Source organism: Amylibacter marinus (genome assembly GCF_030160015.1).
In the GTDB taxonomy this organism is placed as follows: Bacteria; Pseudomonadota; Alphaproteobacteria; order Rhodobacterales; family Rhodobacteraceae; genus Amylibacter; species Amylibacter marinus.
Genome location: NZ_BSNN01000001.1, coordinates 115344 through 159458, shown reverse-complemented (window position 1 = coordinate 159458; position 44115 = coordinate 115344). Strand labels below are relative to the sequence as shown.

38 protein-coding genes and 2 tRNA genes (1 of these 40 cut by a window edge) are annotated in these 44115 nt (G+C 49.8%); 20 read left to right on the top strand and 20 right to left on the bottom strand.

The genetic code is table 11. The annotated features are described in order from the left end of the window. Positions 1–491 precede the first annotated feature (491 nt). The 7 genes from QQL62_RS00770 to QQL62_RS00740 all read left to right on the top strand — a co-directional run bounded on the left by QQL62_RS00770 (position 492) and on the right by QQL62_RS00740 (position 12981). Positions 492–1031 (top strand): hypothetical protein, encoded by a 540-nt coding sequence (locus tag QQL62_RS00770; protein ID WP_284375194.1) that lies wholly within the window; start codon positions 492–494, stop codon positions 1029–1031. Positions 1032–1065: 34 nt separating this feature from the next. Next, the gene (locus QQL62_RS00765) at positions 1066–3093 is read left to right on the top strand and encodes a type IV secretory system conjugative DNA transfer family protein (RefSeq protein WP_284375192.1); all 2028 of its coding nucleotides are present in this window, start codon (positions 1066–1068) and stop codon (positions 3091–3093) included. A gap of 44 nt (positions 3094–3137) precedes the next feature. Next, entirely contained in the window at positions 3138–3893 is a 756-nt protein-coding gene (locus QQL62_RS00760) for a replication-relaxation family protein (RefSeq protein ID WP_284375190.1), read from the top strand. 62 nt (positions 3894–3955) lie between these two features. Beyond that, positions 3956–7195 (top strand): helicase-related protein, encoded by a 3240-nt coding sequence (locus tag QQL62_RS00755; protein ID WP_284375188.1) that lies wholly within the window; start codon positions 3956–3958, stop codon positions 7193–7195. Then, positions 7192–7947, top strand: a complete 756-nt coding sequence (locus tag QQL62_RS00750) for a DUF4391 domain-containing protein (protein WP_284375186.1) — start codon at positions 7192–7194, stop codon at positions 7945–7947. Before QQL62_RS00755 ends, QQL62_RS00750 begins: the two co-directional genes overlap by 4 nt. A gap of 49 nt (positions 7948–7996) precedes the next feature. Further along, a complete protein-coding gene (locus QQL62_RS00745) occupies positions 7997–9976 on the top strand; it encodes a site-specific DNA-methyltransferase (RefSeq protein WP_284375184.1) in 1980 nt (659 codons plus the stop codon). 11 nt (positions 9977–9987) lie between these two features. Next, a complete protein-coding gene (locus tag QQL62_RS00740) occupies positions 9988–12981 on the top strand; it encodes a type III restriction-modification system endonuclease (protein ID WP_284375182.1) in 2994 nt (997 codons plus the stop codon). Positions 12982–13032: 51 nt separating this feature from the next. On the opposite strand, the gene QQL62_RS00735 is transcribed toward QQL62_RS00740, so the two are convergent. From QQL62_RS00735 to QQL62_RS00720, 4 genes are all read right to left on the bottom strand, one after another. Further along, positions 13033–13401, bottom strand: a complete 369-nt coding sequence (locus QQL62_RS00735; protein ID WP_284375180.1) for a hypothetical protein — start codon at positions 13399–13401, stop codon at positions 13033–13035. Between the two features lie 3 nt (positions 13402–13404). Beyond that, a complete protein-coding gene (locus QQL62_RS00730; RefSeq protein ID WP_284375178.1) occupies positions 13405–13746 on the bottom strand; it encodes a DUF3768 domain-containing protein in 342 nt (113 codons plus the stop codon). A 76-nt stretch (positions 13747–13822) separates the two neighbouring features. Beyond that, positions 13823–14248: a hypothetical protein gene (locus QQL62_RS00725; RefSeq protein ID WP_284375176.1), complete on the bottom strand. Its 426-nt coding sequence runs from the start codon at positions 14246–14248 to the stop codon at positions 13823–13825. Positions 14249–14258: 10 nt separating this feature from the next. Next, positions 14259–14612, bottom strand: coding sequence for a helix-turn-helix domain-containing protein (locus QQL62_RS00720; protein WP_284375174.1), 354 nt, complete (start codon positions 14610–14612; stop codon positions 14259–14261). Between the two features lie 373 nt (positions 14613–14985). Between QQL62_RS00720 and QQL62_RS00715 the strand changes: the two genes are divergently transcribed. Genes QQL62_RS00715 through QQL62_RS00705 form a run of 3 tightly spaced genes read left to right on the top strand, consistent with a single transcriptional unit; the run spans position 14986 to position 17923 of the window. Further along, the gene (locus tag QQL62_RS00715; protein WP_284375171.1) at positions 14986–15126 is read left to right on the top strand and encodes a hypothetical protein; all 141 of its coding nucleotides are present in this window, start codon (positions 14986–14988) and stop codon (positions 15124–15126) included. A 5-nt stretch (positions 15127–15131) separates the two neighbouring features. Continuing rightward, positions 15132–16742, top strand: a complete 1611-nt coding sequence (locus tag QQL62_RS00710) for a recombinase family protein (protein ID WP_284375169.1) — start codon at positions 15132–15134, stop codon at positions 16740–16742. 17 nt (positions 16743–16759) lie between these two features. Further along, entirely contained in the window at positions 16760–17923 is a 1164-nt protein-coding gene (locus QQL62_RS00705) for a type IV secretory system conjugative DNA transfer family protein (protein WP_284375167.1), read from the top strand. 98 nt (positions 17924–18021) lie between these two features. Here QQL62_RS00705 and QQL62_RS00700 read toward each other — a convergent pair. The 4 genes from QQL62_RS00700 to QQL62_RS00685 form a co-directional block, all read right to left on the bottom strand. Continuing rightward, positions 18022–18097: transfer RNA gene (locus QQL62_RS00700), tRNA-Thr, on the bottom strand. 419 nt (positions 18098–18516) lie between these two features. Next, entirely contained in the window at positions 18517–21168 is a 2652-nt protein-coding gene (locus tag QQL62_RS00695) for a TRAP transporter large permease subunit (protein WP_284375165.1), read from the bottom strand. After that, a complete protein-coding gene (locus tag QQL62_RS00690) occupies positions 21168–22148 on the bottom strand; it encodes a TRAP transporter small permease subunit (protein ID WP_284375163.1) in 981 nt (326 codons plus the stop codon). Before QQL62_RS00690 ends, QQL62_RS00695 begins: the two co-directional genes overlap by 1 nt. A gap of 73 nt (positions 22149–22221) precedes the next feature. After that, on the bottom strand, positions 22222–23304 hold the full coding sequence (locus QQL62_RS00685; protein WP_284375160.1) for a TRAP transporter substrate-binding protein: 1083 nt from the start codon (positions 23302–23304) through the stop codon (positions 22222–22224). A gap of 253 nt (positions 23305–23557) precedes the next feature. Between QQL62_RS00685 and QQL62_RS00680 the strand changes: the two genes are divergently transcribed. Both QQL62_RS00680 and QQL62_RS00675 read left to right on the top strand, forming a co-directional pair. Next, positions 23558–24919 (top strand): cache domain-containing protein, encoded by a 1362-nt coding sequence (locus tag QQL62_RS00680; protein ID WP_284375158.1) that lies wholly within the window; start codon positions 23558–23560, stop codon positions 24917–24919. 3 nt (positions 24920–24922) lie between these two features. Next, positions 24923–25534, top strand: a complete 612-nt coding sequence (locus tag QQL62_RS00675; protein ID WP_284375156.1) for a response regulator transcription factor — start codon at positions 24923–24925, stop codon at positions 25532–25534. On the opposite strand, the gene QQL62_RS00670 is transcribed toward QQL62_RS00675, so the two are convergent. The 3 genes from QQL62_RS00670 to QQL62_RS00660 form a co-directional block, all read right to left on the bottom strand. Next, a complete protein-coding gene (locus QQL62_RS00670; protein ID WP_284375154.1) occupies positions 25531–26403 on the bottom strand; it encodes a dimethyl sulfoxide reductase anchor subunit family protein in 873 nt (290 codons plus the stop codon). The two genes, QQL62_RS00675 and QQL62_RS00670, sit on opposite strands and share 4 nt — an antisense overlap. Further along, on the bottom strand, positions 26403–27149 hold the full coding sequence (locus QQL62_RS00665; protein ID WP_284375151.1) for a 4Fe-4S dicluster domain-containing protein: 747 nt from the start codon (positions 27147–27149) through the stop codon (positions 26403–26405). Before QQL62_RS00665 ends, QQL62_RS00670 begins: the two co-directional genes overlap by 1 nt. Before the next feature lie 70 nt (positions 27150–27219). Further along, positions 27220–30021 carry a molybdopterin oxidoreductase family protein gene (locus QQL62_RS00660; RefSeq protein WP_284375149.1) on the bottom strand — a complete coding sequence of 934 codons (2802 nt, stop codon included), beginning with the start codon at positions 30019–30021 and terminating at the stop codon, positions 27220–27222. Positions 30022–30375: 354 nt separating this feature from the next. Between QQL62_RS00660 and QQL62_RS00655 the strand changes: the two genes are divergently transcribed. Further along, positions 30376–32403 carry a tetratricopeptide repeat protein gene (locus QQL62_RS00655; protein ID WP_284375147.1) on the top strand — a complete coding sequence of 676 codons (2028 nt, stop codon included), beginning with the start codon at positions 30376–30378 and terminating at the stop codon, positions 32401–32403. A 3-nt stretch (positions 32404–32406) separates the two neighbouring features. Here the strand turns inward: QQL62_RS00655 and QQL62_RS00650 are convergent, their stop codons facing one another. Genes QQL62_RS00650 through QQL62_RS00640 form a run of 3 tightly spaced genes read right to left on the bottom strand, consistent with a single transcriptional unit; the run spans position 32407 to position 34115 of the window. Next, entirely contained in the window at positions 32407–32745 is a 339-nt protein-coding gene (locus tag QQL62_RS00650; RefSeq protein WP_284375145.1) for a tRNA-binding protein, read from the bottom strand. After that, positions 32742–33566, bottom strand: coding sequence for a pyrroline-5-carboxylate reductase (proC, locus tag QQL62_RS00645; protein ID WP_284375142.1), 825 nt, complete (start codon positions 33564–33566; stop codon positions 32742–32744). The genes QQL62_RS00650 and proC overlap by 4 nt, the downstream gene beginning before the upstream one ends. Positions 33567–33611: 45 nt before the next feature. Continuing rightward, the gene (locus tag QQL62_RS00640; RefSeq protein WP_284375140.1) at positions 33612–34115 is read right to left on the bottom strand and encodes a type III secretion system chaperone family protein; all 504 of its coding nucleotides are present in this window, start codon (positions 34113–34115) and stop codon (positions 33612–33614) included. 276 nt (positions 34116–34391) lie between these two features. On the opposite strand from QQL62_RS00640, the gene QQL62_RS00635 reads away from it, so the two are divergent. Continuing rightward, a complete protein-coding gene (locus QQL62_RS00635; RefSeq protein ID WP_284375138.1) occupies positions 34392–35747 on the top strand; it encodes a GSCFA domain-containing protein in 1356 nt (451 codons plus the stop codon). Here the strand turns inward: QQL62_RS00635 and QQL62_RS00630 are convergent, their stop codons facing one another. Beyond that, positions 35748–36017, bottom strand: coding sequence for an accessory factor UbiK family protein (locus QQL62_RS00630; RefSeq protein WP_284375136.1), 270 nt, complete (start codon positions 36015–36017; stop codon positions 35748–35750). 111 nt (positions 36018–36128) lie between these two features. Between QQL62_RS00630 and lgt the strand changes: the two genes are divergently transcribed. The 3 genes from lgt to pgeF are packed head-to-tail and all read left to right on the top strand — an operon-like array spanning position 36129 to position 38827. Next, entirely contained in the window at positions 36129–37019 is an 891-nt protein-coding gene (lgt, locus tag QQL62_RS00625; protein WP_284375134.1) for a prolipoprotein diacylglyceryl transferase, read from the top strand. Next, positions 37020–38075 (top strand): class I SAM-dependent methyltransferase, encoded by a 1056-nt coding sequence (locus tag QQL62_RS00620; protein WP_284375132.1) that lies wholly within the window; start codon positions 37020–37022, stop codon positions 38073–38075. After that, entirely contained in the window at positions 38072–38827 is a 756-nt protein-coding gene (gene pgeF, locus QQL62_RS00615; RefSeq protein ID WP_284375129.1) for a peptidoglycan editing factor PgeF, read from the top strand. The genes QQL62_RS00620 and pgeF overlap by 4 nt, the downstream gene beginning before the upstream one ends. Here pgeF and QQL62_RS00610 read toward each other — a convergent pair. Then, positions 38824–39300: an Lrp/AsnC family transcriptional regulator gene (locus tag QQL62_RS00610; protein ID WP_431355734.1), complete on the bottom strand. Its 477-nt coding sequence runs from the start codon at positions 39298–39300 to the stop codon at positions 38824–38826. The genes pgeF and QQL62_RS00610 overlap by 4 nt on opposite strands. 200 nt (positions 39301–39500) lie before the next feature. On the opposite strand from QQL62_RS00610, the gene trxB reads away from it, so the two are divergent. Further along, the gene (gene trxB / locus QQL62_RS00605; RefSeq protein WP_284375127.1) at positions 39501–40442 is read left to right on the top strand and encodes a thioredoxin-disulfide reductase; all 942 of its coding nucleotides are present in this window, start codon (positions 39501–39503) and stop codon (positions 40440–40442) included. A 10-nt stretch (positions 40443–40452) separates the two neighbouring features. Here trxB and QQL62_RS00600 read toward each other — a convergent pair whose 3' ends face one another. Both QQL62_RS00600 and QQL62_RS00595 read right to left on the bottom strand, forming a co-directional pair. Then, a complete protein-coding gene (locus QQL62_RS00600) occupies positions 40453–40773 on the bottom strand; it encodes a hypothetical protein (RefSeq protein WP_284375125.1) in 321 nt (106 codons plus the stop codon). A 37-nt stretch (positions 40774–40810) separates the two neighbouring features. Continuing rightward, complete coding sequence (locus tag QQL62_RS00595) at positions 40811–41386, bottom strand: hypothetical protein (RefSeq protein ID WP_284375123.1); 576 nt, start codon at positions 41384–41386, stop codon at positions 40811–40813. A gap of 71 nt (positions 41387–41457) precedes the next feature. On the opposite strand from QQL62_RS00595, the gene QQL62_RS00590 reads away from it, so the two are divergent. Beyond that, positions 41458–41916: a MarR family winged helix-turn-helix transcriptional regulator gene (locus tag QQL62_RS00590; protein WP_284375121.1), complete on the top strand. Its 459-nt coding sequence runs from the start codon at positions 41458–41460 to the stop codon at positions 41914–41916. 10 nt (positions 41917–41926) lie between these two features. Here the strand turns inward: QQL62_RS00590 and QQL62_RS00585 are convergent. Both QQL62_RS00585 and QQL62_RS00580 read right to left on the bottom strand, forming a co-directional pair. Further along, positions 41927–42003, bottom strand: a tRNA-Arg gene (locus QQL62_RS00585). A gap of 41 nt (positions 42004–42044) precedes the next feature. After that, the gene (locus QQL62_RS00580; protein WP_284375119.1) at positions 42045–42356 is read right to left on the bottom strand and encodes an ETC complex I subunit; all 312 of its coding nucleotides are present in this window, start codon (positions 42354–42356) and stop codon (positions 42045–42047) included. A 274-nt stretch (positions 42357–42630) separates the two neighbouring features. Here QQL62_RS00580 and uvrB point away from each other — a divergent pair, with 274 nt between their 5' ends. Then, positions 42631–44115: the 5' portion of an excinuclease ABC subunit UvrB gene (uvrB, locus tag QQL62_RS00575; RefSeq protein WP_284375117.1), read on the top strand. The gene runs 684 nt beyond the window's last position; 1485 of the gene's 2169 nt are visible here — the first part of the coding sequence; it begins with the start codon at positions 42631–42633; its stop codon lies off the right edge, out of view.

The window sequence follows — 44115 nt, the reverse complement described above, 5'->3', positions numbered from 1 at the left end:
TCTTGGTATGCGCCCACCAGCGCCAGAAACCTTATTGGAGAAACCGCAAATTTGTGGAACTGAAATTGGGGGCTAGACAACACCATTGGCGGCATAAATTGCAAAGCCCTTGTGCTTGAACTCTAGTTCTTCATCGAACTTACCGATTCCATAGCAATGCTCTAAGTCAAATTTTATTTTGTCAGTCATATGTCGTAGTGCTCATTTTATCAAAGATATCATCTAAGTTGCAATTCACCCAATTACCTCGTTTCACACTAGCAGTCATGTGCATCCCTGTATATGCAAGTTTTCCCTCAAGCTATGTGCCAACAACACGACACACTGCCTCACATAGCTGCGCAGTTAGTCGTTCCTCAACATCCTGACTTCATACAGTTTTTTACTATATAAACCCACCACCCACCCTTACTGTACTAGGCATACATATTGACGCGACTAGGTTTTCTGTATTTCAATCAGTGCATGATTATTTAGGGAGGATTAAATTTATGGATTTGTTATTCAAGCGAGAGCAAAAAACCAACAATCATCAGAAAACCAATTTCGTGCTCTGGGCCAAAATTGAACCAGACAGCGAAGAAAACGCGCTCATCAACAAGTACAAGATGAAAGATGCGATGCTGATTGAAGCGGTTCAGCCCAAGCTCATCCGTAACTCAATTCTCATTTCATTTGTGATTGCCATCGTCGCGGTTGTGCCCGTCAACATTTTTGCTTTTTCAGCACGGATGTATTCGCCGATGATGGTGTTCGGCGCAGCCGTTCTCATCGGCATCGTTTGCGGATATATCTACTACACCCAGAAACGCGAAACCATCTATGTCAAAGACCTGCTGCATGGTCGTAAATTCAAGTGCAAATCTGTGATTGAATTGGCACGTAAAGAAGCCTTCCTTGAATCCATCACTAACTATTTCCGCCAAGTGGTGGAAAGCGCTAAGCATTGGGATGGTCAGGAAACACGGCCCATCACACCTATGCCACCAGAAGAAGCCAAGCGTTTCATCCTGTCGGGGCCCATGCTTTGATATGGTCTTTGACCTAGGCCCACGCCTTCATGCCATGTTAAGTGGCATGGGGCAGTCGAAGGAAGGGAGAGAGCTGCGAGCGCTGTATGACGAGGTTGCGGCCTTGCTTGAGCGCCATGGTGTTGCGGATGAAGGTGGTCGCGTGGCAGTCGCCAAACGCATCAGCGCCTCGGTTACCGAACGCATGGCCGCACAAGACGATGCAGACCGCACTCAAAGCATCTTTTACTTTGTTATGGGCCTGTTCAAATTCGAAAACCTGTTTGAGCTGCCTTTTGTTGAAGAGAAACCAACACTGCCAACCGCTAAGGTTTGGGAAATCAAGACGCTCTTGGAACGGCAAAAGAACTTAGCCGAAAACTTCGACCTTGTACTCGAACGGCTGACCGACCTTGCGACCGCCTGCTTCAATCGTCTGTGGGCATCTGTGCCTGAAAGCAGCTTGGGTGATGGATTGCGTGTTCAGTCTGAGCTCATACACAACATCAGTGACCTTGGGGGTTTGGTGCATGAACTGGCAGGTTTTGTCTTCCATGATGACTTCAAAGAGCTGGGCTTGTTTGAAGACCTGACATCCACCCTTGAGGTGAAGCTGATACTGGCCTCTGGTGGCAATCCGCATGACCCAAGCGCATTCAATCGCGCCCCCAAATATGCCAACAAGTCCGATATCAAAGACGCGAACGAACTGGTGCAAACCTATGTCGGTGGCACACCGCTTGCTGACCTATTCTCAGGCAAGCTGAACTTCACCATTCCCACCAAAACCCGCTTTGAACATCATCACATTCTGGCAGGTTCTGGGCATGGCAAAACACAGACTCTGCAATATCTCATCGCCAATGACTTGCGCTCGGTAACGCGTGGTGAGCGCTCCATTGTTGTACTCGACAGCCAAGGCGACCTCATTCGCAATATATCAAACCTTGCGGTCTTTGCCGAAGGCGGTCAACTGCATGACCGCATTGTCATCATCGACCCGACAGATGTTGAATATCCCGTATCACTCAATCTGTTTGATGTGGGGCAAGACCGTCTGTCTGGCTATGCGCCCTTAGAACGCGAACGGCTGACCAACAGCATTCTTGAGCTTTACGACTTTGTGTTGGGCACCTTGCTTGATGCCCAGATGACGCAAAAGCAATCTGTCATCTTTCGCTATGTCACGCGGTTGATGCTGCACATACCCAATGCAACAATTCACACCCTGCGCGAGTTGATGGAGCCAGACGCACATATCAAATTTGCAGATGACATTGCCAAGCTTTCAGGCAGCGCCAAGCATTTCTTTGAGACTGAATTTACCAGTCGAGAATTTGAACAGACCAAGAGACAGGTTTTGCGCAGACTATGGGGCATTCTTGAGAACCAGACCTTTGAGCGGATGTTTTCGCACCCAGAGTCAAAGCTTGATTTATTCCATGAGATGAACGCAGGCAAGGTCATCCTCATTAACACCGCCAAAGACCTTTTGAAAGAAAGCGGCACTGAAATCTTCGGGCGCTTCTTCATCGCACTCATTGCACAAGCTGCCCAAGAACGTGCTGTACTGCCAAACAGTGAACGCACCCCGACATTTGTGTATATTGACGAAGCCGCTGACTATCTCGATGCCAATGTATCCACCATTCTTAGCCAAGCCCGCAAATACAATGTGGGGATGGTGCTAGCTCATCAGTATATGGGGCAGCTCTCACCAGCCTTGGCAGACAGTTTTGCTGCCAACACATCCATCAAATTTGCAGGTGGTGTATCTGCAAAGGATGCACGAACGATGGCTTCACAGATGTATTGCGAACCCTCACTAATTGAGCGCCAACGCAAGGGGTCATTTGCGTCTCACATACGCGGCGTGACCAAGCAGGCCGTGCCATTGCAGTTTCCATTCGGCTTGATGGAGAAGTTGCCGCAGATGACTGTCATAGAGCGCCAAGCTCTGCAAAAACGGATGCGAACCAATCATGCCGTACATTATTCAGAATTAGCGAATGGAACCGAGACCAAACGAACGGAGGACGTGGATGCTCAGGCAGACCCTGATGAACCCACGCCTTATTGGTGATGGTTGAACGCAAAGCAAAAGACAGTCTTGGTCGGCGCAGTCGGATGAAGCCCCAGTCAACGGGTAAGCGTATCAGACTGACAGAGCGAGACCTTCTATGGATGCAGAAAATCCATGAACATGGGCCGCTGTCAACCCGTGAGATTTTGGCGTTTTCAGAAGAAGGTGGGCAAAACAAGGGTCGTGCTCAGAATCGTCTAACGGACTTGTTCAACGAAGAAAACAATACCCACGGCAAGCCCTACCTCACGCGCCCTGAGCAGCAGTTCATGCATATCGATGCGCGATACAATCAAATCATCTATGGCCTCAGCAAAGCAGGTGAGAAAGCGCTGAAAGAAGCAGGGCTCTGGTCAGATTGGGTGCATAAAGCGGGTGGCCCCTTCTGGCACCAGCGGATGGTTGCGCAAATCACAGCTGAGATTGAGATTGACTGCCGCCGCTCAACTGACCGTAACTACATCCAAGGTTGGAAGGTACTTGAACGCGCCCAAACACGTCTGCGCTGCCCTGTCACATTCAAAGACCCCACTACAGGCAAAACCCTCACCAAGACGCTGATACCAGACCAAATCTATGGGATTGAATATCTCACAGAAGATGGGCCGCGCTACAAATTTTGGGTGCTGGAAGCGGAGCGTGGGACACACCCGAAAACCAGCAAACAGGACAGGAAGTCAGTTGAGCGGATGGAGGCGATGTATGACGTTGGGCTTAGCAAGATAAAAGCCGAGCTTAAACTGAAGGCACCATTGGTTTTGAGCCAAGCGCATCGACAGGATATGCATACAAAGCACTAGATAAACGATTGGGAACAAAGATATAAACGTGCTTTTCTTCTGTGCCTCAGTATAATGAAGAAGTGCAAAAATCTAACGCAGATCAAAAAGCTATATTTGGGGAAACTGTTTCAAGCATGCTGCTCGACAATAAAAGCCAAGGTAACGTCTTAGCCGAACTCAAGAAAGCCATCGACGATGATTGTGTGTTGTCGATCTTAACGTGTTCAATGTCAGTCTTTGGTTATGCAGCTCTAAGACAAGAACTGAATCATTCAGCAGGCAGTCGCCTGATTTTGTCGAATTTTTCGGGTAGCCTTCTAAAGGACCTCGTTGGGGGTGAGGCCGAGCAAAAAGTCAAATCATCCCTCGATCAAAAATGGTTGGCCGCCAAACTGAAAGTGTGGCTAGAGTCGCAGGCTGACGTTCGTGCATTGAATACTCCAATCACCGCAATGCAAAATCTCTTCTGCGTTCAGGGTAGCACTCCACTGGCTGTTCAGGGTAGCTCAACCTTCACTGCGTCAGGTTTGGGAGCAATAAAGTCCCAAACCTATGAGATGAACATGGCGGTAAAAGAGCCAGAAGCAACCAAGCAGCTTGTCTCATGGTTTGATACATTGTGGAACGACCGCCAAGCGCTGCGGGATGTGAAAGCCCAGCTACTGGAAAACCTTACAACAATCGCCAGCGAAAAGCCCGCGCAGTTGGTGTATTTTATTACGCTGTTCAATATCTTCAAAGACATGATCGAAGAAATTGATGAAGAGAACATCATTCGATCCAAGACTGGCTTCAAAGACACGATTGTCTGGAATAAACTCTACAAATTCCAAAAGGACGGGGTCCTTGGAGCAATCGACAAGCTCGAGCGGCACAACGGCTGTATCATCGCTGATAGTGTCGGTTTGGGTAAGACCTTCGAAGCACTTGCTGTTATTAAGTATTACGAGTTGCGCAACGACCGCGTCTTGGTACTTGCGCCTAAGCGCTTACGTGAGAACTGGACCGTCTACACAATCAACGACAAGCGCAATCTGTTGGCTGGTGACCGCTTCAATTATGACGTCTTGAACCATACCGACCTGAACCGCACCAAGGGGACATCGGGCGAGATAAATTTGGAGACGCTGAACTGGGGGAATTACGATCTCGTTGTTATCGATGAATCTCATAACTTCCGTAACAATGATACCAAGCGGGATAAGATCACTCGTTATCAACGACTGATGGATCAGATCATCCGCGCAGGCGTCAAAACGAAAGTGCTCATGCTTTCTGCGACACCCGTGAACAATCGAATGAACGATCTGAAAAACCAAGTGGCGTTCATCACTGAAGGGAATGACCGAGCACTTGGCGATAATGGCATCAGCAGCCTCGACAACACCCTGCGCCGCGCACAGCGCCATTTTAACAACTGGCTTAAATTGCCAGCAGAAAAACGTAAAACAGAAGCGCTGCTCGAGACGATCAATTTTGAGTATTTCAAACTGCTGGATTTGCTAACAATAGCACGTTCACGAAAGCATATCGAAAAATATTACGACACTTCAGAGATCGGGAAATTTCCTGAACGTCTGAAGCCTATGAATGTGAAAGCGGACATAGACACGTCAGGCGCGTTCCCACCGCTCAAAGAAGTGAACCGCGCCATTAAAAGGCTCAACCTTGCGGCCTACGCGCCCCTTGAATATGTGCGCAGCGACAAAAAAGAAGAATATAGCCGCAAATATGACCAAGAAGTAAGTGGTGGTAAGTCTGTCTTGAAGCAGACCGACCGTGAACGCAGCCTTATTCACTTGATGCGTGTGAACTTGCTCAAGCGCATGGAGAGCTCAATCCATTCATTCGCGCTGACAGTCGAGAAAATACATGGGCAAATCGACAATCTACTGACCAAAATTGAAGCCCACGAAGATGGTGAATTTGAAGAGCTCAATATCGAAGACATCGAGACTGATGCACCCGAATTTGAAAACTTCTTGATTGGGAATAAGGTCAAAGTCCTCATTCAGGATTTGGACCTGATACGCTGGAAACAGGAGCTTTCAGAAGACCGCGATCAACTAGCCGAGCTCTTGCGTGAGGCAAAGAAAATTTCAGCAGCGAAAGATGCGAAGCTCGCTGAGCTCAAGCGTGTGATCGCGACAAAAATCAAGTCGCCAATCAATGAAGGCAATAAGAAGGTCATCATCTTCACGGCCTTCGCCGACACCGCCACCTATTTGTACAACAGCCTTCACCAATGGGGTGCCGATCTTGGGGTGCATTCTGCATTGGTGACGGGCTCATCAGGAAGCAAATCAACTCTTGGCACTATCCGAAAAGACCTCAACTCCATCCTGACCAATTTCTCGCCGACTTCAAAGGAACGTGCCAAGGTTGCCCCTGAAGCCAGCGAAGAGATTGATATCCTGATCGCAACCGACTGTATTTCAGAAGGTCAAAACTTGCAGGATTGCGACATGCTCATCAATTACGACATTCACTGGAACCCCGTGCGGATCATCCAGCGTTTTGGTCGTATTGACCGTCTTGGCTCAACCAACGATAAAATCCAGCTGGCGAATTTCTGGCCCAATATGGAGCTGGACGAATATATCAATCTCGAAGCACGGGTGAGCGGCCGCATGGTGCTTTTGGATATTTCTGCGACTGGTGAAGAGAACGTCATCGAGCAAGACGAAAAGAAGCAGATGAACGATCTAGAATATCGTCGCAAACAGATGGAGCAGTTGCAAGATAGCGTCATTGACCTTGAGGATATGGACGGAAGCGTTTCGATCACCGATATGACGCTCAATGACTTCCGCATGGATTTGTCATCCTTCATGAAGGACAATTTGTCGACACTCGAAAATACGCCCACAGGCTATTACGCATCCGTGCAACCAGAGATCCCCGAAGCCGTGGCTGGCACGATCTTTTGCCTTCGTGACATAAACGGTAAGATTGAAACACAAGAAAGCTATGCTCTCGCGCCATATTTCGTCGTCTATGTAGGCGAAACGGGTGAAGTGGTGTTCAACCACCTTCAGGCCAAGAAAAGCCTCGATATCATGAAAAAACTGGGCGCAGCCAAAACCGTGCCCGATGATATAGCGGTCGCCTTGGTGGACGCGCAAACCAAGAACGGGCGAGACATGAGCTCCTATCGCGCCTTGTTGGATGTGGCGATTGAAAGCATTGTCGGTAAGTCCGAAGAGAAAGGCGTTGAAAGTCTCTTCAGTCGCGGCGGCACAACCATCGCCCAAGATCAGATCAAAGGTGCAAACGACTTCGAAGTGGTGAGCTTCTTCATCATTAAGGGCGCATCATGATCACAACCTTTCTCGACAATCTAGGCTTGCCCAAATCCTGCGAGCTGGATCGCACCATCTTCAAGAAAATGCTGTCCGACAATGTTGATCTGGACGTGACCGATAAGAAGGCGCTCAAGGACGATGTCGTCAAAATCAAATGGACGCACACGCTAAAGCCATCCACGATCAATATCGAAGCCTTTGCCGACAACACCCGCGAATATGCCGAGGTCGCAATCCTGAGCGTTGAGCTTGCCAAACCTGATCGCGCCAAACGCATCGCAGGCTTCATCCACAAGGCCATCCCTTATCCAACGCTTCTGGTGATGGCGCACGGGCCGCAGATCGCCATTAGCGTGGCCGACAAGCGTATCAACCAAGCGGACAAATCCAAATGGGTGGTCGAAGAGAGCTGGCTGACACAATGGTTCGACCCAAGCACTGATGATACAGCAGCCAATGCCTTCATGGCGGAGTGTCACATATCTGGCCTGCCGTTCACCAATTTTATGGCGTTTTACGGCGCATTGCGGGATCGCACTATCGCGATGATTGCAGCCGAACGCTCTGGGCACTATACATTGGCAACGCCCGAGCGCACTGAAAATAACATCGAACATCTGCACGAGATCGACCGCCTGACCCGCGAGATTGGCGAGCTCAAAGCTAAGCTAAAGAAGACAAAACAAATGGCACAACAAATCACACTTAATACCGAGATTAAGACGCGCAAAGATGCTATTATGAAACTAGAATCCTCAATGCGATAATTTATCAGTACCTCAAATTATAAGAAAAAGACGAACGCAAAGAAATATCATGAAAAACATCACCACAAAAGACGGCCAAAGCGCAGATTTAATCGGCGAGAATATCGAGCATATGAAACAGCTTTTCCCTGATGCATTCAGCGAGAACGGCGTGGATTTTGATGTGTTGCGCCAGCTTTTGGGCGATGCCAGCGTTTTGGATGAAGGTGAAGAAAAATATGGCCTGAATTGGCATGGCAAGAAGAAGGCGCGCCAAATCGCCTTGACCCCAAGCATGGGCACCTTGCTGCCATGCGTCGATGAAAGCGTGGATTGGGACACAACCCAAAACCTATTTATCGAAGGGGATAACCTTGAGGTGCTGAAGCTTTTGCAAAAAAGCTACGCCAACAAGGTCAAGCTGATCTATATCGACCCGCCCTATAATACGGGCAATGAATTCGTCTATCCTGACAATTATCAGGATAATTTGGACACTTATTTGAAATATACGGGCCAAAAAGGTGAACAGGGTCTGAAATTGACCTCAAACACTGAGACAGGTGGGCGTAAGCACACCAACTGGCTCAACATGATGTATCCGCGATTGAAGTTGGCCAAGAATCTACTCAGCAGCGATGGGCTAATTTTTGTTTCAATAGATGACAATGAGCAAGAAAAGCTAAAAGAAATTTGTAGTGAAATATTTGGTTCTGAAAATTTTGTTTCATGTCTGGTTTGGGAAAAAAAGAAGAAGGGCACTTTTCTATCGAATTCAATAACTAGCGTCAAAGAATATGTGCTCGTGTATTGCAAAAACGCTCATGAATTTAATGGGTTAATTGGAGAAATTAATTCCAGTGAAGAAACCTACCCTTGTATTAATGCATCCAATAAGCGCTCTCAGATAATAGTTCCATCTGGCATTTTGAGCAAATATCGAGAAAAGAATTTTAGATTGGAAAAAGGCTCTGTTATCTCAGCGAGTACCATGGATTTAATTCTGCATTCTGACCTCGTCGTAAGAGACGGCGTGCTTGCGGAAGAATTAATAATTGAGGGAAACTGGCGCTATAAACAAGAAGCAATGAAAGAGTTCGCTGAAAATGGTGAGCTGTATTTAACACAAGACTTGTATTTAAGAAGAATTGTAAAAGATCCTAGACGTAAGACCCTGAAGGATTTGCTCCCTAGAGTGGGGGATGACTCTGATGCCTCTTTCAAAGAGATTAATGTTAGCAACCTTTTTGCGGACGGTTGGGGATCAAATGAAGATGGAGAGGAGGAGCTACGCACCCTTCTGGGGCAAAAAGGCCTACTTGAGTTCCCAAAGCCAAGGAAGTTAATCGAGAAATTAATAGCATCTGTCAGAGATGACGAGATGATTGTCCTAGACTTTTTTGCAGGCTCAGGGGTGACGGCCCACGCAGTGATGGATCTTAATAGTCGAGAGAATTCCACTATCTCCTCAATTGTAGTGCAGCTACCTGAAAAAACTGATGAAGGCAGCGCTGCTTTTGACGCTGGCTATTTAACTATTTCTGATCTTGCGAAAGAACGCATTCGCCGAGCCGCTAACAAAATTCAGGATGAAAACCCCGACTATAAGGGCGATTTAGGCTTCAAAGTCTTCAAACTCGCTGAATCCAACATTCGCGCTTGGAACCCTGATCGCACGGATTTAGAGGAAACACTGCTGAGTCATCAGGAACATTTGCTCGAAGGCCGCACCGAACAAGACTTGCTTTATGAGCTCTTGCTCAAGCGCGGGGTTGATTTGGCCGTGCCGATTGAAACCCGCGAAGTTGCGGGCAAAACCATCTATTCTATCGGGGCTGGTGTATTGTTTGCTTGCCTTGATCCATCGCTGAGCACTGATGAGATCGAGCTCGTGGCGGAAGGCATTCTGGCGTGGCAAAAAGAGCTTGATCCCGAAGCGGACACCCATGTCTTTTTCCGCGATAGCGCCTTTAACAATGACAATGTCGCCAAGACAAACATGGTCGCCATTCTGGAACAGAACGGCATCACCCATGTGCGCAGCCTATAAGACGTGACACTATGCCAAAGATGAAACTCCATTTTGAAGACGATCTTGACTATCAGCTCCGCGCCATCAAATCCGTGGTTGATCTGTTCAAGGGCCAAGAAATTTCACGCTCTGAATTCACCGTTACCTATCAACCTGAAAGCGGCCCTCAAGCTTCTTTGGGCTTGGTCGAAAACGAACGCGGCGTGGGGAACAAGCTACAACTGATCGACGAAGATATTCACGACAACCTCAAATCCGTGCAGCTTGATAATGGGCTTGCGCCCTCTGGCACCTTGGCGTCTGGCGACTTTACGGTCGAAATGGAGACGGGAACGGGGAAAACCTATGTGTATCTGCGCACCATGTTTGAGCTGCACCGTGAATATGGGTTCACCAAATTCGTGATTGTCGTGCCATCAGTGGCGATCAAGGAAGGAACCTACAAAACGCTGGAGATCACCCGCGAGCATTTTGAGGCGCTTTATCCCAAGGCCAAAGGTTATGAATATTTCCTCTATGATTCATCCAAGCTGGGCCAAGTGCGCAATTTCGCGACCAGCTCGAACATTCAGATCATGGTCACGACCGTTGGGGCGATCAACAAAAAGGACGTGAACAACCTTTATAAAGAAAATGAAAATACAGGCGGCGAGAAGCCGATTGACCTGATCAAAGCGACTAACCCGATCATCATCGTAGATGAACCCCAATCCGTTGATGGCGCGCTTGGAAAAGGAAAAGGCCGCGAAGCCTTGGATGCAATGGCTCCGCTTTGCACCTTGCGTTATTCTGCCACCCATGTTGCCAAGCACCACATGGTCTATCGTCTGGACGCGGTGGATGCATATGAGCGCGGTTTGGTGAAACAGATCGAAGTTGCATCGCTTGAAGTCGAAGGTGGCCACAACAAGCCATATGTGAAGCTGATCGAGACATCCAACCGCAAGAATGTGATCACTGCTAAGGCTGAGCTTGACGTGCAGCGCGGCAAGAACATCAAGCGCGAGATTTTGACCGTTGAAGACGGTGATGATCTGGAAGAGCTTACCAATCGCGCAATCTACGAAAACATGTCCATCGGCGAGATCAATGTGCGCGACGACACGATGCAAGTTAAAGGCCCACAACTCGACCAGACCCTGCGCGTTGGCGAAGCTGTTGGAAGTGTGAGCGGAGACGCACAAAAACGCCTAATGATCCAACGAACCATCAAAGAGCATCTGGATAAAGAGATGCGGTTCAAGGCCGCAGGACTTGAGGTAAAGGTGCTCAGCCTCTTCTTCATCGATGCGGTGGAACATTACCGCGCCTATGACGAAGACGGGCACCAAACAAAGGGCAAATATGCCCAAATGTTTGAAGAGGAATATGCCAAGCTCGCCAAATCGCCAGCCTACCAAACTTTGTTTGAAAAAGTGGATTTAAGCGTTGAACCGCAAGAGGTTCATGAGGGGTATTTCTCAATCGACAAAAAAGGCAAATGGCAAGACACGGCTGAAAACAATCAAGCCAACCGTGATAATGCAGAACGCGCCTATAACCTCATCATGAAGGACAAAGAGAAACTTTTGAGCTTTGACACCAAGCTCAAATTCATCTTCTCGCACTCAGCCCTGAAGGAAGGTTGGGACAACCCGAACGTCTTTCAAATTTGCACCCTGCGTGACATTGGGACAGAACGCGAGCGCCGCCAGACAATTGGTCGTGGCTTGCGTTTGAGTGTTAATCAAGATGGCCAACGTATACGCGACAATAACGTTAATATCCTCACAGTTATCGCCAATGAAAGCTATGAAGAGTTTGCCGACAAACTTCAAAAAGAGATCGAAAAAGATACTGGCATTCGTTTTGGTGTTGTCGACAAAGATCAGTTTGCCGCCATTCGCATCGAGGGTGAGAATGGCCAGCAGGAGGCGCTTGGTGTGGATGCATCCGAGGCGATTTGGACCTTCTTGAAAGACAATGAATACATCGACAACAAGGGTAAAGTTCAGGACGCGCTTCGTACCGTGTTGAAAGATGGCAGTTTTGCGCTTCCTGAAGAGTTTGCCGCTCACCAGAATGACGTGACCGACATCCTGAAGAAACTGGCAGGAAAGCTTGATATTAAAAACGCAGATGAACGCCACACGATTGCAACCCGCGAGGCTATTTTGGGCGGTGAAGCATTCAAGGCCTTGTGGGATCGGATAAAGCACAAAACGACCTATCGCGTGGCTTTTGATAACGACAAGCTGATTGAGGATTGCGCGAAATCTATCCAAGACAGCGCACCCATTTCAAAAACCCGCGCTCAATTCAGGAAAGCTGAGATTGCTATTGGGCAGGGCGGCGTTGAAGGAAAAGAAACCGCTGTTTCAGGTTTCACCTCCATTTCAGAAAACGACATTGACCTTCCTGATATCATCACAGACTTGCAGGACAAGACGCAGCTGACACGCGGAAGTATTGTTCAAATTTTGCGCGAAAGCCGCAGGATCGAAGACTTCAAACGCAATCCTCAGCAATTCATCGATCAGTCAGCGGAAGCCATAAATCGCACAAAACGCTTGGCGTTGGTTGATGGAATTAGCTACAAGCGACTTGGTGATGCAGACTGTTACGCCCAAGAGTTATTCGCGTCTGAAGAGCTCACTGGGTACTTAAAAAACACGCTTCAGGTTCAAAAATCCGTGCATGAATATGTGGTTTATGATTCCGCTGGCACAGAGCGCACATTCGCAGAGGATTTGGAAAAGAACGAAGCGGTAAAAGTATATGCCAAATTGCCAGCATGGTTCAAAATCCCAACACCGCTAGGCACATATAATCCTGACTGGGCGGTGCTGATCGAGGAAGATGGATCAGAGAAGTTGTACTTTGTTGTTGAGACCAAAAGCAGCGGCTGGTGGGACGATTTACGACACTTGGAAGGCGCGAAGATCAAATGCGGTGAAAAGCATTTCGAAGCCATTCGAGCCAAAGATAACCCTGCAAAATTTGTTAAAGCAACATCCGTTGAGGATGTAATGAATCACGTCTAGAAAGACTTTACAATTGATAAAGCCCCAACCTTTCGGCTGGGGCTTTTTTACTTACCACCAACAAGAGAAATACACGCGATTGCCTATGTCGATTTCGGCAAAGGCCCACGCACAAAACTCAATGTCTTGGTCGCGGTATTCAGCTGCACTTTCGTCTTGGAACTGGTGCCCATAGAAGAACCCGCCAGCGCTTGTTGGTAGCTCGTCCTGCTCGACAAGCTGCTTTAGCTGTTCGATATCTTCGGTCAGCAGCTCCAACTCGCCGCAATTCAGCTCATCGGCTGGGTTGCCTGTGCGCTCAACATAAAGTTGTTCCATAAACTCTTGTAGCTTGGCGTGTTTGCGCCAGATGAATTGTGCAGGCGCTTCGCTGGGTTCTTGGTCATCAGGGCGGGTATAGGCGCATTGATCTAATCCCATCGCTCAATACTCCTGTGCCAACATGATGGTCAGAACACGCATGGTGTTTTTTGCATCAGACGGGTCTTCTGCGCCCCATTTCAGGTCAGGTGAGTAGTAGTCGATCTTCCAAAAGCACTTTTCACCAAGAAACAGAAACGCTCCAAAATCATGCTCGCCATACGGATCACTGTCTTCATCGAAGTCGGAATAGTCCTGCACCTTTTTGAGCAGATCAGACGCTTCACGGTCTTGTTCAGACAAGAGGTGATTAAGACCGCTGGTGATGAGTATTTTGCCTTGGATATTCATATCCCCTTGGCGAAAACGATCATTCAAAGAACAAATGGTTTGTGTTTGTGACATTGCTGTCCTCCAAAGTTTCAGGATGCGCACCACCATTGATGCGCATCCACAAACCGAAGGACGGTTGTGGTGCTCTCTACTCCTGCACTGCGAGGCTCAGTGCTTCGAACAAGATCGTATTGATCGGTTCTGGATCGTAGAATTTTCTGCGCTCTGGGGCCCAAGGTGCGATTGCGGGGAAGCGTTCGGCAAGATGCGCAATCTCGTCATATTTGTTGGCGTGTGATTGTCGCCTAAGCTTGGCTGTATGTTTGAGCCCTGCGCACTCAATTGCATCTTGTGCAGCCGCAATCAGTGCATGGGTGCTGTCAGACTTGCGCGAATAGGCATTGATACATTCGGTGACGACTAGCTCGGGGCGGTTTTGCGTCAGCCAATGGGCAACCACATCACGCATTTTTTCTGGCGTTTCAGCCGCTGCCCTTGAAATCTTCCAGTCGATCAGGTGATCACCGCGCATCAACACATAGCCGACTTTGCCCGATGCTATAGCGATGGCCATTGTCTTGGGCTTAAGCATCCTCATGATGATGGATTAAGCGATCAAGGCGCTGATAAAGGTCGCTAAGGAAATGAAACCGTGTTTTGCTTGCTTTCCAGTTGCTCGGCGCATCGGGGATGTTCGAAAGCCGCCCGTGCACTTCCGTGGCAATACGGCCAGAGACATCTGGCAACATCGAGAACAAGTCTTTGCCATAGATGAGGGCGAACCCGCACAGTTCACTTGGCTTGGGCGATGACGCACCCGTCTCAATGCGCGAGAGGCGGGATTTGGTGATATGCAGCAAATGAGCGACATCCGCGCCAGATAAGCCACTTTCCCTGCGACAATACCGAAGGTCTGCCGCTACTTCTTTTATGTTCATGTGGATTGATTTGATTAACTAATAATCCACTACGCAGTATACGAATATTTCGAACCCAGTAACGACTACGCCAGTTGCGGTTTTTGCAACTGGCGTTTCTCATCCCTGCACCTAATTGCATATCAGGCACTGCATCAGATATGCGTCAGGCAATCAAAAAGTGGCTAACGCCACCTGATACAGAGCCTGATATACCCCCTTGAAGCAGTATATTACCCACTCAAATCGACATGCATAGATGCCCTTAGTTTCATATCCAAATGCACTTCGACCCCTTCGAGATTTGAGGTCTACGGGCTCAAAGTGCATTTGCACCTTCCGCAACTCGAGCTAGCTATTTCAGCTGGCACTGCACCGCTACAATTCCTAGCCTATGAACAAAGACTTAGAACAATATTTAGCGCTCTGTCAGCGCATGTATGAACGTATGGAGCGGGAAGGATCATGGCCATGGGCCGATGACCCAGATTCGACTCTTGGCGAAGATTTGGTAGAGTCCGAAGATAATCAATAACATATATGAACAATCAATATTTTGCGTATATCCGCGTCTCAACGGTCAAACAGGGTGAAGGTGTTTCGCTGGAAGCCCAGAGGGAAGCCATCGAACGCTATGCCTTAAACCAAGGCCTGAGTATTTCTCGGTGGTTCGAAGAGAAAGAAACAGCCGCCAAACAAGGCCGCCCTTTATTCACTGAAATGATCAAAGCCCTTAAGACTGGCAAAGCCAAGGGCGTGATCATGCACAAAATCGACCGCTCTGCTCGAAACTTGCGAGACTGGGCCACAGTCGGAGATTTGTCTGACGCAGGCTTAGATGTCCATTTTGCGGCCGAGAGCGTGGATTTCACCTCAAGAGGTGGAAGGCTTACCGCAGACATTCAGGCAGTGATTGCGGCGGACTATATTCGGAACCTTAGGGAAGAGACGCGCAAGGGAATGAATGGTCGACTTAAGCAGGGCTTGTACCCCTTCAAAGCACCGATTGGTTACGTAAATAATGGGCGCGGAAAGGCAAAGACTATTTGCCCCCGAAAGGGGCCGCTGGTGAAAAAGCTCTTTCAGTTGTACGCGTCAGGCGAACACTCATTTAATTCATTGGTGCAAGCCGCAAATGAAATCGGGCTGACAGGTGACAAAGGTAGACCAGTTGGCAAGACAATGATCGAAAAAATGTTGTGCAATCCGTTTTATATTGGCCTGATGCACATTCAAAGTACCCAAAAGACTTATTCAGGGATTCACGAGCCGCTCATATCTGTTGACACCTTTGATCAAGTCGCCGCTGTTAGAGCGGGGAAGTATGTAAAAAAAAGGGTTACATATAGCCATCGGTTTAGGCGTATTTTTAGTTGTGCAGACTGCGGGAAGCGCTTCATAGCCGAACGGCAGAAGGGCTTCGTATACTACCGATGCCACACTAGCCTTTGTCCATCCGCAACTCTTCGAGAGGAGGTTATCGAAAATGCAGTCACCCGCCAGCTCGAGCGACTAAAGGTTACTGCGGACGCTGCGACTTTGATTGAGAAAAATATCCGCAACTGGACCCCCTCAGTTACCAGAACCAACAATCGAGGCCTACAAGCAGCTAGCATTAAGGACATCGAGGCCAAAAAAGAGAAGTTACTCGACGCGTTGATCAGTGGAACCATCGATAAAGAGACCTATGAGAAAAGGCATTTCAAGCTACTGCTTGAAGAAAAAAAGATCGATGAAAAGGCTGAGGAAACGAATAAAGTTGAGACTATTGTCCACAAGGCCACCGAATTAGTCGAACTATTCAAAAACCCTTATTTTACATACTCTTTGGCCAATGATGATGAAAAGCGGCAGTTTCTGGAGATTCTATACTCGAACCGTAAAATTTCTGGCCGAAACATTGAGCTGACAACAAAAAATTGGGTTTCTGAGGCACTTTCAGCCTTGGCTGTCTTCTTAGGTGACCCAGTCCCAGACGCTTTTCGAAGCTACACTGAGTTGGGACTTCAAGACATTGAGGGTATTCACGATACGCTCTGTTGCGCAGAACTAAATCAATACGCGGCTCTGTGTCAGGCAATTCGATCTCGTCAAAGTAACACTGAATTACCAGAAACCCCAACTGAGGACAGCTATCGTCAAGCCGCTTAACACGCGACAATCACGTGATGCAAAATCCATTCATTCAACCTGTTACTACTATCGGTGAAGCGCTCAATCGACGTGGCAACTTCACGTTCGGTATTTACCGCTCAGACCGCTTGTTCCACCAGTTCATCCTTGGCCAAACGGGAACAGGTAAATCAACGCTGATACGCAATATGATGGCGCAGGATATGAAACGTGGCGAAGGTTTTTGTATCATCGACCCGCACGGAGATTTAGCGCAGTCGGTTCAGAAAGGATTGCCAAGCAATGCAATGTATTGGGACATTGCTGACCCCAAAAACACCTGTGGCTACAACCCGCTGACCTATGTTGCCGAGGAATACAGACCGCTGGTTGCCTCTGGCATCATTGATGCGCTTAAATCGCAATGGTCAGATGCATGGGGTGTCAGGATGGAGCATTGCCTGCGCTATGCCATCCTTGCACTATTGTCGCGGCCCCGTTCGACACTCAAAGACATCGTGCCGATGTTCACCAAACGCTCATTCAGGGCGCAGGTTTTGAAACATGTGAGTGATGAAGAAGTCCTGAAATTCTGGCGCGATGAATATACGAATATGAACTACAAAAATGCGATGGACGGGGTGGCCCCAATTGCCAACAAGCTGGGGGTATTTCTCTCACATCCCGTGGTACGCAAAGTACTTTGTGAACCAGAACAGCCCATCCGATTTCGAAAGCTGATGGACGAAGGAACACCGCTCATCATCAACCTGTCCAAAGGACGATTGGGAAGTGATATATCTGAGGTTCTAGGTGGCCTCATCCTCTCGATGATAACCAACGCTGCCATGACCCGCGACACCATTCAAGAACACCGCCGCAGGCCGTATTTCGTCTATGTGGATGAGTTTGCCAGTTTCACGACTAAAACCATTGCAGGGATGCTCAGTGAGCTGCGCAAATATCGCGTGGGGCTCGTACTTGCGGGGCAATATCTGTCAGCTATCGAAACGCCCATCTGTGATGCTATTTTCGGGAATGTTGGGAATTTGTGTATTTTCAGATGCGGTGCAACTGATGCTCCAGCGCTTTCAAAGCAGCTGGGGCAGATTGATCAAGACAGTCTCATAAATCAGCCGAACTATCGCATGTTCACCAAGATTATGATTCACGGCACCCAGACCAAAACCTTTAGCGCCAAAACTGGGCTTCATAGCTGAACATAACAAATCACCCAAAAACACGCGATTTGCGTAGCTAAAAAGTAGCTAAGCGAAAGCTTGTTACGGTGTATTTCTATGTAAGTGATTGATTTTAATGGTGCCCCCACACGGACTCGAACCGCGGACCTACTGATTACAAATCAGTTGCTCTACCAGCTGAGCTATAGGGGCACTGGTGAGGCGCGTTTTGCGATATTGGCGGGATTTATGCAAGCCATTTCTAATCTTTTTTAAAAAAATTTTTCAACCCTGTTCATGCTCTAGGTCACTTAAGGTTAAATGGTGAAGTAGGTTCAATATGGCCCTTAGCGGAACCGCGTTTATTAATTGGTTTGACTAAGTAAAAGAAGAGGATGCCCCGGGGTTATCTTTAGGAAATACCCCGAGGCGCAAAAGTGTGGTCGGCAGGTTTGGGACAGTGCCAAGCGAATTAGGTTGGGCGCATTCTCTGCGTGTCTAGGACTGCGAGCCAACCAAATTTTCACCCTTTTGATCTCTTTGGCCTATAAAAATTATATTAAAATTTCCATAAACTTTGGGTTAAAGGTGCACTAGCACAGAAATCCCCCGCGCAAACGGGGGACTTCAGACTAGAAATTCAAAGATACATCGCGATGGCTGGATTGGCACGACGCCACGTACAACGCCTGCTCGCGCGTCATTTTTGCTTGATCGCGAATGCCCACGGTATTTCGCATCGTATCCTCATATGCCAGCATCTTTGGTAAGATTTCCGCACCCGCAACCGCGCGCCACTCTTTCTGTGACAGGTATTCCAAAATCGCTTTTTCTAACTGCACTTGGGCCTTGGCCTTATCTGGAGTGCGCGATTTTAATGCGCGGCGTGCTTTAGACACCGCCGATTTTATTTCATCGGCACCGGCAACAGCCGAGAACCGTTTGCTAAGATCACCAAGCGGTTCGATCATGTCCTCGGGGTCATTCTCTGCAACCAACCCAACGCTCTGATTCAGCGATTGTTCTAGAGCAAAGAATGCATCATTCGCTTGTAGTATCGCATTGGTTTCCGCAACCGGTTGATAGGCAGATTGCGCAGAGCGCGCATAGGCGCGATAGGCGTTTTGCTCGGCCTTTTGTTGATCCCGGAACATAGCCAGCTTCTCGGCCCAATCCGAGGGAATTTGAGATTCAAGATCTGCTTTGTGGGCCTCTAGGGTGCTTATCTTTTTGGTGAATTTTTCCTGTATCCGTTCCGACAAGTCCCCGCCCTTCAGCTCAGCACCCAACTCCTCGATTTCTGCATCAGCCTGACGTATCTGGCGCTCTAGGGCGCGCACAGATTTATGTATGGGGCGGAAATCATCCGCAGCAGCTTCAATCTGTTGAGAGATAGCCTCGGCATCGCGTAGCTCTTGTATTGCAACGCTGACATTATCAAAGCTCTTGGTCGTAGATTTCTGCAGACTTGCTGGCAGAATGCCTAGGTCAACCGCACGCGCAGCCTCGACACCGGCAACAATTTTGCTGCCGTTAAGGGCGATTTGCTCTGATACATACCGATCCACACAATGCGCCAGCTTTGGGTTACGGGGGGGCGGTGAATTTTCGGACAACAGCGCCACACGGTTTGGTAGGTAGTTTACCAACTGTGGGGCATTGGCCACGATCACCATTGCAAGAATTTGCAACCCGATATAGGGGATAACACCTTTGTACATATTGATGGTTTTTACGGAGGCATCCGCTATTCCACGCAAATAGAACAGCGCAAAACCAAAGGGTGGCGTTAGGAAAGAGGTTTGAATATTCAACCCAATCATCACCCCCAACCATACAGCGGTAACATTCGCCTCTGGGTCAGCCAACAAGATGGGGGCAACAATCGGCACAACAACTACTGCGATTTCGATGAAGTCCAGAAAGAACCCAAGAATGAAGATCACCGCCATTACGATAATGAATTTTGACCAAAAGCCACCGGCAAGACCATCCAAAAATTCCTTAACCAGATGCTCACCACCAAAGGCACGAAACGCTGATGTCAGAATGGCAGCCCCAAGCAGGATAATGAACACCAGCGCCGTTGCCTTGGATGTTTCCATCATCACACCCTGCAGGGTGTTTTCGATCTTCAGAGCGCGCGCAGCACTCCATACAATACTGGTTAACAGACCCAGTGATGCAATCGTTGCCAAAACAATACCGAACTGATCACGACCAGTGTCGATACTTTTGATATTTGTATCGAAATTTGCGAGGATCACGCCGATCGCGACCAAGCTAACCACCGCAAGAATCGCTGGGTGATAACAGCCCTTTTCACCATCTTTTAAGCGATAGCCAGACATAATCAGCGCGCCCGCAGCCCCAATGGCCCCGGCCTGATTCACAGTAGCAACACCTGACATAATCGACCCAAGTACCAAGAAAATCAGCAACAGCGGTGGTACCAAGGATACAAAAACCTTTGCCGCAAATGCGCGGTCATATTTGCCTGTATACGGGACAGCAGGTGCTGCCGATGGTCTAAAGAAGGCATAGACCAAGATGTAGATCATATACAATACCACCAGGACCAAGCCCGGAATAAACGCCCCCAGGAACATCTCGCCCGCAGAGGTCGATGTAACATCAAAGCTAGACGGCATCGACAGTTCGCCTGTACTCACTTTATGCAATGCTTTGCGAATAGTAGAACCTTGGTCAGCCGCCGAAGCCAGCTGATCCGCCAGAATAATCAATACAATAGATGGCGGGATAATCTGTCCCAGCGTACCAGAGGCCGCAATGGTGCCCGTAGCCAAAGATTGCGAATAATTGTTGCGCAGCATTGCAGGTAGGGAAATTAGCCCCATCGCCACAACAGTGGCCCCCACAATACCAGTGGTTGCCGCCAACAGTGCACCCACAAACACCACCGAAATCCCCAATCCACCGCGCACAGGGCCAAACAGGTTGGCCATGGTCATCAGCAAATCCTCGGCTATTTTCGAGCGTTGCAACATAATGCCCATGAAGATGAACAACGGGATGGCAATCAGGGTGTCTCGTTCCGGTTCCCAGTAAACCCCGCGAAGGTTGGCATTCCCCGAGCTTAGCCAGGTAATCGCGTCTCCTTGGGTGAAAAATTCAGATGCATTCCCTGTAAACAGATACCCGCTAACACCAGCCAATACCAATGTCAGAATCGAAGCACCCGGCAATGCAAAGGCCACAGGATAGCCCGAGCCTAATGCCGCAGCCATCAACACGATCAAAAGAAGAAGAAAGAACAGTTCCATTAGTGCGCTCCTGAACCGGTTGGTCGATATTTACCTTCTTCACCGCGGTAATCTGCAACCGCGCCCATCAGGTAGCTGACGAATTGAATCATCATCGAAATGGCAAACACGCCAAGAAATCCAGCCATCAAATATTTTACATACAAGCCAAAGCCCGATTGTGTTGTTTCAAAATTCAAAAGAGGGCTGTTTATGATCGAGGCTTTTTGCGCCATGCCTAACAATAAGATCATCCAGCATAAGGACAGGCCAAAGAAAATAGTACCGATCGAATTCACCCAACCTTTGGTTTTTTCCTGCAAACCTGCATAGAAGATGTCGACCCGTACATGACCCTCTTCTAACAATGTATGACCAGAGGCAAAGAGGAACAGCGCCCCGTACCAGAACCGCACGAGATCCGCCATAAAAGCCTGCTCATACGAGAAAACAAACCGCAAAACCACGATCAACAACTCTGCCGCAACAATCATTAGCGTAAGCCAATGAAATCCCAACGTTTTGGTGCGCATAGCCAAAATCACACCCAAAATCATCAGTGGGAAATGGACATAGGGGCCACGAAACTGAGAACGTCCAAGGTTCTTGCCCATATCCTCGCCAACCAACCCGATCAGCAAATCCTCGACCCTAAGGAAAGAAATCACCGTATCAACCGCACCGATCAACAGCACGATCCAAAAGCATGCGCGGATAAAAGCCGCGTTCATGTCAGATATTCGAAAGCTGTCTTGGCGCAGGGTCACCGTTCGGCGCCGCACAGTCCAGAGAATAGCCAAGGCAATTGCCGCTGGATACAAGAGCGCCTGAAGGATTCCAATCGCACCATTGCCAAAACCAGCGCCAGGTAATCCACCCCAGAAGGTCGCAAAATTATTAAACAGAAAGGCAAACATTACCCAAAGGTTTGCCCATCCTAAGCTGCGTATAAACAAAGGATTTGAAAATAGTCCTGTGTTTTGGACTGTTGTCGAAACCATCGTCCCCTCCTCCCGTTGGCCATGAAAAAAGGCCAAGGCAGTTACCTGCCTTGGCCTATTACGTGCTAATGTATTAGCGGTTCAAGACGTTGTTACGCTTGTTCACATAAGCAGTGTCAGATAGCGCAGTCCATGCGCCGATTTCCGAACGTGCCTTCAGGTGGCTATCAAAAATACGCGCAGACAGCTCTGAGTGATCGCGCGCTTCTTCGATGACTTCTGAGGCCGCTTCGCCGAAGCTATCGTAAACATCATCGTTGAATTCGCGCAGTTGAACGCCGTGATCATTGATCAATTTGTTCAAGAACGCACCGTTGTTGGCGTTGGTTTCAGCCATTGTGCGGGCATTTTCTTCGTTTGCCGCGGCTTCGATGATTGCCTGATGTGTCTTGGATAGGCTACCCCACCATGCGGCATTCATGCCCAAGGCCAATTGTGCGCCTGGCTCATGCATCCCTGGGAAATAGTAATATTTGGCAGCTTCATAGAATTTCATGAAGTAGTCATTGTATGGGCCAACCCACTCTGTCGCATCAATCGCGCCAGACACAAGGTTTTCATAAATCTGACCGCCAGGAAGAGATACAGGTGATACGCCCAATTTAGACATAACATCACCACCCAAACCTGGGATACGCATTTTCAGACCCTTTAGGTCATCCGCAGAGTTGATCTCTTTGTTGAACCAGCCGCCCATTTGCACACCGGTGTTACCCGCGGCAAATGCCTTTACTCCGAATTCGGCAGACAGCTCGTCCCACAATTCTTGGCCACCAGCATATTTTGTCCATGCATCCATTTCAGAGGCCGTAAGGCCGAAAGGAATTGCTGTGAACGGTGCAAAACCTGGGTGTTTGCCCTTCCAGTAGTATTCTGCGCCGATGTAGGCCTGAGAGTTACCAGATGCAACTTCGTCGAATGAATCAAATGCGCCAACTTTTTCACCGGCTGCGAAATATGTTACCTCGATTTCACCATCTGACAGTTCTTGGATGCGCGCAGCAAGACGCTGTGCAGGCAAGCCCAGACCCGGGAAATCCCGTGGCCAAGTAGAAACAATGGCCATTTCCACTTTGCCTTGCGCGACAGAGGGCGCTGCCAGTGATGTTGCGGCACCGGCGATAGCGGCACCAGTTAAAAATTTACGACGTTCCATTAAATATCCTCCCAGAGTAATTATACCAAGCCTACACATTTGCATCTGCTTGCGATTCTTATGAACCGTGTGTTTGCGAATTAAACGTTAAAGAACCTAGGGTTGCATCCGTAGTACTACGCAGTTTTCACGCACCCTGCCTATCGGCCCGTTTAAAATGAATTTTTTCTTTGTTTTTTACTGATTTCCTGATTATTTCTTTCGATATTCGGGCCAAAATAGGTGATGCTGGGCCCGAAACCGATGGGGTGAGATGTTATACCGTACCAAACTGTTGTTGCTGACCCTGATCCCGATACTGGCCATATCGTTTGCCACGCTATGGGTGCTGGATCTGCAATCCGAACGTCTATCCGCACGCCAAAGCGAGACCCTAGAGAACATGATTCTTGCCAGTAGAAAGGAGGAGTTGCGCAATTATCTATCCTTGGCAGAAAATGCCATAGCACCCGCCTATAACTCGTTTCTAAAAACCCGCCGCATCGCCCAAGCAGAGGCCAAGGCAATCCTACGCGGTATGTCCGCCAGTGAGGATCAATATTTTTATGTCTATGACAGCACTGGTACAACCATCGTTGATCCCCGTCTGTCATTTATGCAGGGCAAAAACTGGATCGGGCTTGAAAACATCAATGGGCGCCCCGTGATCAAGGAATTGATCGAGGCGGCCAAAACAGGGCAAGATTTTTATACCTATACATGGCAGAAACCCTCTACCAAGGAATACCTGCCAAAGCTAACGCATGCCAAATATTTCGAGCGCTGGGATTGGATCATCGGCACTGGAATATATTTGGATGATATTGATCAACAAATAGATGTTCAGCGCGGGGTTATGCAAAACAGCTTTAACCGTTCGCGCACAACTATTGCCTTTCTTGCCCTAGCAGCGCTCAGCGCAACCACGCTAACCATGTGGGTGTTTCAATTCACCCAACAGCGCATGGCCGATGCACAGTTGCGCCGCCTAAACGCACGTCTTGTGGATGTGCAAGAAAGCCTGAGCAAGCGGTTGAGCCAAGAACTACATGATGGGTTATCCCAATTGTTGGTTAGCGCTCGATATGGGCTAGAGGCCGTATTGGGCGGGTCTTCGGACAAGAAGATCGAGGCAACCACCACATCGGCTATGGACACCATTGATACCGCAATAAAAGAGGTGCGCCGCATCAGCCTAGGCCTAAGACCCACCGTATTAGACGACATCGGCCTTGCCGCCGCCATACGAGGATTGGGCAAAGAGTTCGAGGCAAATATGAGTATACCCACCGCGGTCACCACAATGCCCGTTGGTGATTTGTTGTCTGATCGCGCCAAAACCGCGCTCTATCGCATAGCCCAAGAGGCGCTAACCAATATCGCGAAACATGCTGTTGCGCATTCTGCCAGTATTGATCTTAGCACCAACCGCCGCTTTGTACGATTGGTGATCGAAGATGATGGCAAGGGTTTGACACAGGCACGACCGCGGGCCAGAACCCAAGGATTAGGTCTGCGCAACATGCAAGAGCGCATTGACAGTTTTGGCGGAAAAATTAAAATTACATCGCGTATTGATGCCGGCGTCACCATTGATGTTCTTATGCCAATATCCCAAAATACTCAGGAAGAATAACCCATGCCAATTCGACTTATTATTGCAGACGACCATGATCTATTGCGCGAGGGCATCAAGGCGCGCCTTGCTGATCTGGAACGCTTTGACATTGTTGGGGAAGCCGCTGATGGGCAACAGGCCGTTGATCTGTATAAAGAGCTGAACCCCGATATTTTGCTAACGGATATATCTATGCCGAACAAAAACGGTCTGGAAGCCACCAAAGAGGTCATGGCCCATGATCCCGATGCCAAAGTGATTATTCTGTCGGTTTACAATGACCCGCAATACGTCAAGGAATCCATACGCATCGGCGCCAAGGGGTTCGTGTTAAAGGACGTCTGCAAATCCAAGATGATTAATGCCATTACACAGGTCGCAGGCGGCGGTCGTTATTTGTGCCCGCCGTTGCGATCCATTGATGAAAAGAACGGCGTCGACTTCAATCTGACCAAACGCGAGGCGGACGTGTTGCTACGCATAGCACAGGGCTATTCCAACAAGGAGATCGCCGAACAGCTGTCCCTGTCCGTGCGCACAATTGAAAGCCACCGCAGCTCTATTCGTGATAAAACCGGTGGCGGCAACTCAGCATCGTTGGCCAATATCGCAGGGGAAATGGGGCTGGTCTAGCGCTGACCGTAGTAAAGCCCCACCACATGCTCTGCCTGTGCAAAGAACAACCAACGAGAGACAAAGACACCGATCAAATGAGAAATCACCGCGATCGCACCTGTGAAATGATCCTGTGACAGGCACAACAGGATTACGGGCAGGACAACCATCAGCCCCAATGCAATCACCCGCAGCTTCTGGCCATGCTTACGCCCCACAACATAGACCATTTCACTTAAGAGATAGTTCGTTCCCGTATGCGGAGGTTCGAACATGCGCACCTGTCCGATATCACCTAGCCCAGTGGCGGTGCCAATGGTGCTGGCGCGGGCGGCAAAACGCCTATCCCCCATGTACCACGTAACAATTTGGATTACCCCAGCAATAATCAGAGCCGCAATCGCACATCTAACCTGCCCCGTCATCAACGCGCCACCAGCAATCGTCAAAGACAAGAACAACACCGGTGTATTCCAATGGTTCCAGCGCGGAATAGATTTTAGCTGTGTATAAATCATGGACGTGGTGAAAACGGTAGCCACAGATAAAATTGCACCAGTCGCCCCCAGCACATGCCACCGAACCCCAAGGAAAATGGCGCCAATCGCGTAAATCCCCATGATAGACAGCGCAAGTACAGATAAAATGCCCTCGCGGCTAAGCCAGCTGCTGCGCCACTGAGAAAAGGCCTTAATCGCATTCTTTGGATTTCCCAAATGGAATACCGAGGCCAGCAGCCCCCCAATCGTCAGCGCAAAGGCCAGCGCAAAAAAGATAAAGGCCGACAGACCCGTCACATCAGGATTCCCCAACCCCAAAGAGGCCAACATGCCAAACCCAAGGCCAGACAGGGCCGTAAACAATATTACAGAAGGAGCCGGATGCATTAAATTTTCTCCAATGTACGATCAAGCCACCCGAGAAAACCGCTCGCCTCGGTGGCCACAGGGGCCAACAATGGCGCCAATATGTCGATTTCTTCGCCGGTATCTTTGGGCCGAGGCGGAAGGTACTTGTTCACCGGGCGCGTGCCCAACTCTGGCATCAAATCCATACCACCCCGTTCTGACACCAGCTTGCTAACGGCACTGTCTTCATCCGCCAAATCGCCAAAATGACGCGCCCCTGCAGGGCAGGTACGCACACAGGCAGGTTCGCGGTCTTCTTCCGGCAGGTTTTCGTTGTAAATCCGATCCACGCAAAGCGTGCATTTTTTCATCACTCCTGCGGCCTTATCCAACTCTCGCGCGCCGTATGGACAGGCCCAAGCACATAGCCCACAGCCCATACAGGCATCCTCGTTCACCAGAACAATGCCATCCTCTGCCCTCTTATAGCTGGCCCCCGTCGGGCACACGGTCACACAAGGCGCATCGGTGCAATGCAGGCAAGACTTCGGGAAATGTACTGTCTGCGCGGCACCCGTATCCGGCTGAACCTCATAGCTGTGCACACGGTTCAAGAATGTCCCACTTGGTTTTTCGCCATACGCATCCATATCAGACAGCGCTGTGCCATAATTTTCCGTATTCCAGCCCTTACAGGCGATAACACAGGCATGACACCCAACACAGGTATCTAAATCAATCACAAGCCCCAGCTGGACTTTGGATTCTGTTCCTAAGCTTGTCAAAACGGCCCCACTTCCAAATCTTTAAAATATCCAAATCTACCCATTCGCGCGCTCAGTTTTGTCAAATCAGTCATGAGCCAACCTTCCAGGCCAAATCCTTGGCTGCTGGCTCTATGGGAGATTTGATCGTGTCGAAGTTTGGCTTTGATACCTCTGGCGCGGAGGTTTTTTCTATTGCAACCCTTAGGTCAAACCACGCCGCCTGTCCCGTTACCGGATCGGAATTCGCCCAGCGCAAACCATCCCCTTTGGGGGGCATTAGCTCGTGGATCAGATGATTAAGTAGGAAACCCTTTGTTGCCTCTGGCGCTTTCTCATCCAGACCCCATGTGCCCTTGCGTTTGCCAATGGCATTCCATGTCCAGACGGTATTGTTATTCAATGCCGCCTGATGCGCCACGGGCACCGTAATTTCGCCGTGCGGTGATGTTACACGCGCCCAATCACCCTCTTGGAACCTATGCGCCTCCCAAATTCGGGTTGGCACATACAGCGGATTAACGCCGTGAATCTGGCGCAACCATGCATTCTGAGACCCCCACGAATGGTACATAGCCATGGGCCTTTGGGTCAGCGCATGAATTGGAAAGCTCTCATCCACAGAAGCCTGCCACACGGGCAATGGGGCCAGCTTGTCTTTGATCCTCTCGCGCAGATGCTCAGGGGGCTGGCGTTCGCCGTGACCCTCGGCGGCCAATTGGAATTTTCGCATGGGTTCAACATATAGCTGAAACAGGTAAGGCGATGGAGCATCAAACAATCCCATGCCCACGGCCCAGTCTTGGTATGCCATATTCCAGGGTTTGTAATAACTGGCCTCTTTTTCGATATGCTCTACAAAAAAGCCGCCATTTTCGATGTACCTATCTAGTTGTTCAGGGTTTACACCACCGCGACCGCGCTCTTGCCCATCTCCGCGAAACCCTGCCAAGGGGCCAATGCCCGGCTTGCGCTGGTGATTCACGATATAATCTGCATAATCCTTATACTTTGCGCTGCCGTCTTCGTTGGTGAAATTCGGCAGGCCCAAGCGCGCGCCTAAATCGCACAACACAGATTGGAATCCGCGCACATCGCGATCAGGTTCTATCACAGGCCAGCGGATCGCATCCGCCGCCGCATCGGCCTCGCATATCGGGCGATCCAACAGGGAAATGCAATCGTGACGTTCTAGGTAGGTGGTATCCGGTAAAACCAAATCCGCATAGGCGACCATTTCAGATGCATAAGCATCAGAATAAATGATATTGGGGATGACATAGTCGCCATTTTCATCCTTGTCCGTTAGCATCTCCATCACACCCTTGGAATTCATCGAAGAATTCCATGCCATATTGGCCATATACAGAAACAGCGTATCGATTTTATAGGGATCGCCCGCATGGGCATTTGAGATCACCATATGCATCAAGCCGTGACTGGACATGGGGTTTTCCCAGGTAAAGGCCTTATCTATGCGCGCAGGCGTGCCATCTGGTTTCAGCGCCAGATCTTCGGGGCCGTGCACAAACCCAAGGTGCGGCCCATCCAAGGGCGCATCTGGTGTGACACCGCAATGCGGCTTGGGGTGGATTTCTGCGGATTTTGGATAAGGGGGTTTAAACCGAAACCCGCCGGGTACCTCTACGGTTCCAAGGATAATTTGCAGGATATGAAGCGCGCGGCAAGTTTGGAACCCATTGGCATGGGCCGATATTCCGCGCATTGCGTGGAATGATACCGGCCGTCCCGTCATTGTTTCGTGTTGCTCGCCCCGGAAATCTGTCCACTTAATTGGCAGGCTGATCTCTTGCTCGAAGGCCACATGGGCTAGTTCCGCGGCCAATCTGCGGATGGTTTTAACCGGAACGCCGCAACGCTCTGCTACATTCTCGGCATCGTGTTCCGGGGCCAGATAGGTTTCTGCCATTTTGTGGAATACGGTTGTATGGGTGGTTCCCCCAATCTTATGCTGCCCGTTTAGATCTGGGCGAATGCCCTTTGTATCAAAGGCCACCAATTTGCCGCTGTTGCGATCTATCACCAAGGGCTTTTGATCGCTATCGCGCAGAAATAGCCCAAACTCTGGGCTATTGGCGTCAGAATTTAACAGAACCGGCGCATTAGTATACTGCGCCAAATAGTGCAGATCAATTTTGCCAGCCTTCATCAGCTCGTGAATAAGCGCTGTAATGAACAATCCATCCGTTCCAGGCGTGATCCCCACCCATTCGTCAGCCACGGCATTATAACCCGTGCGAATGGGGTTAACCCCCACCACCTTGGCGCCGCGTTTTTTCAATTTGCCCAGCCCCATTTTAATTGGGTTACTGTCGTGATCCTCTGCCACACCAAACAACATGAACATTTTGGTGTGATCCCAATCTGGTTGCCCAAATTCCCAGAAGGCCCCACCCATAGTATAGATGCCAGCCGCGGCCATATTAACCGAGCAGAACCCCCCATGTGCGGCATAATTGGGTGTGCCGAAGCTTTGCGCCCAGAGGCTGGTAAAAGATTGGGATTGATCACGCCCTGTGAAAAACGCCAGCTTCTCGGGATTCTTTCTACGAATATCGCCCAGACGCGCCCCAGCGATTTCCAAGGCTTCTTCCCAGCTAATTTCTTCGAATGCACCAGAACCGCGCGGGCCCACCCTTTTTAGCGGGGATTTCAAGCGTGAAGGCGCATTTACCTGCATGATGCCCGATGATCCCTTGGCACAGAGAACCCCCTTGTTAACGGGGTGATCGCGATTGCCCTCGATATAGGCAACCTTGCCTGATTTCATATGAACATTAATACCGCAGCGACAAGCGCACATATAGCAGGTCGTTTTACGCACTTCATCGGATACAGTTGGCGAAGTCTCAACTTTGGGCTCTGAGAACATTTGGCTCCTATTGGGTACATATTCTTTGTTACCGTGAAATATCGAAATACAATTTCGATTCACGGCAATCGTATGGCAAGATTTCCCTCACGGAAACCATAGACAGATCCCCGATAACTGGGGCTACGATTTCCGACAGTATTTTGTCGAGAAGCGTCTATTTTGACATAAATTGACCATTATCGATACCTAAGGTATCAATAATTGATATATCTTGTCAAATCGACCTTTAGTCTTTCATTCTTTACCATTTTGCCGCAAACACACTAGATGGCCGATCAAACGACAAATCCCCCAGCCTGCTCAAATGGTGTTTTTCTAGCCAGCCGCAACGATGGATTGGGGGCGCGAATCATGATGATTATCAATGCTATGCGCATGGCCCAAGATTATCAATTTCAGTGTAAAATTTTTTGGCCAATCACCGATCAATCACGCCCAGAGGTGCGCAACCCAGAGGAAATTTTTAGCCAAGACTTCATTGCAAGGCACTTCATCGACCACGACACGTTTAAGATACAATCGCATCAATTTGCCAGTTTCGAGACATTGTTGCAGGAAAAGAGCCAAAATCAGCTGGCGGATTTCATGGATCAGCACGCTGGGGTGATCATCGATAACACCAGCCGCTCGCGGTATGTGATGCCATGGGAACAACCCGCTCATGTAGCGACACGTATTGCGCAGGTGTTTCGCGAAATCGATTGGCACGAAACCATCACCCAAAGCATCAACAGTATTCTAGACGCATTGGGCCCCCAAAGCCCGACCGCCTATCATATTCGCCGCGGCGACATCACCAATGCGCAGACCGTGGCCTCTAACAAGCTATGGCCCACCAAGTATTTTCCAAGAGAATTTTACGAGGCCCATCTGGCCGATCATACAGAACGGGGCGGCGGCAAAATATTGATCTTTACCGATGAACCGCGAGAAGTGGCAAAATTGCAATCTGTTTCAGATCTTGCGATGGAAATTGACGATATCGTTGATCGCGATCAGCTGTCTTGGTGCCAGTATGATTTCCTAAGCCTCTTCGCCATGTCCTTATGCCAGCCGATATACGGCCCCTCTGGTAGTGGGTTTTCAGAAACTGCGGCGGTGATCGGCAATACCGGCGTTTTGGACATTTCCAAAGAATTGGCTCCTGAATTACGCAATACCGCGCTGGATACGCTGGTGGATCGACTGGAAAGCACTCCTGAAAATTTCTTTAGCGATGCAGATATCGGACAGAACTTTCCCTTTGCCTATGCTCATTTATCGCAAAAAAATGCTGGCCAGCGCGGCGCAGATATCATTCGATCCTATCTAGATCGCGGCATGGATCGCGCCTATGCATATCAGATGCTCTCGGCACATCATTTGGCAAACGCCCAATTTGAACAGGCCGTCGCGCTATTAGAAGAGGCCCGCGCCCAGAAAAACGTAACAGATTTGACCATGGCCGCGGTACAGCTGAATACCGCATTGGCCTATGACCAAAGAGGCGATAGCACCCGTGCGGCGGATTTGGTGGCCAAATCATTTTGGTTGCACCCCAAATCGCGTCAGGTAGAGGCGCCGGTGATTGAGCTGATCAATCGCGGCGAATTGAACGATCAGAATTTCTATCCAATAGATCGCAACCTGTCGCGCCCTGCAAATATTCGAACCCCAACAGGTAAGATGAAGGGCATTGCCTTCCCTGTTGATCCAATTGTGCGCGACTGGAAACTTTTGTTGGGCAAGCGCGTAGGACAAAAATTTATGCGCCCCGAATTTATTAATCTGCGCGAGGCGCGGGTGCTGCAGAACTTCAAAAAAAGCAGCACGAACCCGGCGGTTATGAGCATTCGAGGGCTCTATGATCTAGAACGAGGGAATTTCGCCCGTGCAGAACAATTGCACCACAAGGCCCTGAGCAAAGATCCTGATCAGCCGATCTACTGGAAACGGTATTCAGACGCCCTGTTCAAACAGGACGGCAAGCAGGAGGCGGCCATCAATGCCATGGAAACTGCTGTAGAAAAATCTGGGGCTCAGATTTGTTATGTGGCACTTCTGGCGCATTATTATGCCCAGAACAAACAGCGGGATCGCTCTAATACGCTATGGCGACAACATTTACACAAAGCCACCCCCTATCCCGAGATAAACTATCTAGCCGCACAACATCTCAGCTGGGATCCCGAGGGGCACGATTTAGCGGCAAAGCATATGGATATTGTTCTGGGCCATAGCCACGAGACCAAGCGGTTCTTGAATGTGGCATCGCATCTGTTCTATCGGATCGGGCAACCCGCACGGAGCCTCAGCATTCTAGAAGAAATAGAGGCAATGGGCGCGCTGAATCCCATCACCACCGAGCGCCTAGCCAGCCTGCGCGCAGAGCTTACGTAGCCCCTAAAACAGGCGCCCGCCTATAGGTACATCCCTGTCGGGGGTTATCAAAATCACCTCGCCCTGATCATCTGGCACCCCGAGAACCAAGACTTCAGACATCACTGGGCCGATCTGGCGCGGGGGGAAATTAACCACAGCCATCACCTGTTTGCCCACCAAATCCTCTGGTTGGTAATGGGCGGTAATTTGGGCCGATGACTTTTTTTCGCCCAAGGGATCACCAAAATCCACCCACAGGCGATAGGCGGGTTTTCGGGCCTCGGGAAAAGGTTCTGCACGGGTGATAATGCCGACACGGATGTCTAGCTTCATGAAGTCATCAAATGTTGCGCTAGTCATGATTTGCCCAGTTCCTTGCTGCGAGCACTAGCCGCGGCTATGGCCTGCGACACAATTGCGGGAAACCCGGTGGCCTCGTCCATCAAAACATCCAATGCCGCAGCGGTCGTCCCCCCCGGGGATGTGACGTTAGCACGTAATTGGCTGGCGGTTTCGGTGGATTGCGCCGCCAAGGCGCCCGCGCCATCGACGGTGGCTAGGGCCAGTTGCATCGCAAGATCCGCTGGCAGCCCCTGTTCTTGGCCAGCACGGGCCATGGTCTCGATCATGTGAAACACATAGGCAGGCCCAGACCCCGAAACAGCCGTCACGGCATCCATTTGCGCCTCGGCCTCTAAAACCACAGTCTGCCCAACAGCCGACAGTAAATCGCGGGCCAGTTCCATGTCCTCGGCACTGATCAGGGCATTTCCAATCAGCGCCGTCATGCCCATGCCAATTGCGGCCGGGGTATTGGGCATCGCGCGGATAATTTTTGCATCCCCCCCCAGCACCGCACCATAGGTCGCGATTGAGGTTCCCGCAGCGATGGATACAAAGAGGCAATCCCCTGCGACCATAGGGATCAGGCTGGGGAGCGCTTCGCTCATCATTTGCGGCTTAACAGCGATGATGCAAACCGCAGGATCTTGTGGCAGGTCTGTATTTAGGTTCAGACCCTTGGCAGCCAGATTTTTCAGCCAATCTGATGGATAAGGATCCAGTACATACACTGCATTCAGCGCAACCCCATGTTCGAGCCAACCGGCCAGCATCGCTGAACCCATTTTACCGCACCCCAGCAGAACCAGGCCGTTATTCTGTATCTTTTCCAAATTCATTTCAGGCTCCCTTTGGGAGCATTTGCACCTAAATGCGCGGGAATATCAAGCCCGCCCTAGGGCGTTGGACATTGCAACATTCATCGCAGAAACGGGGCTATCATTGCCCCAGCATGCTAATTGATAGGCAGGGTAGTAGCGCTCGCAAGAGGCAATGGCCGAATCCAGCAATTGGTCAACCTGCCCATCGGTTACAATAGAACCACCGGATAGGATCAGCGCATTGCGATAGGCCATTAGGCGCTGTGCTTTCCAAAAGGAAAATCCACCAGTCCAACAGCTATCATTGGCAAGGTTTAGGGTTTCGTACAACGAACCTAGCTTTGCTTCGGGTGGGTTCATGTCAAAGGTGCAGATCAAACGCAGGGTCTCGTCATAACTCGACCATGCTAAGGTAATGCTGTAACCACGCCATGCGCCCTCTACTAACAGGGTGACCTGATCCTCTGCAGAGCGCGCATACTCCCAACCGCGGCGTCTGGCCATTTTCTCGACCAAATCCAGCGGATCATCATCGATCTGATCAAACCTATGGTTGTGCTCGTTCATAATCTTGCCTTTGGCTCTTTTATGGCCCCTGTAACAACATGTGCCATACAATATTCAGGAACTCTTACCATTTATCGTGGGCTTTACGCCATCTTCTACAAGATATGGTGTGCGTAAATAGGGCATCTGTAAAGGTATTTTTGCAAAAAAACCAAACTATCCCCAAGAAATGTTAAGTTACCCACAATTTAGCGCGCCAATACCACCAGCCGGGTACTTTGCTTTCTGATTGAATTCGCGGTAGCAGGGGTCATAAGCCACCTTACAGGGAACCGGATGACCAAAAAACCACATAGCCTGTCTGTAACATCCGCGAAAGACGCCTATCAGATCATGCGCAAGAATGATCTAAAGCGCTATCCCCATCCCGATCGCGACGGTTCGCGCCTGTACCCCCAAGCACAGCCCGTCCCCAAGGCCAGCTTTCAGTTCGACGAGACCAGCTCGATATTCGCCTTGGGCTCTTGTTTTGCACGTAATATAGAAAACACGCTGTCGGAATTGGGCATGGATGTTCTGAGCCGAAATTTTGATTTTGGCCCGATTGGTGCGCATATGACCCACCAAGGGAACCTGTTTAACAAATATTCGATCCACTCGATCCTGAACGAGCTGACTTGGGCGTTAGAGCCTGAAACACACCCTGGGGAAGCCTTGATTTATCGCGGTGAGGATGGGGCGTATTTTGATTTGCAACTGGGGATGGGGCGTCTGGAATACAGCCTCGATGAAATTCGCGCCTTTCGCGCGCATTACACCGCATCAATCGCCCAGATCATCCATGCTGATGTGATCATCCTAACCCTTGGATATGTAGAAACATGGTATGATAAAGAACTGGGTCATTATCTAAACATTGCCCCCCCTGCCCAGTTGATCAAGCGCTACCCGGATCGGTTTAGCTTTCATGTCCAGAGTTATGACCAGACACTAGAGGCATTGCAGGATATCTATGCGCTCTTGCTTCGCCACCGCGTGAAGCCCCTACGCATTCTGACAACGGTATCGCCGGTGCCTTTGCTGAATACCTTTCGCGATATGGATGTGTTAAGTGCGAACAGCTATTCCAAATCTGTTCAACGTGCCGCCCTAGAGCAATTTACCCAAACCAGTGCTGGTGTTGATTATTTTCCCTCTTATGAAACCGTCACCATGTCCGATCCAAATCTGGCATGGGCACGGGATGATTACCGCCATGTATCCCCTTATTTGGTGGTGCATATCATGCGTTCGGTGATTGACAGCTATTTCCCCCAGACCACCCCCGAGACCACGGCGGCCCTGCATCTGGCCGAAGTCACCGCGAAGGCACAATTGTTGAACAACCGTGAAGATTGGGATGGGCTGTGGGCTTGGCTACAACAGCACTCTGATCTGATTGATCAGCGGGTTGATCTTTTGGTCATGTTGGCGAATTGTTTCCGCAATCAAGACGCATACCAAGAGACCTTTGATACCCTGATACAGGCGTGGGAAATGGCGCCAGAGCGCTATGCAATCCTCGAGCGGCTGATTTGGTTAACGCGCCCCCTTGATCTACCGGATCAGGCCCGTGCATTTTTGGCCTTGCACAAAGATCTCTTTGGCGATCGTCACGAAAAATTCCGAGAGAAGATCACATGGATCAGCTAGCTAGGCCTTTGGGGTCTTCTTCGTAGGCTTCTTTTTGATTTCTAGGGCATCGAGGCGTGCCAGCAATGCCGCATTTTCCTCACGGGCCTTTTGGGCCATGGCCTTAACCGCATCAAATTCTTCGCGCGTAACAAAATCCCGATCCGCCAACCAGCGATCCATCCAGCTCTTCATGGCCGTTTCGGCCTCGTCCTTGGCACCCTGCGCAACGCCCATCGCATTGGTCATCATCTTGGACATATCATCAAAAAATTTACTGTTGGTCTGCATGGTTTTGCTCCGATCTCGGGGTTACATCCCCTATATGGTGATTTTTTTCTGCTTTGCCAATGGTGGGTTGACAGTCTAGGCCATGGGCGCGCAAAACTGAACGAAAAACGGATGCCTGTTTTGTACCCTTTGCTGACTTTCCCAAATATCGATCCTGTTTTGATCTCATTTGATATCGGGCCATTGCACCTTGCCATTCACTGGTATGCTATCGCCTATATTTTGGGGTTCATTCTGGCCATGCAATGGATCGCATTTCTATTGCGCCGGCCACATCTGTGGGGGGATGCAGGCATTCCGATGCAGAAGCCACAGGTCGAGGATTTGATGACTTGGGCGATCCTCGGCACAATTCTGGGAGGGCGATTAGGCTATGTTCTGTTTTACAATTTTGATGGGTTTATCAATGAACCGCTAAAAGTCTTGCGAATTTGGGAGGGCGGCATGTCGTTCCATGGCGGGTTTATAGGCGTGGTCGTTTCGGCGTATCTCTTTTGTAGAAAACACCAGATTAACCCATGGAAACTCGGTGATTTGGTGGCCAGCTCGGCTTGCTTTGGGCTGTTTTTGGGGCGCATTGCCAATTTTATTAATGCCGAGCTTTGGGGGCGCGCTACTGATGTGCCATGGGGTGTTGCCTTTCCAGGTGAGAGTGCCCAGACCTGTGGGCAAGCGGTTGGCGCATTGTGTCTACGCCATCCCTCACAATTGTACGAGGCGGCCCTCGAAGGTGTTTTACTGTTTCTCGTCATGGTTTTTTTAATTTTCTGGCGTGGTGCTCTGCAAAAATCGGGCCAGTTGATCGGAGTTTTCTTTGCCGGATACGGGTTAGCGCGTCTGCTCGTTGAGGGGTATCGTCAAGCGGACAGCCAGTTCATCACCCAAGACAACCCGATGGGCTATATTTTGCAAATGGGTGACTGGGGATTGACTATGGGGCAGATACTATCCCTACCGATGATCATTGTCGGCGTTGTACTGATCCTGCGGGCGCGGCGCTAAATGAGCCCTATGTTAGCGATACTGTTGCGCCAAATTTCCCGTTTTGGCCCCATGAGTGTTGCTGAGTATATGACCCAATGCCTGCTGCATCCGACCCAAGGCTATTACACAAACACCGACCCTATCGGCGCCCAGGGCGATTTTATCACCGCGCCTGAAATTAGCCAAATGTTTGGCGAGGTTATCGGTCTGTGCCTTGCGCAAACATGGCTGGATCAGGGCGCACCAGATCCGTTTTGTTTGGCAGAACTCGGGCCAGGAAACGGTACTTTGATGCAGGACATCCTACGCGCGACAAAATCTGTACCGCAGTTTCACCATGCGATGCGCATCCATCTAATCGAGGCCAGCCCCACGCTGCGGCAACGCCAGAAAGAGTGCCTTGCGGATTTCGAGGTGTCATGGGGTGATAACATCGCAGAGTTGCCTGACCTGCCGCTGTATTTGGTGGCGAATGAATTCTTTGACTGTTTGCCTGTTCGCCAATTCCGCAAAACGGATAAGGGCTGGCAGGAGCAGATGATCGGGGCCGAGGGCGAACACCTGCATTTTGTCCTTGGCGGTCTTGCCCCCGATGGCATGTTCCCCGATCGTCTACGAGACAGTATGATAGAGATTAGCCCAAGTGCGACGGCATTATGCGCGGCAATTGCGGATCATATCGCAGCCCTTTCGGGTGCCGCATTGATCATTGATTATGGCACATGGGGGGAAATGGGCGACAGCTTTCAGGCGATCAAGGGTCAGAAAAAAATCTCTCCACTAGCCGATCCTGGCCGCGCGGATTTAACAGCACATGTGAATTTTCGCACCCTTGCAGATGCCGCCCAAAGCAAGGCTCAGGTAAGCGAATTGGTGCCTCAGGGACTGTTGCTAGAACGCCTAGGAATAACCCAGCGAGCGCAAAGTTTGGCGCAAAATATGCGCCCCCAAGAGCTAGAAGCGCATATAAGTGCGCACAGGCGCTTGACCCATCCCGAAGAAATGGGGCAACTGTTCAAGGCCCTTGCAATCACGCCCAGGGGCAGCAAACAACCCGCAGGATTTTCTGAATGACATTGGAAATAATCACCTCTGACCCGCTATCCCAGTTTCGCCACGGGTTTTTCACCCGCCGTGGTGGCGTGAGTTCTGGGATATTTAAAGGCCTGAATTGTGGGCGCGGTTCTAGCGATCAACGCGATGCGGTGGATCAAAATCGCATGCTTGTGGCCACTGCGATGGAGGTTGATTTGGCGCGGTTGTCTAATGTGTATCAGTATCATTCGGCCGAAGTTGTAGCCGTTGATGGCCCACAGAACGGACAACTAAAAGCAGATGCAATGGTAAGCAAGACGGCCAACCTTGCGCTTGGGATACTTACGGCGGATTGTGCGCCTATTTTGTTTGCCGATGCGAAAAACGGTGTGATTGGGGCGGCGCATTCCGGCTGGAAGGGGGCAATGGGGGGGATTTCGGAAAACACCGTTGCCGCCATGGTAAAATTGGGGGCAGCGCGTGGCAATATCATCGCAACAATTGGCCCCTGTATCAGCCAAAGGAACTACGAGGTTGGGCAGGACTTTTACGAGAGTTTCTGTGATCAAGCCCCAAGTGATGCGCAGTTTTTCACCGATGGGAAAGCAGGGAAGTATCAATTTGACCTGCCTGGATTTTGCCTAAAATCGCTCCAAGAATGCGATATCAAACTGGCCACATGGACGGGGCATTGCACCTATGCAGAACCAGACCGGTTCTATTCTTATCGCCGCGCAACGCATCTTAATCAGCCTGATTACGGGCGGCTGATTTCTGCGATTTCTCTTTAGGGAACGAAGGCCTGAATTGGCACACCTGGCACATCTTTGGCGCAGCGGATAACCAGCGAGGTTTTAACGCTGGCCACGTTATCTGCGCTGGTTAGATTTTCGGTAAGAAACGTTTGAAAGCTGCTTAAATCAGGTGCTACGCATTTTAAAACGAAATCAATTTCGCCATTTAGCATATGACATTCCCGCACATAGGGCCAATCATTACACAGCCCTTCAAAGGCCTGAAGATCGGCCTCGGCCTGCGAATGCAGGCCAACCATGGCAAAAACCTTTACCTCAAAGCCCAATGCCCGCTCGTTAACCACCGCGTGATAACCTTGCAACAGGCCCGCAACCTCTAGGGCACGAACACGACGCAGACAGGGAGGTGCCGAAATACCGACCTGTGCTGCGAGGTCGACATTGGTCATACGGCCGTCTTGCTGAAGCAATTCCAGAATTTTTAGATCAATGGTGTCAATCTTGTGCATAGTGATCCCGTTTGGCTCGGGGACAATCTAGTGGTTTTAGCTCGATTGCGCAATAATATTACACAGCCTTGATATATAATTATCAAGAAATTCAGACAGCCCCCCAATTGGTAAATCTTATGCGATCTAGGGTTATCGCGGGTTCACCTATGAACTTGAGGCGTCTATAAGACCTGCAAAGTCTATCAAAAGGGTACATAATGTCCGAAACACGTCACACGAATTTGTTGATTATTGGGTCTGGTCCGGCCGGTTACACCGCTGGCGTCTATGCTAGCCGCGCGATGCTGAACCCTATTTTGGTTCAGGGTATCGAGCCAGGTGGCCAATTGACCACCACAACCGAGGTTGAAAATTGGCCCGGTGAAAAAGAAATCCAAGGCCCTGACTTGATGGTCAACATGGAAGCCCACGCCAAGGCAATGGGCACCGAAATTATCGGTGATATCATTGCTGATTTAGATCTATCGAAACGCCCCTATACCGCCAAAGGCGACAGCGGCACCACCTACACAGCCGATGCGGTGATTTTGGCAACGGGGGCGCGTGCGAAATGGCTTGGCCTTGAAACCGAAGAGAAGTTCAAAGGATTTGGCGTATCGGCCTGTGCCACATGTGATGGGTTTTTCTATCGTAACCAAGAGATCGTGGTCATTGGCGGTGGTAACACCGCTGTCGAAGAGGCACTGTTTCTGACCAAATTTGCATCCAAGGTAACGTTAATTCACCGCCGCGATGAACTGCGCGCCGAGAAAATTTTGATCAATCGTTTGGAAAAAAACGAGAAGATCGAACCACTGTGGTTTCATGAGTTGGTCGAGGTCACAGGCACTGAAAACCCATTAGGTGTAGAGGGTGTAAACGTAAAGCATACAAAAACCGGCGAGATCACGCATATTCCGTGCAAGGGTGTGTTTGTGGCAATTGGCCATGCACCAGCCAATGAATTGGTTGCGCAACAGCTCGAAACCCATATGGGGGGCTATGTGGTGACAAAACCCGACAGCACCGCCACCTCTATACCGGGTGTTTTTGCAGCCGGTGATCTAACTGATCACAAATATCGCCAAGCGGTTACCTCTGCCGGAATGGGCTGTATGGCGGCATTAGAAGCCGAACGTTTCCTATCCGAAGAGGATTAATTGACCCGCATCAATGCATGCGGCTGATATTAAACCAAAGTAGTAAGGACTTCACGATCAGCCACACAGCGTGGCTGATCATAAAAACCGATATCCAAGAACCTATTATCGCACGCCACAGCGTTGCCTTTGGATCACTAAGCCCCTGTTCTTGGCCAAGTTCTACATAAACGCTATAGCGCGCCGCCGTTAGGCCAATACATGCGACAATTGAACAAACAAGCATCCAAGGGTAACCCGCGCGCCCAAGTGACACACCGATGATCAGCGCGACCAGCACCACCTCTAACTCGCCAAATGCCAGTGCCGTAAACCGCATTAATTCATCCATTATGCCCCCAATACACCATCTGCAGTATGCGATCACATTACCCGATCGCTTCGCGCCCCATTATGCGCCCCAGAACGACGCTGGCAATAGTAACGCACAGCAAAGCCATCCCCAAAGTTAACAGCGCAAATTTGGCCGCCGCAAACCCAGAATAAGGCAGTGCAAGCCAGCTGGCAAAATCATGAGGATTCGCAAGCATCACAAACGACCATGCATTTTCAATCGCATCGCATAGCGCCCCTAGCGCGATTGACGTTGCCGCCCAGCGACCAATACTGCGACCCCAACTACCTGCACGTGCAGCGCGGGCAATACCTGTTGCAAAAAACAAACCCATCAACAGCAGGCCTAGGATGAACGCATAGTCAAGGATTTGCGTTCGCACATAAATCCCCAGTGTGCCTGCATCCTGCATGACCGCATAATAGCCCTTGATTGTTTCGCTATTAAACGTTGTTTGCCCTGTGAAGAAATCTACAGGGTGCTGGGATGCTGTATAACTTTTGTCTAGGTGTGTTTTTGCGGTTTTAAACCACGCAATACTGGCCACCAGACCTGCCAAATGCGCCCATACAGGCAGTGAGAAAATTCGATCTAAAACTTTTGAAAACATAAGTAACTCCATTTGCATTCCTTGGAATGCAGATATATTCTGCGGAATACAAATCAAGGGGAAAATGCGAAATGGCAAAATTGACAGGCCCGCTGGTTGGCAAAGGCGCCACATGGCTTGCGATTGTTACGCAGCTGTACACCAATCGCATGGCAGTTTTGCTCAAGCCACATGGTTTAACCTTGGGCCAATTCAGCATACTGCATCACATCACCCGCCAAAAGTTAGACGGCGGGAATCGCATTTCTGACATCGCCAATGCCGTAGAGTTTGGCCAACCCTCAGTCACCAAAGCGGTGGCAAAATTCCAAAACATGGGGTTGGTTGAGATAAGCGAAAGCATGCAAGATAAGAGATCAAAGACAGTGCAAGCCCTGCCGGCGGCATCGGATTTATTAGATGAAATTCACGCTGCTATTGGTCCGGATCTTTTTCAGGCATTTTCAGCAATTGACGATGATCAGATCGAGGGATTCATATCGCAGTTACAGAATTTAGGCGAATGGTTGGATCGCAACCGGCAAACCTAAGAAAAGTAATTGGCGACCCCAGAAGGACTCGAACCCTCAACCCCCTGCTTAGAAGGCAGGTGCTCTATCCAGTTGAGCTATGGAGTCGCTAAGTGGGGTTTAAAACGCTAGGCCACCGCTGACAAGGCTCAATGCGTCCAAGTTTCGCGGCGACCTGTTGCAAAATTTTCACCATATCCACCTGCGCGCAGAACATGTTTACGGGTTTTGGGTATATCAACGCGATATGCCAGCCCCTTGGATTTGGCAAATGTAACTGCCTCTTCTTGGGTATCAAAGCTCAGTTTCACCTGGCTATTCATGTCGTCAGATCCAGTCCAGCCCATCAAAGGATCAAGCGAGCGTGCAGATTCAGGGGCATATTCCAGAACCCAGACCTTCGATTTACCGGTGCCAGACTGCATGGCATTGCGTGCGGGTTGATAAATACGTGCTAGCATTGGGAACTCCGTTAATCCGATATGTAGATTATTGCGAGAAACGGTCCAAATTTCAAGAGCAGTATGGTATCAGCCGAGCCCGTTGGAGCGAGGGTGGGGGTGGGTCACAGGCCCGACTGACAACCATTTGCTGCTTGCAGAATCATCATATGGTTTATTGGTTAACAAAATGATTACAGCCGAGGACCGCCGCCGTAATTACCTTGCATCATCCGCGCCACGACCTAAACTATGCGGACCACTTCTCGTTAACTTGCATGACCGAGGCCAAGCAATGCTTACATCCAGCGCGCCGCTCCCTGAAAAAACCAAGCTAGAGGGTGGGAAAAAACTGGTTCTGCATACGGAATTTCAACCTGCGGGGGATCAGCCAACGGCAATTGCTGAGTTGGTAGAGGGGCTACAGGATGGCGATCAAAATCAGGTCTTGCTAGGGGCGACAGGCACAGGCAAAACCTTTACCATTGCCAAAATTATCGAGGCCACACAGCGTCCTGCAATTATTTTAGCACCCAACAAAACGTTGGCCGCCCAGCTGTATGGCGAATTCAAAAGCTTCTTCCCTGAAAACGCCGTGGAATATTTCGTAAGCTTTTATGACTATTATCAGCCCGAGGCCTATGTGCCGCGCTCGGATACGTTCATCGAGAAAGAGTCCCAAATCAACGAGCAAATCGATCGGATGCGCCACTCGGCCACCCGTGCATTGTTGGAACGGGATGATGTTATTATCGTGGCCTCAGTGTCCTGTATTTATGGGATCGGATCGGTTGAAACCTATGGCGCTATGACCCAAGATCTGGTCGCAGGTCAAGAGTATGATCAACGTACGATCATGACTGATTTGGTTGCCCAACAGTACAATCGCAATGATGCCGCCTTCGTGCGGGGGTCGTTTCGAGTGCGCGGCGACAGCCTAGAGGTTTGGCCTGCACACCTTGATGATCGCGGCTGGCGTCTATCATTTTTCGGTGAAGAATTGGAAAGTATTACTGAATTTGACACGCTTACAGGTGAAAAAACCAACACCCTAGAAAAGGTGCGTATTTATGCGAATTCGCATTACGTAACCCCGCGTCCAACCATGCAACAGGCCATAAAAAACATCAAATCCGAGCTGGTGATACGCCTAAAGCAATTCCGCGATGATGGAAAACTACTAGAGGCCCAACGCCTAGAACAAAGGTGTAATTTCGATATCGAAATGCTAGAGGCCACAGGCGTGTGCAATGGGATTGAAAACTACTCTCGATATTTAACCGGCCGTGCCCCAGGTGAGCCCCCCCCCACCCTATTTGAATACATCCCAGATAACGCAATTGTTTTTGCCGACGAAAGCCATGTCTCAGTGCCTCAAATCGGGGGTATGTACAAAGGAGACGCCAGCCGTAAACGAACCCTATCAGAGCATGGGTTCCGCCTGCCGTCTTGTACAGACAATCGCCCACTAAAATTCGAAGAGTGGGATGCCATGCGCCCACAATCAGTTTTTGTATCCGCTACCCCACAAAAATGGGAACTTGAGGCATCGGGTGGCGTATTCGCCGAACAAATCATTCGCCCAACTGGGTTATTAGATCCACCAGTTGAAATTCGACCCGTGGATACACAGGTGGACGATCTGTTGGCAGAAATTCGCATCGTCGCAGAGGCCGGCAATCGAGTTCTGGTAACTACGTTAACCAAACGCATGGCAGAGGATCTAACAGAATATCTACATGAGCAAGGCATCCGCGTTCGGTATATGCACAGCGACATC

Bases quoted from the DNA above. Each gene is read 5' to 3' on its own strand.
- QQL62_RS00705 (WP_284375167.1), top strand. From the start codon at position 16,760: ATGCAAAATCCATTCATTCAACCTGTTACTACTATCGGTGAAGCGCTC.
- QQL62_RS00655 (WP_284375147.1), top strand. From the start codon at position 30,376: ATGATGATTATCAATGCTATGCGCATGGCCCAAGATTATCAATTTCAG.
- QQL62_RS00695 (WP_284375165.1), bottom strand. From the start codon at position 21,168: ATGGAACTGTTCTTTCTTCTTCTTTTGATCGTGTTGATGGCTGCGGCA.
- QQL62_RS00580 (WP_284375119.1), bottom strand. From the start codon at position 42,356: ATGCTAGCACGTATTTATCAACCCGCACGCAATGCCATGCAGTCTGGC.
- QQL62_RS00710 (WP_284375169.1), top strand. From the start codon at position 15,132: ATGAACAATCAATATTTTGCGTATATCCGCGTCTCAACGGTCAAACAG.
- pgeF (WP_284375129.1), top strand. From the start codon at position 38,072: ATGACATTGGAAATAATCACCTCTGACCCGCTATCCCAGTTTCGCCAC.
- QQL62_RS00620 (WP_284375132.1), top strand. From the start codon at position 37,020: ATGAGCCCTATGTTAGCGATACTGTTGCGCCAAATTTCCCGTTTTGGC.
- QQL62_RS00660 (WP_284375149.1), bottom strand. From the start codon at position 30,021: ATGTTCTCAGAGCCCAAAGTTGAGACTTCGCCAACTGTATCCGATGAA.
- QQL62_RS00680 (WP_284375158.1), top strand. From the start codon at position 23,558: ATGTTATACCGTACCAAACTGTTGTTGCTGACCCTGATCCCGATACTG.
- QQL62_RS00765 (WP_284375192.1), top strand. From the start codon at position 1,066: ATGTTAAGTGGCATGGGGCAGTCGAAGGAAGGGAGAGAGCTGCGAGCG.
- QQL62_RS00735 (WP_284375180.1), bottom strand. From the start codon at position 13,401: ATGGGATTAGATCAATGCGCCTATACCCGCCCTGATGACCAAGAACCC.
- QQL62_RS00640 (WP_284375140.1), bottom strand. From the start codon at position 34,115: ATGAACGAGCACAACCATAGGTTTGATCAGATCGATGATGATCCGCTG.
- QQL62_RS00590 (WP_284375121.1), top strand. From the start codon at position 41,458: ATGGCAAAATTGACAGGCCCGCTGGTTGGCAAAGGCGCCACATGGCTT.
- QQL62_RS00670 (WP_284375154.1), bottom strand. From the start codon at position 26,403: ATGCATCCGGCTCCTTCTGTAATATTGTTTACGGCCCTGTCTGGCCTT.
- QQL62_RS00730 (WP_284375178.1), bottom strand. From the start codon at position 13,746: ATGTCACAAACACAAACCATTTGTTCTTTGAATGATCGTTTTCGCCAA.
- trxB (WP_284375127.1), top strand. From the start codon at position 39,501: ATGTCCGAAACACGTCACACGAATTTGTTGATTATTGGGTCTGGTCCG.
- QQL62_RS00685 (WP_284375160.1), bottom strand. From the start codon at position 23,304: ATGGAACGTCGTAAATTTTTAACTGGTGCCGCTATCGCCGGTGCCGCA.
- QQL62_RS00630 (WP_284375136.1), bottom strand. From the start codon at position 36,017: ATGCAGACCAACAGTAAATTTTTTGATGATATGTCCAAGATGATGACC.
- QQL62_RS00760 (WP_284375190.1), top strand. From the start codon at position 3,138: ATGAAGCCCCAGTCAACGGGTAAGCGTATCAGACTGACAGAGCGAGAC.
- QQL62_RS00610 (WP_431355734.1), bottom strand. From the start codon at position 39,300: ATGCACAAGATTGACACCATTGATCTAAAAATTCTGGAATTGCTTCAG.
- QQL62_RS00770 (WP_284375194.1), top strand. From the start codon at position 492: ATGGATTTGTTATTCAAGCGAGAGCAAAAAACCAACAATCATCAGAAA.
- QQL62_RS00635 (WP_284375138.1), top strand. From the start codon at position 34,392: ATGACCAAAAAACCACATAGCCTGTCTGTAACATCCGCGAAAGACGCC.
- proC (WP_284375142.1), bottom strand. From the start codon at position 33,566: ATGAATTTGGAAAAGATACAGAATAACGGCCTGGTTCTGCTGGGGTGC.
- QQL62_RS00720 (WP_284375174.1), bottom strand. From the start codon at position 14,612: ATGAACATAAAAGAAGTAGCGGCAGACCTTCGGTATTGTCGCAGGGAA.
- QQL62_RS00675 (WP_284375156.1), top strand. From the start codon at position 24,923: ATGCCAATTCGACTTATTATTGCAGACGACCATGATCTATTGCGCGAG.
- QQL62_RS00745 (WP_284375184.1), top strand. From the start codon at position 7,997: ATGAAAAACATCACCACAAAAGACGGCCAAAGCGCAGATTTAATCGGC.
- QQL62_RS00725 (WP_284375176.1), bottom strand. From the start codon at position 14,248: ATGGCCATCGCTATAGCATCGGGCAAAGTCGGCTATGTGTTGATGCGC.
- QQL62_RS00750 (WP_284375186.1), top strand. From the start codon at position 7,192: ATGATCACAACCTTTCTCGACAATCTAGGCTTGCCCAAATCCTGCGAG.
- QQL62_RS00715 (WP_284375171.1), top strand. From the start codon at position 14,986: ATGAACAAAGACTTAGAACAATATTTAGCGCTCTGTCAGCGCATGTAT.
- QQL62_RS00650 (WP_284375145.1), bottom strand. From the start codon at position 32,745: ATGACTAGCGCAACATTTGATGACTTCATGAAGCTAGACATCCGTGTC.
- QQL62_RS00600 (WP_284375125.1), bottom strand. From the start codon at position 40,773: ATGGATGAATTAATGCGGTTTACGGCACTGGCATTTGGCGAGTTAGAG.
- QQL62_RS00690 (WP_284375163.1), bottom strand. From the start codon at position 22,148: ATGGTTTCGACAACAGTCCAAAACACAGGACTATTTTCAAATCCTTTG.
- QQL62_RS00595 (WP_284375123.1), bottom strand. From the start codon at position 41,386: ATGTTTTCAAAAGTTTTAGATCGAATTTTCTCACTGCCTGTATGGGCG.
- lgt (WP_284375134.1), top strand. From the start codon at position 36,129: ATGCCTGTTTTGTACCCTTTGCTGACTTTCCCAAATATCGATCCTGTT.
- QQL62_RS00740 (WP_284375182.1), top strand. From the start codon at position 9,988: ATGCCAAAGATGAAACTCCATTTTGAAGACGATCTTGACTATCAGCTC.